At 73.5% G+C, this 55,665-nt stretch carries 52 protein-coding genes and 1 riboswitch (2 of these 53 only partly in view); of the genes, 28 read left to right on the forward strand and 24 right to left on the reverse strand.

Features of this window, described 5'->3' with window-relative positions; translation table 11 throughout:
* Positions 1–728, forward strand: the 3' portion of a protein-coding gene (locus tag ACGFMM_RS15755; protein WP_393646861.1) for an RNB domain-containing ribonuclease. Its footprint begins 727 nt before the window's first position; the window shows 728 of its 1,455 coding nt (coding positions 728–1,455); the start codon falls outside the window, past its left edge; it ends in the stop codon at positions 726–728.
* Positions 729–1,099: 371 nt separating this feature from the next.
* On the opposite strand, the gene ACGFMM_RS15760 is transcribed toward ACGFMM_RS15755, so the two are convergent.
* From ACGFMM_RS15760 to ACGFMM_RS15790, 7 genes are all read right to left on the reverse strand, one after another.
* Positions 1,100–2,500 (reverse strand): aminobutyraldehyde dehydrogenase, encoded by a 1,401-nt coding sequence (locus ACGFMM_RS15760; protein WP_393646862.1) that lies wholly within the window; start codon positions 2,498–2,500, stop codon positions 1,100–1,102.
* Entirely contained in the window at positions 2,493–3,809 is a 1,317-nt protein-coding gene (locus tag ACGFMM_RS15765; RefSeq protein WP_393646863.1) for a flavin monoamine oxidase family protein, read from the reverse strand. Before ACGFMM_RS15765 ends, ACGFMM_RS15760 begins: the two co-directional genes overlap by 8 nt.
* A gap of 25 nt (positions 3,810–3,834) precedes the next feature.
* A complete protein-coding gene (locus ACGFMM_RS15770; protein WP_393646864.1) occupies positions 3,835–4,995 on the reverse strand; it encodes an ABC transporter ATP-binding protein in 1,161 nt (386 codons plus the stop codon).
* 5 nt (positions 4,996–5,000) lie between these two features.
* Positions 5,001–5,837: an ABC transporter permease gene (locus ACGFMM_RS15775; protein WP_393646865.1), complete on the reverse strand. Its 837-nt coding sequence runs from the start codon at positions 5,835–5,837 to the stop codon at positions 5,001–5,003.
* On the reverse strand, positions 5,834–6,724 hold the full coding sequence (locus ACGFMM_RS15780; RefSeq protein WP_393646866.1) for an ABC transporter permease: 891 nt from the start codon (positions 6,722–6,724) through the stop codon (positions 5,834–5,836). Before ACGFMM_RS15780 ends, ACGFMM_RS15775 begins: the two co-directional genes overlap by 4 nt.
* Before the next feature lies 1 nt (position 6,725).
* The gene (locus tag ACGFMM_RS15785) at positions 6,726–7,856 is read right to left on the reverse strand and encodes a spermidine/putrescine ABC transporter substrate-binding protein (RefSeq protein WP_393646867.1); all 1,131 of its coding nucleotides are present in this window, start codon (positions 7,854–7,856) and stop codon (positions 6,726–6,728) included.
* A gap of 153 nt (positions 7,857–8,009) precedes the next feature.
* A complete protein-coding gene (locus ACGFMM_RS15790; protein ID WP_393646868.1) occupies positions 8,010–9,269 on the reverse strand; it encodes an aromatic ring-hydroxylating dioxygenase subunit alpha in 1,260 nt (419 codons plus the stop codon).
* A 481-nt stretch (positions 9,270–9,750) separates the two neighbouring features.
* On the opposite strand from ACGFMM_RS15790, the gene ACGFMM_RS15795 reads away from it, so the two are divergent.
* From ACGFMM_RS15795 to ACGFMM_RS15830, 8 genes are all read left to right on the forward strand, one after another.
* Positions 9,751–10,278 (forward strand): hypothetical protein, encoded by a 528-nt coding sequence (locus ACGFMM_RS15795; RefSeq protein WP_393646869.1) that lies wholly within the window; start codon positions 9,751–9,753, stop codon positions 10,276–10,278.
* Entirely contained in the window at positions 10,275–11,720 is a 1,446-nt protein-coding gene (locus ACGFMM_RS15800) for an NADH-ubiquinone oxidoreductase-F iron-sulfur binding region domain-containing protein (protein ID WP_393646870.1), read from the forward strand. Before ACGFMM_RS15795 ends, ACGFMM_RS15800 begins: the two co-directional genes overlap by 4 nt.
* Positions 11,717–11,908: a ferredoxin gene (locus tag ACGFMM_RS15805; protein ID WP_393646871.1), complete on the forward strand. Its 192-nt coding sequence runs from the start codon at positions 11,717–11,719 to the stop codon at positions 11,906–11,908. Before ACGFMM_RS15800 ends, ACGFMM_RS15805 begins: the two co-directional genes overlap by 4 nt.
* Position 11,909: 1 nt before the next feature.
* Positions 11,910–13,979 carry an acetate--CoA ligase family protein gene (locus ACGFMM_RS15810; protein WP_393646872.1) on the forward strand — a complete coding sequence of 690 codons (2,070 nt, stop codon included), beginning with the start codon at positions 11,910–11,912 and terminating at the stop codon, positions 13,977–13,979.
* A 107-nt stretch (positions 13,980–14,086) separates the two neighbouring features.
* Positions 14,087–15,256: an acyl-CoA dehydrogenase family protein gene (locus ACGFMM_RS15815; protein ID WP_393646873.1), complete on the forward strand. Its 1,170-nt coding sequence runs from the start codon at positions 14,087–14,089 to the stop codon at positions 15,254–15,256.
* A 59-nt stretch (positions 15,257–15,315) separates the two neighbouring features.
* Positions 15,316–16,488 carry an acyl-CoA dehydrogenase family protein gene (locus tag ACGFMM_RS15820; protein ID WP_393646874.1) on the forward strand — a complete coding sequence of 391 codons (1,173 nt, stop codon included), beginning with the start codon at positions 15,316–15,318 and terminating at the stop codon, positions 16,486–16,488.
* Positions 16,485–17,375: a 3-hydroxybutyryl-CoA dehydrogenase gene (locus ACGFMM_RS15825; RefSeq protein ID WP_393646875.1), complete on the forward strand. Its 891-nt coding sequence runs from the start codon at positions 16,485–16,487 to the stop codon at positions 17,373–17,375. The genes ACGFMM_RS15820 and ACGFMM_RS15825 overlap by 4 nt, the downstream gene beginning before the upstream one ends.
* A gap of 43 nt (positions 17,376–17,418) precedes the next feature.
* Complete coding sequence (locus ACGFMM_RS15830) at positions 17,419–18,051, forward strand: TetR/AcrR family transcriptional regulator (RefSeq protein ID WP_393646876.1); 633 nt, start codon at positions 17,419–17,421, stop codon at positions 18,049–18,051.
* 39 nt (positions 18,052–18,090) lie between these two features.
* Here ACGFMM_RS15830 and ACGFMM_RS15835 read toward each other — a convergent pair whose 3' ends face one another.
* Entirely contained in the window at positions 18,091–19,614 is a 1,524-nt protein-coding gene (locus ACGFMM_RS15835; protein ID WP_393646877.1) for an aldehyde dehydrogenase family protein, read from the reverse strand.
* A 45-nt stretch (positions 19,615–19,659) separates the two neighbouring features.
* Positions 19,660–20,880 (reverse strand): GAF domain-containing protein, encoded by a 1,221-nt coding sequence (locus tag ACGFMM_RS15840; RefSeq protein ID WP_393646878.1) that lies wholly within the window; start codon positions 20,878–20,880, stop codon positions 19,660–19,662.
* Positions 20,881–21,167: 287 nt separating this feature from the next.
* Positions 21,168–21,258: riboswitch (ZMP/ZTP riboswitch) on the forward strand.
* Positions 21,259–21,283: 25 nt separating this feature from the next.
* On the opposite strand from ACGFMM_RS15840, the gene ACGFMM_RS15845 reads away from it, so the two are divergent.
* Both ACGFMM_RS15845 and ACGFMM_RS15850 read left to right on the forward strand, forming a co-directional pair.
* Complete coding sequence (locus ACGFMM_RS15845) at positions 21,284–22,141, forward strand: bifunctional 5,10-methylenetetrahydrofolate dehydrogenase/5,10-methenyltetrahydrofolate cyclohydrolase (protein WP_393646879.1); 858 nt, start codon at positions 21,284–21,286, stop codon at positions 22,139–22,141.
* Positions 22,142–22,380: 239 nt separating this feature from the next.
* Positions 22,381–23,151: a hypothetical protein gene (locus ACGFMM_RS15850; protein WP_393646880.1), complete on the forward strand. Its 771-nt coding sequence runs from the start codon at positions 22,381–22,383 to the stop codon at positions 23,149–23,151.
* A 4-nt stretch (positions 23,152–23,155) separates the two neighbouring features.
* On the opposite strand, the gene ACGFMM_RS15855 is transcribed toward ACGFMM_RS15850, so the two are convergent.
* Both ACGFMM_RS15855 and ACGFMM_RS15860 read right to left on the reverse strand, forming a co-directional pair.
* Positions 23,156–24,574, reverse strand: a complete 1,419-nt coding sequence (locus ACGFMM_RS15855) for an SWF or SNF family helicase (protein WP_393646881.1) — start codon at positions 24,572–24,574, stop codon at positions 23,156–23,158.
* A complete protein-coding gene (locus ACGFMM_RS15860) occupies positions 24,571–27,516 on the reverse strand; it encodes a DEAD/DEAH box helicase (protein ID WP_393646882.1) in 2,946 nt (981 codons plus the stop codon). The genes ACGFMM_RS15855 and ACGFMM_RS15860 overlap by 4 nt, the downstream gene beginning before the upstream one ends.
* 295 nt (positions 27,517–27,811) lie before the next feature.
* Between ACGFMM_RS15860 and ACGFMM_RS15865 the strand changes: the two genes are divergently transcribed.
* A complete protein-coding gene (locus ACGFMM_RS15865; RefSeq protein WP_393646883.1) occupies positions 27,812–28,891 on the forward strand; it encodes a fatty acid desaturase family protein in 1,080 nt (359 codons plus the stop codon).
* A 129-nt stretch (positions 28,892–29,020) separates the two neighbouring features.
* Complete coding sequence (locus ACGFMM_RS15870; protein ID WP_393646884.1) at positions 29,021–29,203, forward strand: hypothetical protein; 183 nt, start codon at positions 29,021–29,023, stop codon at positions 29,201–29,203.
* Between the two features lie 3 nt (positions 29,204–29,206).
* On the opposite strand, the gene ACGFMM_RS15875 is transcribed toward ACGFMM_RS15870, so the two are convergent.
* The 4 genes from ACGFMM_RS15875 to ACGFMM_RS15890 all read right to left on the reverse strand — a co-directional run bounded on the left by ACGFMM_RS15875 (position 29,207) and on the right by ACGFMM_RS15890 (position 32,798).
* Positions 29,207–30,598 carry a tannase/feruloyl esterase family alpha/beta hydrolase gene (locus tag ACGFMM_RS15875; RefSeq protein ID WP_393646885.1) on the reverse strand — a complete coding sequence of 464 codons (1,392 nt, stop codon included), beginning with the start codon at positions 30,596–30,598 and terminating at the stop codon, positions 29,207–29,209.
* A gap of 124 nt (positions 30,599–30,722) precedes the next feature.
* Positions 30,723–31,658, reverse strand: coding sequence for a hypothetical protein (locus ACGFMM_RS15880; RefSeq protein ID WP_393646886.1), 936 nt, complete (start codon positions 31,656–31,658; stop codon positions 30,723–30,725).
* 108 nt (positions 31,659–31,766) lie between these two features.
* On the reverse strand, positions 31,767–32,045 hold the full coding sequence (locus ACGFMM_RS15885) for a hypothetical protein (protein ID WP_393646955.1): 279 nt from the start codon (positions 32,043–32,045) through the stop codon (positions 31,767–31,769).
* Between the two features lie 153 nt (positions 32,046–32,198).
* Positions 32,199–32,798 (reverse strand): class I SAM-dependent methyltransferase, encoded by a 600-nt coding sequence (locus ACGFMM_RS15890; protein WP_393646887.1) that lies wholly within the window; start codon positions 32,796–32,798, stop codon positions 32,199–32,201.
* Positions 32,799–32,991: 193 nt separating this feature from the next.
* On the opposite strand from ACGFMM_RS15890, the gene ACGFMM_RS15895 reads away from it, so the two are divergent.
* The 9 genes from ACGFMM_RS15895 to ACGFMM_RS15935 all read left to right on the forward strand — a co-directional run bounded on the left by ACGFMM_RS15895 (position 32,992) and on the right by ACGFMM_RS15935 (position 42,337).
* Positions 32,992–33,819: an MHYT domain-containing protein gene (locus ACGFMM_RS15895; RefSeq protein ID WP_393646888.1), complete on the forward strand. Its 828-nt coding sequence runs from the start codon at positions 32,992–32,994 to the stop codon at positions 33,817–33,819.
* 83 nt (positions 33,820–33,902) lie between these two features.
* Positions 33,903–36,557 (forward strand): nitrate- and nitrite sensing domain-containing protein, encoded by a 2,655-nt coding sequence (locus ACGFMM_RS15900; RefSeq protein ID WP_393646889.1) that lies wholly within the window; start codon positions 33,903–33,905, stop codon positions 36,555–36,557.
* Positions 36,554–36,988, forward strand: coding sequence for a roadblock/LC7 domain-containing protein (locus tag ACGFMM_RS15905; RefSeq protein WP_393646890.1), 435 nt, complete (start codon positions 36,554–36,556; stop codon positions 36,986–36,988). The genes ACGFMM_RS15900 and ACGFMM_RS15905 overlap by 4 nt, the downstream gene beginning before the upstream one ends.
* Before the next feature lie 21 nt (positions 36,989–37,009).
* Positions 37,010–37,438 carry a DUF742 domain-containing protein gene (locus ACGFMM_RS15910; RefSeq protein WP_393646891.1) on the forward strand — a complete coding sequence of 143 codons (429 nt, stop codon included), beginning with the start codon at positions 37,010–37,012 and terminating at the stop codon, positions 37,436–37,438.
* The gene (locus ACGFMM_RS15915; protein ID WP_393646892.1) at positions 37,419–38,042 is read left to right on the forward strand and encodes an ATP/GTP-binding protein; all 624 of its coding nucleotides are present in this window, start codon (positions 37,419–37,421) and stop codon (positions 38,040–38,042) included. Before ACGFMM_RS15910 ends, ACGFMM_RS15915 begins: the two co-directional genes overlap by 20 nt.
* Before the next feature lie 183 nt (positions 38,043–38,225).
* A complete protein-coding gene (locus tag ACGFMM_RS15920; RefSeq protein WP_393646893.1) occupies positions 38,226–38,966 on the forward strand; it encodes a class I SAM-dependent methyltransferase in 741 nt (246 codons plus the stop codon).
* 120 nt (positions 38,967–39,086) lie between these two features.
* The gene (locus tag ACGFMM_RS15925; RefSeq protein WP_393646894.1) at positions 39,087–39,500 is read left to right on the forward strand and encodes a roadblock/LC7 domain-containing protein; all 414 of its coding nucleotides are present in this window, start codon (positions 39,087–39,089) and stop codon (positions 39,498–39,500) included.
* Positions 39,501–39,613: 113 nt separating this feature from the next.
* The gene (locus tag ACGFMM_RS15930) at positions 39,614–40,630 is read left to right on the forward strand and encodes a DUF6397 family protein (protein ID WP_393646895.1); all 1,017 of its coding nucleotides are present in this window, start codon (positions 39,614–39,616) and stop codon (positions 40,628–40,630) included.
* A 138-nt stretch (positions 40,631–40,768) separates the two neighbouring features.
* Positions 40,769–42,337 (forward strand): ATP-dependent DNA ligase, encoded by a 1,569-nt coding sequence (locus tag ACGFMM_RS15935; protein ID WP_393646896.1) that lies wholly within the window; start codon positions 40,769–40,771, stop codon positions 42,335–42,337.
* A 12-nt stretch (positions 42,338–42,349) separates the two neighbouring features.
* Here ACGFMM_RS15935 and ACGFMM_RS15940 read toward each other — a convergent pair whose 3' ends face one another.
* Positions 42,350–42,832, reverse strand: a complete 483-nt coding sequence (locus tag ACGFMM_RS15940) for a DUF6328 family protein (RefSeq protein WP_393646956.1) — start codon at positions 42,830–42,832, stop codon at positions 42,350–42,352.
* A 234-nt stretch (positions 42,833–43,066) separates the two neighbouring features.
* Between ACGFMM_RS15940 and ACGFMM_RS15945 the strand changes: the two genes are divergently transcribed.
* Positions 43,067–43,438 (forward strand): hypothetical protein, encoded by a 372-nt coding sequence (locus tag ACGFMM_RS15945; RefSeq protein WP_393646957.1) that lies wholly within the window; start codon positions 43,067–43,069, stop codon positions 43,436–43,438.
* Positions 43,439–43,529: 91 nt separating this feature from the next.
* Here the strand turns inward: ACGFMM_RS15945 and secD are convergent, their stop codons facing one another.
* On the reverse strand, positions 43,530–45,785 hold the full coding sequence (secD, locus tag ACGFMM_RS15950; RefSeq protein WP_393646897.1) for a protein translocase subunit SecD: 2,256 nt from the start codon (positions 45,783–45,785) through the stop codon (positions 43,530–43,532).
* Between the two features lie 62 nt (positions 45,786–45,847).
* Positions 45,848–46,354, reverse strand: coding sequence for a hypothetical protein (locus tag ACGFMM_RS15955; RefSeq protein ID WP_393646898.1), 507 nt, complete (start codon positions 46,352–46,354; stop codon positions 45,848–45,850).
* Positions 46,355–46,583: 229 nt separating this feature from the next.
* Between ACGFMM_RS15955 and ACGFMM_RS15960 the strand changes: the two genes are divergently transcribed.
* Positions 46,584–47,450 carry a nuclease gene (locus tag ACGFMM_RS15960; protein WP_393646899.1) on the forward strand — a complete coding sequence of 289 codons (867 nt, stop codon included), beginning with the start codon at positions 46,584–46,586 and terminating at the stop codon, positions 47,448–47,450.
* A 300-nt stretch (positions 47,451–47,750) separates the two neighbouring features.
* Here the strand turns inward: ACGFMM_RS15960 and ACGFMM_RS15965 are convergent, their stop codons facing one another.
* The 5 genes from ACGFMM_RS15965 to ACGFMM_RS15985 all read right to left on the reverse strand — a co-directional run bounded on the left by ACGFMM_RS15965 (position 47,751) and on the right by ACGFMM_RS15985 (position 51,461).
* Positions 47,751–48,260 (reverse strand): DinB family protein, encoded by a 510-nt coding sequence (locus ACGFMM_RS15965; protein ID WP_393646958.1) that lies wholly within the window; start codon positions 48,258–48,260, stop codon positions 47,751–47,753.
* A 178-nt stretch (positions 48,261–48,438) separates the two neighbouring features.
* The gene (locus ACGFMM_RS15970) at positions 48,439–49,620 is read right to left on the reverse strand and encodes a globin domain-containing protein (protein ID WP_393646900.1); all 1,182 of its coding nucleotides are present in this window, start codon (positions 49,618–49,620) and stop codon (positions 48,439–48,441) included.
* A gap of 117 nt (positions 49,621–49,737) precedes the next feature.
* Complete coding sequence (locus ACGFMM_RS15975; protein WP_393646901.1) at positions 49,738–50,181, reverse strand: RrF2 family transcriptional regulator; 444 nt, start codon at positions 50,179–50,181, stop codon at positions 49,738–49,740.
* A gap of 113 nt (positions 50,182–50,294) precedes the next feature.
* Positions 50,295–50,750: a peroxiredoxin gene (locus tag ACGFMM_RS15980; protein WP_393646902.1), complete on the reverse strand. Its 456-nt coding sequence runs from the start codon at positions 50,748–50,750 to the stop codon at positions 50,295–50,297.
* Positions 50,751–50,906: 156 nt separating this feature from the next.
* Positions 50,907–51,461: a PadR family transcriptional regulator gene (locus ACGFMM_RS15985; protein WP_393646903.1), complete on the reverse strand. Its 555-nt coding sequence runs from the start codon at positions 51,459–51,461 to the stop codon at positions 50,907–50,909.
* A gap of 275 nt (positions 51,462–51,736) precedes the next feature.
* On the opposite strand from ACGFMM_RS15985, the gene ACGFMM_RS15990 reads away from it, so the two are divergent.
* Together ACGFMM_RS15990 and ACGFMM_RS15995 are read left to right on the forward strand one after the other, a co-directional pair.
* On the forward strand, positions 51,737–52,222 hold the full coding sequence (locus tag ACGFMM_RS15990) for an SRPBCC family protein (protein WP_393646904.1): 486 nt from the start codon (positions 51,737–51,739) through the stop codon (positions 52,220–52,222).
* 146 nt (positions 52,223–52,368) lie between these two features.
* A complete protein-coding gene (locus ACGFMM_RS15995; protein ID WP_393646959.1) occupies positions 52,369–53,832 on the forward strand; it encodes an Ig-like domain-containing protein in 1,464 nt (487 codons plus the stop codon).
* An 11-nt stretch (positions 53,833–53,843) separates the two neighbouring features.
* Here ACGFMM_RS15995 and ACGFMM_RS16000 read toward each other — a convergent pair whose 3' ends face one another.
* Positions 53,844–54,449, reverse strand: a complete 606-nt coding sequence (locus tag ACGFMM_RS16000; RefSeq protein ID WP_393646905.1) for a hypothetical protein — start codon at positions 54,447–54,449, stop codon at positions 53,844–53,846.
* 282 nt (positions 54,450–54,731) lie between these two features.
* Between ACGFMM_RS16000 and ACGFMM_RS16005 the strand changes: the two genes are divergently transcribed.
* Together ACGFMM_RS16005 and ACGFMM_RS16010 are read left to right on the forward strand one after the other, a co-directional pair.
* A complete protein-coding gene (locus ACGFMM_RS16005; protein ID WP_393646906.1) occupies positions 54,732–55,487 on the forward strand; it encodes a VOC family protein in 756 nt (251 codons plus the stop codon).
* A gap of 93 nt (positions 55,488–55,580) precedes the next feature.
* Positions 55,581–55,665, forward strand: the start of a protein-coding gene (locus ACGFMM_RS16010) for a DUF1876 domain-containing protein (protein WP_393646907.1). The gene runs 215 nt beyond the window's last position; the window shows 85 of its 300 coding nt (coding positions 1–85); its start codon is at positions 55,581–55,583; its stop codon lies beyond the right edge, outside the window.

Raw genomic sequence — 55,665 nt, forward strand, 5'->3', positions numbered from 1 at the left:
AGATCTCCCTCATGACCGGGATGGCCGCGGCCCGGATCATGCTGGACAGCGGTACCGGGATCCTGCGGACCCAGAAGGAGCAGGACGACCAGGACGAGATCCGGCGCGTGCACGACATCGCGAGATGCCTGGGCATCACGTGGGAGCCGGGCGTCACGTACGCCGCGCTGGTCAACTCCCTCGACCCGGCCGAACCGAAGCACATGGCCTTCCTCAGCGAGGCCACCGCCATGTTGCTCAAGGCGGAGTACACCACCTTCCGCGACCACCACCTCCCGCCATACACGCACCATGCGTCGATCGCGGCCCCGTACACCTACTGCACGGCCCCGCTGCGGCGCCTGATCGACCGCTACACAGGTGAGCTCTGCGTGGCCGCGTGCGCCGACCAGCCTCCGCCGAACTGGGTGCTCGACGCCCTAACCTGCCTGCCGTGCGACATGGCGCGGGGGAAGGGGAAGCAGGCGGACCGGCGCGCGGTGGACCTGGTGGAGGCCGCAGTGCTCAAGGACCGGCTGGGCCAGACCTTCGGCGGCACGGTCATCGACACCGAGGCGGAGGACGGCGAGCCGAAGAAGGGCACGGTGCACCTGACGGAGCCCGCCGTGATGGGCAGGATCACGTCCGGCACCGAGCTCGACCTGGGCGCGAGCGTCCAGGCCAAGCTCACGCGGGCCGACCCCCTCTTCTCCGGCAGGCACAAGATCCTCTTCAACACGGTGGTGTAGCGGCCCGTCGCGACGAAAAAGGCGCGAGTGGCGCCTGACGGGCGAAACACTTGGTCAGGCGCCCCCCCTTGTGGCTCTAGAAGAACCCGAGCTTCTTCGGCGAGTACGACACCAGCAGGTTCTTCGAGTGCTGGTGGTACACGCCTCGCGTGGTCGCTGACCAGCGGAAACGGCCACGATTCGGCAAAGCCGCAGGCGGCTGGTCCGCGCATGGCCCGGATCCTGGTCGCCACGCAGCGGCCCACCGCGACTTGTTCCACCAGCGCCTGCATGCCGAGACCTTGTTCATGGCCGGCAGCGCGAAGGTGCTCCGCGAGACGGCGCGGCGATTCCTCGACGTCGTCCGCAAGGGACCGGGAGGGGACCGCGGCTCAGATCATCACGTGCTTGGGCCGGGTGTAGTCGAGGAGGCCGGAGAGGGACAGGTCGCTGCCGTAGCCGGAGTGTTTGACTCCGCCGTGCGGCATTTCGGAGACCGTGGTGCCGTGGGTGTTCACCCACACGATCCCGGTGTGCAGGGCCCTCGTCGCCCGCATCGCCCGGTCGTGGTCCCTGGTCCATACGCTCGCGGCCAATCCGAAGCGTACGTCGTCGGCGAGCCGCAGCGCTTCGGACTCGTCGCTGAAGGACTGCACGGTCACGACGGGTCCGAAGATCTCCTCCTGGACGATCTCGTCGTCCTGGCGTACCCCGGCGACGACGGTGGGGGCGTGGAAGAAGCCGGGCCGCGCGGGCCGTGTGCCGCCGGCCACGATCCGGGCGTGGCCGGGCAGCCGGTCGAGCAGGGCGCAAACCGAGGCCAGCTGGGCGGCGTTGTTGAGCGGGCCCAGGTCGGTGCCGGGGCGCAGTGCGCGGGCGGCGTCGGCGAGGGCGTCCAGGAAGGCGTCGTGGATGCGGGCGTGGACCAGGAAGCGGGTGGGGGCGGTGCAGTCCTGGCCCGCGTTGTAGAAGGCGACCTGGGCCAGGGCGGCGGCGGTGGCGGGGACGTCGACGTCGTCGTGGACGATCACGGGCGCGTTGCCGCCCAGTTCGAGGTGGACCCGCTTCAGGCCGGCCGCAGCCGAGGCGGCGATCTCCTGGCCGGCGCGGACGCTGCCGGTGAGCGCGATCAGGGCGACGGCGGGGTGGGCGGTGAGGGCGCGGCCGGTGTCGCGGTCGCCGCAGACGACGTTCAGCACGCCCGGGGGCAGGTGAGGGGCCGCGATCCGGGCGAGGAGCACCGACGAGGAGGGGGTGGTGTCGGCGGGTTTGAGGACGGTGGTGTTGCCGGCGGCGAGGGCCGGTGCGACCTTCCACGCGGCCATCATGAGGGGGTAGTTCCACGGCGTGATCTGGGCGCAGACGCCGACCGGTTCGCGGCGCAGCAGGGAGGTGCGGCCCTCGGTGTACTCGGCCGCGGCGGCGCCTGGGAGGTTGCGGGCTGCCCCGGCGAAGTAGCGGAAGGCGTCGGCGATCCCGGGGAGTTCCTCCGTGCGGAACTGTTCGGCGGGCTTCCCAGTGTCGGCGGTCTCCGCGGCGGTCAGCTCGTCCGCGTGCGCCTCGACGGCGTCGGCGACGGCGAGCAGGGCCCGCTGCCGCTCGGCCGGGGTGGTGGCCGACCAGGGCCGGTACGCGGCCGCCGCGGCCGCGCAGGCGGCGTCGGTGTCGGCGCGGCCGGAGCGTGGGGCGCGGCCGTGCACGCGCCCGGTGGCGGGGTCGACCAGCTCGGTGGTCACGCCCGTGGCGGCGGCTCGGTCCTCGCCGCCGATGTGGTTCAGCAGACTGTCAGCCACGGCGCAGGGCCTCCTTCGCGGCGGCGCGGCCGGTGCGGACGGCGCCCTCCATGTAGCCGGCCACCCACTGGTCGGATCCGCAGACGTAGAAGGGCGGTTCATGGGTGCCGTGACGGGGGCCGACGGCCATGACGTCGCCCGGAGCCCATTGCGTCACGTACCCCTGGGTCCAGGGGTCGGTGCCCCACAGGCGCAGATGCGCGGCGCGTGGCCGGTGGGCCTGGTCGCCGTACAGCCGGGCGATCTCGGTGAGGAGTTCGTGGGTGCGCAGGTGGGCGGGGGTGCCGAGGAGGACGCCGTATCTCTCGGGCGGGATCAGGGCGGACAGGATGCCTTCGTTCTGCGGCCAGGTGCTGCCCAGCACCCCCTCGCACTCGGACAGACCGCTGAGCCCCCGGTCGCGCCAGAACGGGCGGTCGTAGGCCGCGACGAACTTCGCGGCGAGGGCGTGTCGCTGGTGGTACAACGAGGCCAGACGCTCCTCGCCGACGCCGGTGACGGCGAGCGAGCGCAGCGGGCCTGCGGGCAGGGCGCTGACGACGGCGGCCGCGGTGAGGGTCTCGCCGCCCGCGAGGCGCACCGAGCAGCCGCCGGAGCGATGGACCGTGAGCGCCTCGACGGGCGAGCCGGTACGGATTCTGCCGTCGAGCCCCGCCGCCATGCGCAGGGCCACGGTTGCTGAGCCCTCGGCGACCCGCAGGCCCTCCCAGGCCTCGTACTCGTAGTGGCCGAGGCCGGGGACGGCGGCGTGCTTGCGGAGCGCGGCGAGCAGCGAGGTGCGTTCGTACGAGCCGTCGGCGAGCGCGAGCTGGCCGATCTCCCAGAGCCGTACGACGGCCGGGCTCGCCCCCTCGTCGCGCAGCCAGCCGGCCACGGACAGCCGGTCCAGGGCGGTGGCCTGCGGGTGTGACCAGGGGTCGTCGGGGTCGACGGTCGCGGCGAGTGCGGCGAAGCCGGCGGTGACCTTCCGGTGGGAGGCGTCGTCGCCGGGGCCGAACCAGTGCGGCGGGTCGCCGGCGCTTACGCCTTCGGGCGTGGCGCGGGCGAGCGCGCCGGGTTCGGCGACGTAGCTGGGGACGAGGGAGAGGCCGAGTTCGGCGACGAGGGCCGTGTACGCGGTGTGCGCCGAGCCGACGACCTCCCCGCCGAGCTGGACGAGGCGGCCGTCGGGCAGCGCGGTCTGCTCGACGCGGCCGCCGACCCGGTCGCGGGCCTCGACGACGAGGACGTCGACTCCGCCCGCGGCCAGGTCACGGGCGGCGGCGAGTCCGGCGAGTCCGGCGCCGAGCACGATGACATCGTGGTTCATGGTGTCTCCTCCGGAGGGGCCGTCGTCAGTCCAGCACCAGGCAGTGCTCGGGCCGCCAGCCGAGCTCGACCTCCTCGCCGCCGCTCCAGCGGTCCTCCATGCGGGAGCGGGCGGTGTTCTGCTCCAGGACGTGCACGGTGACGCCGGGGGCCAGTTCGATGAGATACGTGGTGGTGGGGCCGGAGTAGACGGTCTCCCGGACGACACCGGTGACCCGCGCCATGCCGGGCTCGAAGTCGGACAGCCAGATCTTCTCGGGGCGCAGCGAGAGGCTGACCCGGCTGCCGTCGGTCATGCCGGGGCGGTCGCCGACGGGGAGCGCCGGGCCCTGGTCGAGCAGCACCCGTCCGGCGCGGTAGGTGCCGGGGACGAGGTTGGAGGTCCCGAGGAACGAGGCGGTGAAGCTGCTGGTGGGACGCTCGTACACGTCCTCCGGAGTCCCGCACTGTTCGAGGCGGCCCTCGTTCATGACGGCGAGGCGGTCCGACATGGTCAGGGCCTCGTCCTGGTCGTGGGTGACGAACAGGAAGGTGATGCCCACCTCGCGCTGGATCTGCTTGAGCTCGACCTGCATCCGACGCCGGAGCTTCAGGTCGAGAGCCGCCAGCGGCTCGTCGAGCAGCAGCACCTGCGGACGGTTGACCAGGGCGCGGGCGAGGGCGACGCGCTGGCGCTGTCCGCCGGAGAGGGTGGACGGTCTGCGGCCCGCGAGGTCGCCGAGCTGCACGAGGTCGAGCATCTCGGCGACCCGGCGGCGGATCTCGGGGCGGGCGACGCCCTTGCGCTTGAGGCCGAAGGCCACGTTGTCGGCGAGGGACAGGTGGTCGAAGAGGGCGTAGCTCTGGAAGACGGTGTTGACGTTGCGCCGGTGGGGCGGGAGGCCCGTCACGTCCTCCCCGTCGAGCAGGACGCTGCCCTCGGTGGGGTCGGCGAAGCCGCCGATCATGCGCAGCAGGGTGGTCTTGCCACAGCCGGAGGGACCGAGCAGGGAGAAGAACTCGCCGGGGGCGATGTCGAGGCTGATGTCGTGGACGGCGTACGAGGCGGAGCCGCCGGAGCTCCCGGAGCTCCCGGGGTAGCTCTTGCCGACCCGGTCGAGCCGGACAGCGGGGTGCGGGAGTACGGCTTGCGGTTGCGGGGGTCGGGCCGTGTCCGGCGCCTGCGGGGGCGTGGGTTGCGAGGTCATGGCGTTTACTTCCCGGAGAGCAGGTCGAGGCCGCCGCGCCGGCCGAACAGGCGCGGGATGGCGAGGGCGAGGGCGATGAGTGCGACGGAGCCGGCCAGCATCAGCGTGCCGACGGCGTTGATGGTGGGCTGGACCCCGAACCGGATCGCCGAGTAGATCCGGACCGACAGTGGTTGCGGATCGACGCCGGTGGTGAAGTAGGCGAGGACGAAGTCGTCGAAGACCAGGGCGAAGACGAGGACGGCGGAGGCGAGGATGCCGGGGAGCAGCGCGGGCAGCGTCACCAGCCGTACGGCCTGCCGGCGGGTGGCCCCCAGGTCCATGGCCGCCTCCTCGATCTCCGGGTTCAGGGCGGCGACACGGGAGCGCAGGATCACCGTCACATACGAGATGGAGAAGGTGATCTCGGCGAGCATCACCGTCGTCGTGGACAGGGTGATGCCGAGGCCCTTGAACAGGAGCATCGCGGCGACGCCGGTGACGATCTCCGGGGTGATGAGCGGGACGAGCATCACCAGTCCGGCGAAGGAGCCGAGCCGGTTGCGGCCCCTGACCAGGCCGAGCGCGAGGGCGACGCCCAGCACCACCGAGCCGACCATGGCGACGAGGGAGACCCGCAGGCTCATGTCGAGCGAGTCCAGCAGCATGTCGTCGCGGAGGAACGCTCCGTACCAGCGCAGGCTGACGTCGTCGAAGACGGTCAGGGACTTCTGCGAGTTGAAGGAGAACAGGACGACGACGCCGATGGGGACGTAGAGCAGCGCGAAGAAGACGGCGGTGACGGCGATGGCGAACCGGGGACGGCGTTCGGCGCCGCGGCGGCGCCCGCGGGCGGCCCTCATCGGACCGCCTCCGCCTCGTCCTTGCGGGTGCGCCGCAGGTAGCCGAGCATGCCGAGGAGGAGGACGGCCATCAGCAGCATGGTGAGGGCGGAGCCGAGCGGCCAGTTCTGCCCCTGGAAGAACTTGTCCTGGATCAGGTTGCCGATCATGATCTGGTCGGGGCCTCCCATGAACTGGGCACTGACGAAGTCGCCCATGGCGGGCAGCAGGACGAGGACACAGCCGGCGGCCGCGCCCTGCCGGGTGGCCGGGACGGTGACGAACAGGAACGTCCGCAGCGGACCGGCGTACAGGTCGCGGCCCGCCTCGATGAGCGAGGTGTCCATGCGCTCCATGGCCGCGTACAGCGGGATGATCATGAAGACGACGAAGCCGTAGACGAGACCGGCGACGACGCCCGTGCCGGTCTGCAGGATCCGGGTCCCCCCGTCGGCGAGCCCGATCGCCCGCAGTGCCCTCAGCAGCGGTCCGTCGTCGGACAGGACGACGGACCAGCCGTACATCCGCACCAGGTAGTTGGCGAAGAACGGGACGACGATCGCCGCGATCAGCAGGTTCTTGTATCGGCCGCCCCTGGTCGCGATGGCGTACGCGACGGGGTAGGCGATGACCAGGCAGACGGCGCAGGTGACCAGGGCGTAGCCCAGCGACCGCAGCAGGACCGTGCGGTACGCGGGGTCGGCCAGGGCCGTGAAGTTGTCGAGGACGAAGCCGAAGCGCGGGTTGCCGAGCGGGTCGGTGGTGCCGAACGCGAGGGTGGCCACCAGGATCAGGGAGGCGACCAGGAAGACGGTCATCCAGAGCGTGCCGGGCAGCATCAGCCAGGTCCACAGACGTTCCTGTACCGGCTTTCTGACGGTGCGTGGGGTACGGGCGGTATCGGCCATGTCAGCCCGCCTTCACGTCGGTCCAGGCGGCGTCGCGTGCCTTCTCGCCCGTCGCCGTGCCGTTGCGGAAGAACATGTCGTTCCTGAGGTCGGCCGCGGTCACCTGGCACTGGGGGAAGGGCTCCACGAGCGCGGCGTAGGTGTCCTCCGTACCGCGCACCGGCATCGGGTAGCCGATGTACTCGATGTTCCGCTTCACGTTCTCGGGCCGGAGCATGTAGTCGATGAAGAGCATGGCGGTGCCGGGGTGCGGTGCGTCGGCGGGGATGGCGTAGCAGTCGGAGTTGACCGGGGCCCCCTCGCGGGCGGTCTCGAAGCCGAACACGGACGGGTCCTTCGCCTGGGCGAGCATCGCGGCCATGTCCCCGCTCCACGCCTGGGTCATGTCGGCGTTGCCGTTGAGCAGGTTGTTGTAGCTGTCACTGGAGAAGCCGCGCAGCCGAGGGCGCAGGGTGCGCAGGGTGTCGGTGACGCGGTCGAGGTCGCCCGGCCGGTCGGTGGTGAGGGGCAGGCCGAGCTTGAGCGCGCCGACGGCCAGTACCTCGTCGCGGTCGTCGAGGACGAAGACCTTGCCCTTGGCTTGGTCGTTCCACAGATCGTTCCAGGAGCCGCTGAGGTCGCCGAGCCGGTCCCGGCGCCAGCCGATGCCGGTCTTGTACATGGTGAAGGGGACGGTGTGGGCGGAGCGGGGGTCGTACCAGGGGTCGGCGAAGTAGTCGTAGGCGCCGAACACGGCCTCGGCGTTCCTCAGACGCCCGTGGTCGATGCGGCGCAGCCGGCCCCCTCGGGAGAGGCGCTCTGCCCACTTCGCCGTGGGGAAGATGATGTCGTACCGGTTGCCGGCGTTGAGTTTGGCGGCCATGCCTTCCATGGAGTCGTAGTTCGACTGGACGACCTTGACCCCGTACTCCTTGGAGAAGCCCGCGAAGACGGCCGGGTCGACGAAGTCGGCCCAGTTGAAGTAGACGAGGTCGCCGTCGACCTTGACGTCGATGGGGGCGTCGGCGGCCGCCTGGCCGTCGGCGTCGGGGGCTGAGGAGAATCCGCAGCCGGCCGCCGTCAGACCGAGGGCGGCGGTGGCACCGGCGCGGAGCAGCGAGCGGCGGGACAGGGAAGGTGCCTCGGGGGACATGGGGTCCTCTCCGTAGGGGCCGCTGGGGGACGGCGGGCGAACGTTCGGTGCGTCGACGCGTGAGGCGTTCGGCTGGGCGCGTACGGGCGCGTACGGGCGTGTACGGGCGCGTTCGGGGGGTGCGGGCGGGGTTCGGCGATGTGGCGGTGCCGCTCACCGGCCGGGCGAGCCGGAGCCGGGGTCGGGGTCCGGTGCGGCGTCCGTGGGAGCGGCGGGGTCCGAAGGTTCTACGGGGTCGGCGAGGTCGGCGCGGATGCGGTCGGCGAACCAGCCGACCGCGAGCTCGCGCCGGGACAGCGGTCCGGGCTCGAACCCCGGGGTGGACAGACCGCGTTGGACACGGGCGACCAGTTCGGTGTCCTCGTCGTTGGTGATCCAGCCGATGTGCATGTTCAGGCGCCGGGCGAGTCGGGTGCGCAGCCCGGTGCCGCGGCGGGTGTAGAAGGCGCCGGGGACGGCCACCTTGTCGACCGCGGCCGGCACGGCGGTCCACGCGAGCACGTGGTCCGGGTAGAAGTCGATGAGGGTGTTGGGGTAGATCACGGCGTACCGCCAGACCCTGCGGTCGGCCTCGGTGAGGCCGGGCATGGGCGCGGCGACGCGCTGGTAGAGCCGCTCGGTCCAGTTGGAGGACGGCTTGTCGCGCAGGGGCGAGGTGAACAGGACGTAGGAGCCGTGGATCTCGCAGCCGTAGCCCTGGTAGTCGAGCAGGCGCATCAGGCCGGGGTGGGCGACGGGTACGTGGTACCCCTCCAGGTAGTTGTCGACCGCGACCTTCCAGTTGGCCTCCTGGACCTCGGCGCGGGCCAGGTCGTGGATCCGGTCCCGGCCGACCGGCACCAGGTCCGCCCCGGCGTAGTGGCCGACGGCCTCGGCGAGCCCTGCGCAGCTCTCGGCGAGCGGGACGGCGTTCGGGTCGAGGTTGACGAAGACGAAGCCGAGGAAGGATTCGACCCGGGCCGGGAACAGGCCGAGGCGGGGCTTGTCGAGGCAGGGGATCTGCCGGGCCTCGGGGGCGCCGACCAGGCTGCCGTCGAGGCGGTAGGTCCAGCCGTGGTACGGGCAGCGGATCGCCTTGCCGGCCGGTTCGGGGGCGGTGACCAGGCGGGTTCCGCGATGGCGGCAGACGTTGAGGTGGGCGGCGAGGCCGCCGTCCTCGGTGCGGACGACCAGGACCTCCCGGTCGGCGACGGTGGCGGCGAGCCGGGCCCCGGGGCCGGGCAGGTCGGACTCGTGGCACACGAGCTGCCAGGACCTGGCGAAGATCTGGCGGGTCTCGGCGGCGGCGACGGCGGGATCGGTGTAGTGGCGGGCCGCCAGCGCGGGAGCGGGGAGGGCCTTGGCGGCCGTGTCGGGTGCGGTGGGCGCCTCGTGCGCGGTGAGTGCGCCGGGTGCGGGGGCTCTGGGGTGCATCGGTGACTCCTCGTACCGCGGTGCGGCGATCGGTGTCGGGCGTCGATGTCGTGCGAACCGGATGCGGGCAGCGGGTCGGGGCGGGTGCCGGGACCGGGCTGACCGATTGGACAGCCAGCGTGGTGGCTGAATTCCGCTAGGTCAAGACTTGTACGCTGACCGATCGGTCAGCTACCTTGGTTATTGCCTGACCGATCGGTCAGCAAACGTGATTCTGTCGCTGCTCTGCCGCCGCACTGTCTCTGACCTGCGCATTTACTCGTCATCTGGTGGGTGCGGCCCACGGCCCTCGCGCCGGAAGCAGCCCGGCGTGCCCTGGCACCTGCCCCGACACGCACCTCCCTCGCTTTCCTCCTCCGATTCCTCCTCGGCCGAGACCGCGGACGAGCCTGTGGCTCGAACGCCCCACCCGCCCACTCGGCTGCCGGGCCGGCGGCCGACGGTCACGGCACCCGCACCCCCTTCCCTTCCGGAGGCACGTATGAGTGGTCGTCGGCATCTGGACTGGCTCGGGCTCACCCCCGAGCCGGAGCGGGAGCTGCCCGCAGCCGTCGCCACGCTGCGTGCCTCCCTCGGCACGGCGCACCACCCGCCGCCGGGCCGGGCCGAACTCGCGGCCGCCGAGCGACACCGGGTGGAACGCCTGGTCCTGCGGGGCAGTCGGCACAGCTGGTTGCGCTACCTCGCCGAAGCCACCGCGCTCGTGACCGCCGTGACCCTCCGGCTCGACGAGCAGGGCCGCGGGGACAGTCACGCGGACGCCGACGCGCGCATGAACGCGGACGCGGACACGAGAGCCGACGCGGACACGGACGCCTCGACCGCGGCCGCGCTGCTGGCCGCCGAGGTGATCCTCGACCACCACCGCATGCTCATCGGCCTGCCAGGAGCGGGATACGGCCGCACCGCAGGGGACCGCGCCGCGCTCGAAAGCGCGCTGCGTCTCCTGCGCACCCGGTCCCGTACCCCCGGACCCGCCCCCACCGCCCGTACAGGAGACGGCAGATGACCCGCAGCCTCCCCTCGCCCCCGAGCCTTGCCTCGCCCCCGAGTCACCCCCCGGCCATCAGCCGCCCCTCGACCGTCATCCGTCACCCGACCGCCCCCGAGCCGGGTTCCGTGCTGGGCGCGACGCCGTACGCGACGGAGAACGCCGAGGCGTACGAGGCCACCGGTGGCTACGCCGCTGCCGTCACCCCCGACGAGCTGCTGCACCACCTCGACGCCTGCGACCTGCGCGGCCGCGGCGGCGCCGGATTCCCGGCCGCCGTCAAGCTCCGCACCGTCCGCGAGCACGGGCGACGTGGCCGGGGAAGCGGGACGCGCGGCGAGCGCGCCGCAGGTGCCGGCGCCCCGGTCGTGGTGGCCAACGGGGAAGAGGGCGAGCCCGGTTCGGTCAAGGACCGCTGGCTGCTGCGGGCCCGCCCGCACCTGGTCCTCGACGGCCTCGTCCACGCCGCCGCGGTCACCGGCGCCGAACACGGCTATGTCTACCTCTCCGACCCGGAGGCGGCCCGCCACATCCGCCGGGCCCTCGCCGAACGCGTACCGTCGCTGCCCGTCGAGGTCGTCGAGACCGCCGCCGCCTATGTCGCCGGCGAGGAGACCGCGGTCGTCCGCCGGATCGACGGCGGGCCGGCCCTGCCGACCGCCAAACCGCCCCGCCCCTTCGAGCGGGGAGTCCGGGGCGCGCCGACGCTGGTCGCCAATGTCGAGACACTCGCCCGGATCGCGCTCGTCGCCGCCCGCCCCGACCTGCGCGAGTCGATCGCGCGCTCCACCCTGGTCACCCTCTCGGGCGGCAGCGTCGCACCTGTGCTCACCGAGGTGCCGTACGGGGTCCCCCTTCGCACCCTTGCCGCCGCCCACGGCACCCCGGCCTCGGCCGGTGCCCTGATGGGCGGTCTCTTCGGCGGGCTCGTCGACGCCCGCGCCCTGGACCTGCCCCTCGAACCCGGCGCACTCGCCGCCGCAGGTACGGCGCTCGGCTGCGGAGCGATCCGCTTCCTCACCGCCGAGGTCTGCCCGGTGGGCGCCGCCGCCGAGGCCGTCGGGCACCTCGCGGCCGAGAGCGCACGGCAGTGCGGCGTCTGCGTGTCGGGCTCGGCCGCGATCAGTGACGCTCTGGACCTCCTCGCCTCCGGATCCGCCGAACCCGACACTGCCGAGCGGCTGCACCGATGGGCGCGAGGACTGCCCGGGCGGGGTGCGTGCGGGCTCCTTGACGCCGCCGCCGGCCTCGCCGGAAGCCTGCTGCGCGTCTTCCCAGCACAGGTCCGGGCCCATCTCGACGGGCCCTGCCCGGTATGCCGTGCCGACGCCCCCGGGCGGGGCCCGCACCGCCTGACCCGCCTGAGCGTGCCGGTACCGGCCGTGGGACCACCCGCGCCGACCGGATCCGGCCCCACATCCGCCGAGCCCATGGCCGCCGTACTGGAAGGAACGTCATGAAACTGCTGCTGGACGCCACGCTGTGCAACGGCTACGGCCTCTGCCAGGAGAACACCCCCGAACTCGTCGAGCTCGACGAGTGGGGCTACGCGAACGTCGTCGCCGTCGACGTGCCGCCCGCTGCCGAGGACCGGGCCCGCGCCTGCGTGGAGAGCTGCCCCAACTCCGCCCTGCGCGTGGAGGGATGAGATGAGGCGTGATCTGACCTCCCTCTTCGACCCCGGATCCGTCGCCGTGGTCGGCGCCAGCGACGACCCGGCGAAGTACGGCCACGCGGTGGCCGCCCAGGCCCTCCGAGCGCCCGACCGGCGGCCCGTCCACCTGGTGAACCGGCGCGGCGGCACCGTACTCGGCCGGACGGCGGCCACCTCCCTCGGCGAGGTCGGCGAGCCGGTCGACCTGGTGGTGATCTCGGTACCCGGCACCGGATTCGAGGCGGCCGTCGACGACGCTCTCGCCTGCGGCGCGAAGGCGATCGTCGCCATCACCGCCGGTTTCGCCGAGGCCGGCCCCGCCGGGCTCGCCCGCCAGCGGGCCGTCGCCGAGCGTGTCCGGGCCGCCGGAGCCGTGCTCGTCGGCCCCAACTGCCTGGGCATCGCGGACAACACCACCGAGCTGTACCTGGCCTCGGACCGGTTCGCGCCCGGTCGTGTCGCCCTGCTCAGCCAGAGCGGCAACCTGGCCCTCGAACTCCAGCTGCGCGGCGCCCCGCACGGCCTCGGCTTCTCCCGGTTCGTCTCGCTCGGCAACCAGGCCGACGTCACCCTCGTCGACCTCGTCGAGGACTGCGCCCGCCACGAGCCCACCTCCGTGATCGCCGTGTACGCCGAGGACTTCGGCGACGGCCGGGCCTTCGCCCGTGCCGCCGCCGAGGCCGGCAAGCCGGTGGTCCTCCTCACCGCCGGCCGCGGCACCGCCTCGGCCCGCAGCGCCCGGTCGCACACGGGGGCACTGACCACCTCGGCCGACGTGGTGGCCGCGGCCTGCCGCGACGCGGGTGTCGAACTCGTCCGCACCCCACGGGAGATGACCGTGGTGCTCGCCGCCCTGGCCGGCGGGCGGCGCACGACCGGCCGACGGACCGCGGTCCTCACGGACGGCGGCGGCCACGGCGCGGTCGCCGCGGACGCCGCCGAGGACGCCGGGCTCGACGTGCCCGAGCTCGGCGTCCCGGCCCAGGACCGGCTGCGGAGCGTGCTGTGGGAGCAGTCCGCCGTCCGCAACCCGGTCGACCTCGCCGGCATGGGGGAGCAGCGCCCCCTCTCGTACGCCGACACCGTCCGCGAACTGCTGGCCGCCGACGAGGTCGACGCCGTCCTGATGACGGGCTACTTCGGCGGATACGCCGCCTCCGAAGGCGGCCTGGGCGGCGGGCCGGCCGGCGGCTCGGTCCTCGCCGAGGGCGAGCAACGGGCCGCGAAGGAGATCGCCGGACACCTCGCCGCCACACCGAAGCCGCTGGTCGTGCAGTCCATGTACCCGGAGTCGCCCAGCTGCCGGGCGCTCGCGGAGGCCGGGGTCCCGGTGTTCGCCGCCACCGAGGACGCGGCCCGCGCCCTGGCCGCGTCGACCGGCCGCGCGGCGGGCGCTCCGACCGGGGTGGCCGTTCTTCCGCCGGCCGCGGCACCCCTGGGGGACCCCTCGTACCACGGTGTGCGGGCGCTGCTTGCCGCGGCCGGAGTGCCGTTCCCACCGGCCCGGGAGATCACCGACGAGTCCGGGCTGCTCGCCGCTGCCGCCTCGTTCGAGGGACCGTACGTCCTGAAGGCCCTCCACGTCCTGCACAAGTCCGACGCCGGCGGGGTGGCGCTGCGGCTCGCGGACCGGGACGCGCTGCTGGCCGCGTACCGGCGGATGCACGCCCGCCTCGGCGCCCCGTCGTACTCGGTCGAGGCCATGGCGGACCTCTCGGACGGTGTCGAACTGATCGTCGGCGTTCAACGCGACCCCCGGTTCGGCCCGGTGGCGATGGTCGGCCTCGGCGGAGTGCTCACCGAGACCCTGCGCGACGTGGCCTTCGCCCTCGCGCCCGTGACTGCCGGCTCCGCCGAGAAGCTGCTGCGGGGGCTGCGGACCGCCGCCCTGCTCGACGGCGTGCGCGGCCGTCCCGCCGTGGACGTGACGGCCGCCGCCGCTGTCGTCGCCCGCATCACCGAGGTCGCCGCGGCCCACCCGGAGATCGCCGAACTGGAGGTCAACCCGCTGCTGGTACGCCCGGACGGCGCCCTCGCGCTGGACGCGCGAGCCGTCCTCGGCTGACCCCACCCCATCCCCACGAGGCCCCGGCGAGGCCTGCCCGTACACCCCCGCGTACCTCTCTGCACACCGTCCCGCACACCCCTCTCGCCCTGGAGGAGACCCGCACCATGGACTTCCGCTACACCCCCGAGCAGACCGAGCTCAAGGCGCGCGCCGCGGCCTACACCCGGCTCCTGATGCGGTACGAGGAGCAGTCCGAGGAAGCCGGCGGCCCGCTGCCCGCCGACACCGTGCGGGAGCTGACCCGGGCCGCGATCGAAGCCGGCGTCTACGCCATCAACATGCCCGCCGAGTGGGGCGGCGCCGGACTCTCCCTGCTGGACCAGGTGATCGTCGAGGAGGAGTTCGGCAAGGTCACCAACTGCCTGTGGGACATTCCCTGGCGGCCCGCCAACGTCCTCGCGTACGGCACCGAGGCACAACGCGAGAAGTACCTGCTGCCGGTGATTCGCGGCGAGCGCTTCGACGCCTTCGCCGTCACCGAGCCCGGGGCCGGATCCGACCCCGGATCGGGCACGAGCACCGCGACCCGCACGGCGGGCGGCTGGCTGCTGAACGGCGAGAAGTGGTTCGTCACCTGCGGCGACATCGCCGACTTCCTGCTGGTGCAGGCCGATGCCGGGCCGGACCGAGCGGCGACGCTGTTCTTCGTCGACAAGCAGGCCCCCGGTGTCGAGATGACGCGGGTCCCCCGTTTCATGCACTCAGCGGTGAACGGGCACCCCGAGTTCCGGTTCACCGACGTCTTCGTATCCGACGAGGACGTGCTCGGCGGCGTCGGCAACGGCTACGAGCTGACGAAGGAGTGGTTCACCGACGAGCGGCTGATGATCGCCGCCCGGACCGTCGGCGCCGCCGAGAGGGCCTTGGAACTGGCCCGTGACTGGGCCGTCGGACGCCGTCAGTTCGGCTCCCGTGTCGCCGACTTCCAGCTGATCCAGGGGATGCTCGCCGACTGCGCCGTCGACATCGCCGTCAACCGCGCCTACACCCACCAGATCGCCTGGGAGGCCGACCAGCCTCAGACCGACCGCAAGACCCTGCACGCCAAGGCCTCCACGGCGAAGCTCGCGGCGAGCGAGGCCGCCGGTCGGGTGGTCGACCGGTGCCTGCAGATCTTCGGCGGGCGCGGCTACGACCGCTCGTACCCGGTCGAGCGGATGTACCGCGAGCTGCGCGTCGACCGGATCTGGGAGGGCACCTCGGAGATCCAGCGGCTGATCATCGCCAACGAGCTGATCAAGCGCGGCACCGGGGCGCTGGCCCTGCCGCGCTGAGCCCACCGCCCTGCCCCGGCACCCACACCCACACCCACCACCGAGAGGACAAGCACCCCATGGACTTCCGTCTCACCGCACGCCAGCAGGAGCTCAAGGAATCGGCGCGTGACCTCACCGACTTCATCATGAAGTACGAGCTCGACTGCGAGGAGAACAACGGTCTGCCGCCACAGGCCCACGCCGAGATCCGCGACGCCGTCCTCGACAGCGGCCTCCAGGCCGTCAACATGCCGGCCGAGTGGGGCGGTGCCGGACTCACCGTCCCCGAGCAGGTCGTCGTCCAGGAGGAACTGGGCCGGCTCACCGGCGCACTGTGGGACATGGTGTGGCGGCCCGCCAACGCCCTCTCGCACTGCACGCCCGAACAGCGCGAGCGGTACCTCGTGCCCGTGATCCGCGGGCGCCGGCGCGACTGCTACGCGGTCAGCGAGCCCGAGGCCGGCTCCGACCCGCAGAACCTGCGCACCACCGCGACCCGGACCGCCGACGGCTGGGTGCTGAACGGTGAGAAGTGGTTCGTCACCGTGGGCGACCACGCCGACTTCATGATCGTGCTCGCTGCTGCGGGGGAGGAGCGGGCGCCGACGCTGTTCCTCGTGGACAAGGACACCCCGGGTATCGAGATGACCCGGGTGCCCCGTTGGATGCACACCTTCGTCTACGAACACCCCGAGTTCACCTTCACCGACGTACGCCTGCCCGAGGACGCGGTGCTCGGCGGCGTCGGCAACGGCTACGACCTCACCCGCTCCTGGTTCTCCGAGGAGCGGCTGATGATCGCCGCCCGCACGATCGGGGCGGCCGAGCGGGCCCTGGAGCTCGCCCGTGACTGGGCCGTCGGACGCCGTCAGTTCGGCTCCCGTATCGCCGACTTCCAGCTGATCCAGGGGATGCTCGCCGACTCGGCCGTCGACATCGCCGTGAACCGCGCGTACACCCACCAGGTCGCCTGGGAGGTCGGCGAGGGCCGAACCGACCGCAAGACCCTGCACGCGAAGGCCGCGATCGCCAAGCTCGCGGCGAGCGAGGCGTCCGGTCGGGTGGTCGACCGGTGCCTGCAGATCTTCGGCGGGCGCGGCTACGACCGCTCGTACCCCGTCGAGCGTCTCTACCGAGAGCTGCGCGTCGACCGGATCTGGGAGGGCACCTCCGAGATCCAGCGACTCATCGTCGCGGGCGAACTCGTCAAGCGCGGGACGGGTGTCCTGCAGCTGCCGGTGACCGCGTGAGCGACCTCGCCCGGGTGGGGATCGTGGGCTGCGGGCTCATGGGCTCCGGCATCGCCGAGGTCTGCGCCCGCGCCGGACGCGACGTCGTGGTGGTGGAGACCGGACCGGCGGCCGCGGAGGCCGGACTGCGGCGGATCACCCGCTCGCTGGAACGGGCTGAGGCGGCCGGCCGGCTGGCCGTGGCCGAGCGTCGGGCCGCGGCCGGTCGGATCGCGGTGACCACCGACATGGCGCGGCTCGCCGACCGCGATCTGGTCGTCGAGGCGGTGGCGGAGGACGAGCGGGCGAAGACCGAGGTCTTCGCCCGGCTCGACGCCGTCGTGGAGCGCCGGGACGCCGTCCTGGCGACCAACACCTCGTCCCTGCCCGTCATCAGACTGGCGGCCGCCACCTCGCGGCCGTCCCAGGTCATCGGTCTGCACTTCTTCAACCCGGTGCCGCGGCTGCCGCTGGTGGAACTGGTGCCCTCGCTGCTCACCGGCGAGGACACCGTCCGGCGCGCGGGCGCCTTCGCCGCCGAGGTCCTCGGCAAGGAGGTCGTGCACGCCCGGGACCGGGCGGGGTTCGTCGTCAACGCCCTGCTCGTGCCGTACCTGCTGGCAGCGGTGCGGATGGCCGAGTCCGGTGCGGCGTCGGCCGAGGACATCGACCGGGCCATGACCTTGGGCTGCGCCCATCCACTCGGCCCGCTCGCCCTGGCCGACCTGATCGGTCTGGACACGGTGCAGGCCATCGCCCGGTCGATGTACGCGGAGTACCGCGAGCCGCTGTACGCCCCGCCGCCGCTGCTGGCTCGGATGGTGGAAGCGGGGCGGCTCGGTCGGAAGACGGGTCGTGGCTTCCACCCGTACCCGGGGCGCCTGGCGGGGCAGGATGGGCAGGGATGATGGTCGGGGACGTGGACCGAGACCGAAAGCGGGAGTTGCCAACGTGACCAAGGCCGAGCGCGCACTCGAGACACGGGAGCGGATCCTCAAGGCCGCGTGCGAGGTGATCGCGGACATCGGGTTCGAGAACGTCAGCATGCGCAAGGTCGCCGAGCACGCGGGGGTGTCGAAGGCGCTGCTCCACTACCACTTCGACACCCGCGAGAAGCTCTTCGCCGAGGCGATGACGCATTCGTTCGCCCAGACCGGCACGGACCTCGACGGCGGCGACGCCGACGTGCCGGCCGGCGTCCTGCTCGCGCGCATCGTGCGAACCATGCTGCCCACCGACGAGGAGCTGCGCCAGGACTGGAAACTGTGGCAGGAACTGTGGGTGCGCGCACAGCGCGACGACGCAGCCCGGCACCTCGCCGTCGACCTGTACGACCAGCTCCATGCCTGGGTCGGCGGCGCGGTGGAACGCGGCGTCGCGTCGGGCGAGTTCGCCCCCTGCGATGTCGCCGCGATCAGCACGCTGATCCTGGCGCTCTGTGACGGCCTGGGCATTCGCGTGATGCTCACCGACCCACATGTCGACCTACCCACGGCCCAGTCGACGATCTGGTCGGCCATCGCCCCTTCGCTGGGCATCTCTCCCGTCTTCCCCGAGGTCCGGGCGCTCCAAGAAGGCGCCTGACCCGGGAAAACCCCGGGTCAGGCGCCTTCTTCCGTTCCGCTAGAAGAAGCCCAGCTTCTTCGGCGAGTAGCTCACCAGCAGGTTCTTCGTCTGCTGGTAGTGGTCCAGCATCATCCTGTGGGTCTCGCGGCCGATGCCCGACTGCTTGTAGCCGCCGAAGGCGGCGTGGGCCGGGTAGGCGTGGTAGCAGTTCGTCCAGACACGGCCCGCCTGGATGGCGCGGCCGGCGCGGTAGGCGGTGTTGATGTCGCGGGTCCAGACGCCCGCGCCGAGGCCGTACAGCGTGTCGTTGGCCGTGCCGATCGCGTCGTCGAAGTCGGTGAAGGAGGTCACCGCGACGACCGGGCCGAAGATCTCCTCCTGGAAGATCCGCATCCGGTTGTCGCCCTCGAAGATCGTCGGCTGGACGTAGTAGCCGCCGGCCAGTTCGCCGTCGTACTCGATGCGCTGACCGCCCGTCAGGATCTTCGCGCCCTCCTGCTGGCCGATGTCCAGGTAGGAGAGGATCTTCTGGAGCTGGTCGTTGGACGCCTGGGCGCCGATCATCGTGTCGGTGTCCAGCGGGTGGCCCGGGAGGATCTTCTCCGTACGGGCGACCGCCGCCTCCAGGAACTCGCTGTAGTGGCCGCGCTGGATCAGCGCGCGCGACGGACAGGTGCAGACCTCGCCCTGGTTGAGGGCGAACATCGTGAAGCCCTCCAGCGCCTTGTCGCGGAAGTCGTCGTCCGCGGCCCACACGTCGTCGAAGAAGATGTTCGGCGACTTGCCGCCGAGTTCCAGGGTGACCGGTTTGATGTTCTCGGAGGCGTACTGCATGATCAGCCGCCCCGTCGTGGTCTCGCCCGTGAACGCGATCTTCGCGACGCGCGCCGAGGACGCCAGCGGCTTGCCCGCCTCCGCGCCGAAGCCGTTGACGATGTTGACCACGCCCGGCGGCAGCAGGTCCGCGATCAGACTCATCAGGTAGTGGACCGAGGCCGGGGTCTGCTCGGCCGGCTTCAGGACCACCGCGTTGCCGGCCGCCAGCGCCGGGGCCAGCTTCCAGACCGCCATCAGGATCGGGAAGTTCCACGGGATGATCTGCGCGACCACGCCCAGCGGCTCGTGGAAGTGGTACGCCACCGTGTCGTCGTCGACCTCGCTGAGCGTCCCCTCCTGGGCGCGCAGCGCGCCCGCGAAGTAGCGGAAGTGGTCGATGGCCAGCGGGATGTCGGCCGCCAGCGTCTCGCGCACCGGCTTGCCGTTCTCCCAGCTCTCCGCCACCGCCAGTTCCGCCAGGTTCGCCTCCATGCGGTCGGCGATGCGGAGCAGGATGTTCGCCCGCTCCGTCGGAGCCGTGCGGCCCCACCCCGGCGCGGCCGCGTGCGCCGCGTCCAGGGCGCGTTCGACGTCCTCGGCCGTGCCGCGGGCGATCTCGGTGAACGGCTTGCCGTCGACCGGGCTCGGGTTCTCGAAGTACCGGCCGCCGGCCGGGGCGACGTACTCGCCGCCGATCCAGTGGTCGTAGCGCGACCGGTACGACATGAGCGCGCCGTCGGTGCCGGGTGCGGCGAAACGGGTCATCTTCGGGGCCTCCCTCGGACCGCGCCGGCCGTCCCTGGCCGGCGCTCACCGCCGAGTGTGCGGACCCGGACGTTGCAACCCCGTTGCGCCCGCGGACAGTTCCGCGTCCAGGGCGCGCAGCCGCGCCAGTACCGGCGGCCGCTGCACCGCCGGGACCGCGTCCGCCAGCGCCCGCCACAGCTCCACGTCGTCCTCGCCCCACGCGCTGTACGCCCAGTCCGCGAGCAGCCCCGGATCCGCCCGGTCCACCAGCGCCGCCCGCAGCCGGTCCGTGAGCCGCTCCCGCAGCCGTACGACCCCGGGCGCGCGCGAACCCGGCAGCAGTGGGCCCGCGTACGCGCCGAGCGCCGCCGACACCGCGCCCGAGGCGAGCCGCCGGTCCACGGCCGCGAAGTCGGCGTCCACCGGCGAGGCCAGCCGGTACGGGCGTGAGCGCAGCACCTCCGGGCCGAGCAGACCGCGCAGCCGCGACAGCTCCGCGCGCAGCGTCACCGGGGTCACCGACTCGTCCTCGTACAGCTCCACCAGCAGTTCGTCGCCGCTCACACCGTCCGGGCGGTGGGCGAGGACCACCAGGATCTCGCTGTGCCGGCGGCTCAGCCGTACGCTGCGGCCGTCGATCCGCAGCACCGCCTCGTCCCGGCCGAGCGCCGTCAGCCGCGGCCGGCCGGCGGGCACGGCGGGCGCCCGAAGCGCCAGATGCGCCTCCGCCGCCCGCGCCACCGCCTGTACGAACGCCAGGCTGTGCGGATGCGCGAGTCCGTCGCCGCCGGTGATGTCGACCGCGCCGAGCATCCGGCCGGTGTGCGGATCGTGGACCGGTGCCGCCGCGCACGTCCACGCCTGCACCCGACGCCTGAAGTGCTCGGCGGCGCAGACCTGCACCGGTCGGTCCACGGCGATCGCCGTGCCGGGCGCGTTCGTGCCGGCCGCGGACTCCGACCAGCGTGCGCCCGCCACGAAGTTCATCCCGCGCGCTTTTCGGAGCGTCCCGGGATGGCCCTCCACCCACATCATCCGGCCCGCCGCGTCGCAGACCGCGAGCAGATGCTCGCCGTCCCGCGCGTACGCGCCCATCAGCTCCCGGACCACCGGCATCGCCGGTGCCAGCGGATGTTCCTCCCGGTACGCGACGAGGTCGTCGTCGGCCAGCTCCACGCAGGCCGCGCCGTCCGGGCTGACGCGGGCCCGTGCCGAGCGCCGCCACGACGCGGCGACCAGTTCGCGCACCGGCGGCCTGCGCAGCTCGCCGCCGGAGGTGAACACCTCGTGGGCCCGGCGTACGGCTGATGCGTCCCCGGCGCCGGGAGTCGCCGCTCTGGCGTTCCGGGCTTCAGAAGTCGTTGCTCCGGACTCTGGAGTCGTCGCTCCGGCCCCCGGAGTCGTCGCTGAGGCGTCCGTCGTCCCGCCTGCGTTCAAGTCGGCCTCCCGCCGAGGTCGTCCCGCGCGTGCTCGAAGCCCCCGTGCGCGCCATCGTGGTGCCGGAGCGGTCCGCCGACAAGCGTCCGTGCACGGCCTGTCCGGTCCGCGCCCCTGGCCGTCACGTAGAGTGGGGCTCGGGCCGTGACTGGCGCTTGGGTGGATCACCACCGGGGAGCGGCCCGGCGGACCTCCGTCCGACTGCCGCGCGCCTGGGCGACTCCCATCAGCCCACGCCCAGGAGCAGCCCATGTCCACCAGCACCGCGACCCTCATGGACGGCACCGCCCTCGCTCGGCGCACGGTCGAGGAGACCGCCGCCCGCGCCGCCGAAATCACCCGCCGCACCAGCGTGACGCCCTGTCTGGCCACCGTGCTCGTCGGCGCGGACCCGGCCTCCGTCACGTACGTGAAGATGAAGCAGAACCGCTGCGCCAAGGCCGGAATCCGCTCCCGCCACGTCGAGCTGCCCGCGGCGACCACGACCGAGGAGCTCGTCGCCGCGATCTCCGCGTTGTCCGCCGACCCCGAGGTGCACGGCATCCTTCTCCAGCACCCGGTCGGCCCGCACATCGACGAGCGCGCCGCCTTCGAGGCCATCGCCCCGGAGAAGGACGTCGACGGCGTCACCATGGCCTCCTTCGCAGCCATGGGCTTCGGCCTGCCCGGCTTCGTCTCCTGCACCCCGGGCGGCATCATGCGGCTCCTCGACGCGTACGAGGTCGGGCTCACCGGCAAGCGCGCGGTCGTCGTCGGCCGTAGCGCCATCCTCGGCAAGCCGGCCGGACTGCTGCTCCTCGGCCGCGACGCCACCGTCACCTACTGCCACTCCCGCACCACCGACCTCTCTTCGGTCGTCCGCGAGGCCGACGTCCTCGTCGCCGCCGTCGGCAAGCCGAACTTCATCAAGGGCGAGGACATCAAGCCGGGCGCCGTCGTCATCGACGCCGGCTACAACCCGGGCAACGTCGGTGACGTCGACTTCGGGTCGGCCGCCGAGCGCGCCTCCCTCATCACGCCGGTCCCGGGCGGCGTCGGCCCGATGACCATCGCGGTGCTGCTCGCCCAGACCGTCGAGGCGGCGGAGCGCCAGCTCGGTTTGAAGTAACGCGCCGCACATAGGCCCGGTTGAAGTAACGCGCCACACAGGGCTTCGGCGGTGCGGTCATGGCCGGATCGTGACGTGCGCGACACGCCGACGGGACAGGCACACACAGCGTCACACGCCTGTCCCCGAGGGTGTTTCGGGTGCATTCGCACCCTCGAATGTCACGATTCCGTACGGCCCTGCCCGTAACCGCCGACCCGGTCTCGCGGGACGGCGGGCCACCGGTCACCCTGGTGCACATGGCTGAGCGACCCATTGCCCCCGGCACCCCCGGTCCGCACCGCCGCCTCATGCCCGGGCCGCTGGTGCTGATCGTGCTGGCCGCCGTCCTTGCCGCCGCCGTCGTGACGGCCCGGGACACGCTCCGCACCGAGGACGTGCGCGACGACGCCCGGCGCAACGCCCCGGCGACGCCCGACGGGCCGACCGGCGGGGGCGACGGCGACGGCCGCCCCGGCACTCCCACCTCCGGACCCTCCGCGGCCGGCGGCGACCCGGCACGCCTGCCGTCCCGCCGCGCCACGCCCGACCCCGGCGAGCTGCGGGAACGCCGCAAGAAGTCCACGAAGCCCACCCCCTCGGCGACCCCGGCGATCGTCCGCGGCCACACCACCCCGGCCCCGACTCCGACCCGCCGGCCCGACCGCTCCAGCGGCGGCGAGCCGGTCGAGTACGAACGCCTGCGCGTCGGCGACTGCTTCGACATGGACCGCGACAACCCCGGCACCCCGACGCGCCGCCGCTGCGACCGCCCGCACGACGCCGAGGTGGTGGCCCGGCTCCGGCTCGCCGGGGCGCTCCGCACGGATGACGAGGTCCGGCGCCGGGCGGCGGAGCTGTGCCGCGCGCCGCTGCGCGCCAAGGCGGCCGCGCAGCCCTCGGGCACGTACTGGACGACGTACGTCCAGTACCCGTACCGCTCCGGTTACCTGCTCGGCTACGACACGATCGTGTGCAGCCTCGCCGTGCTCTCCGACTCGGGACGCAAGCTCGAAGCCCCGTTGCAGTGACCCCTCACTCCGCGGGCTGAGCCACCCCCGCCAGCGCCGATGCGGGGTCGGCCGTCGGCGGGCCCGCCGGGACCCACTGGGAGCCGGCGCGGCGGAACGGCCACCAGCGGCCGTCCTCGGCCAGCCGGAGCTGTACGTCCGCGCCGACGACCGTCCAGCGGGCGTGGGACGACGCACGGAGCGTGGGCCGGTCCGCTGCCTCCCACGCCTCGGCGAGCACCGCCTTCGCCCGCGCCAGCACCTCCGGGGACGGCGGCCGGTACCCGTCCAGGACGGCGAGTGCCGCCGCCCCGCCGAGCCGCCACGCCTCGGCCGCCGCCGTCAGCCCCGCACGACCGCGTCCGGCGCCGGACGCGAGCCGGGCCGCGATCCACGGAGTCGGACCGGCCGCGGCCAGTCGCACCGCGTCCTGATCGACCGTCAAGGACGGCTCCCACGGGGCCGCTACGTGCTCCGGGGCCAGCGCCTCGGCCAGCAGCCGCCGCGCCCGGGCCGCCGCGTCCTCGGCCAGGAACTCCAGCGCGGCCGGGTCGAGACCCGGCGCCGGGTCCGTCTCCGTGTCCAGCGACTGCGCACCCCCAGGCGCCTCCGGCAGTGGCGGGGGAGCAGGCAGCGGCGGCAGGATGTCCCCCGCCGTGTATGCCTCCGCCGCCGGTACGCCGGCCCGCCGCGCCCCCTCCCGTGCCGGCTCGGCGCGCGCGACGCTCCGCTCCTGCAGGTCGTCCAGGAGCCGCCGCTCGCCCCGGCCGCGCATCAGGAGCAGCACGAACGGGTCCTGGTCGAGCAGCCGGGCCACCTGGTGGCACAGGGCCGCCGTGTGCGGACAGTGGTCCCACGCACCGCAGGTGCACTCCGGCTCCAGGTCGCCTATGCCCGGCAGCAGTTCGAGTCCGAGCCCGGCCGCGTCCTCGACCAGATGCGGCGGCATGTCGCGGTCGAGCAGCGCCGCGATGTGCCCGGCGCTGTCCGCCGCCATGTCGAGGAAGCGGTCCCACTCGTCGTCGTCCAGCTCCCGCAGCAGCACATCGCTGCGGTGGGCCATGCCGTCCCGGTCCCGGACGACCGCCGTGATGCGGCCCGGCCGGACCGACACCGCGCCCACCGCGCCCTCGCGCGCGGCCCGCCGGCCCCGCTTCACCTGCTCGCCGTCGAGCGCCGTGTCCTCCAGCGCCTGGAGCCAGGCACGGCCCCACCAGGTCTGCGCGAAGCCCCGGCCATGGGCGGGCGGCAGCGCGGCGAAGGTCCGTTCCTCGGAGTCGGCCGCGTCGGGGCCTTCGTCGTGCGTGTCGTCCTGGTCGAGCTCGTCGTCCGTCTCGTAGGCGTCCAGCGTGTCGTCCCCGTCCTCGTCGTCGCGGCCGTACTTGCCCTTGTGGCCGTACTCGTCCTCGTAGTCGTCCTGGTACTCGCGCTCGCGCCCGCTCATCGGCCGCCTCCTCGCAGCTCCACCAGCTCGGCCAGCTCCGCGTCGGTCAGCTCGGTGAGCGCCGCCTCGCCGGAGCCCAGTACGGCGTCCGCCAACTCCCGCTTGCGCAGCAGCATCTCGGCGATACGGTCCTCGACCGTGCCCTCCGCGATGAGCCGGTGCACCTGCACCGGCTGGGTCTGGCCGATGCGGTACGCCCGGTCGGTCGCCTGCGCCTCCACGGCCGGGTTCCACCACCGGTCGTAGTGCACGACGTGGCCGGCGCGGGTGAGGTTCAGACCCGTGCCCGCCGCCTTCAGCGACAGCAGGAAGACCGGCACCTCGCCGTCCTGGAAGCGCTGCACCATCGCCTCGCGTTCGGGGACCGGCGTGCCGCCGTGCAGGAACTGCGACGGCACGCCGCGGTCCGCGAGATGCCGCTCCAGCAGCCGCGCCATCTGCACGTACTGCGTGAAGACCAGCACGCTCGCGCCCTCGGCGACGATCGTGTCGAGGAGCTCGTCGAGCAGCTCCAGCTTCCCCGAACGGCCGTCGATCCGCGGCCGTTCCTCCTTCAGGTACTGGGCCGGGTGGTTGCAGATCTGCTTGAGCGCGGTCAGCAGCTTGACCACGAGGCCGCGCCGTTCCATCCCGTCCGCCTCGGAGATCGCGGCGAGCGTCTCGCGGACCACCGCCTCGTACAGACCGGCCTGTTCGGCGGTGAGCGACACGGCGCGGTCGGTCTCGGTCTTCGGCGGCAGCTCGGGCGCGATGCCCGGGTCCGACTTGCGGCGGCGCAGCAGGAAGGGCCGCACGAGCGCGGACAGCCGTGCGGCCGCGGCCGGGTCCTGGCCGCCCTCGACGGCCTGCGCGTATCGGCTGCGGAAGGTCCCGAGCCGGCCGAGCAGTCCCGGGGTCGTCCAGTCGAGGATCGCCCACAGCTCGGACAGGTTGTTCTCGACGGGCGTGCCGGACAGCGCCACGCGGGCCTTCGCCCCGATGGTCCGCAGCTCCTTGGCGGTCGCCGAGTACGGGTTCTTGACGTGCTGCGCCTCGTCGGCGACGACCATGCCCCAGTGCACGGCGCCCAGCCGGGGCGCGTCCAGGCGCATGGTGCCGTACGTGGTCAGGACGAACTCGCCGTCCGCCAGGCCCTCCAGGGAGCGGGCGGAGCCGTGGAAGCGGCGGACCGGGGTGCCCGGCGCGAACTTCTCGACCTCCCGCTGCCAGTTGCCCATCAGCGACGTCGGACAGACGACGAGTGTCGGCCCGGCGGAGGTTTGATCGGTCTGCCGGTGCAGATGGAGCGCGATGAGCGTGATGGTCTTGCCGAGACCCATGTCGTCGGCGAGGCAGCCGCCGAGGCCGAGCGAGGTCATCCGGTGCAGCCAGTTGAGGCCGCGCAGCTGGTAGTCGCGCAGCGTGGCGGCGAGCGCCGCGGGCTGGGCGAGCTCCTGCACGCCGCCCTCCGGATCGGCGATCCGGTCGCGGAGTGCGGCGAGCCCGCCGGACGCGGCGACGTCGACCCGGCGGCCGTCCACCTCGACGCTGCCGGTGAGGACGGCCCCGAGCGCGTCGACCGGGGTGACCTTGCGGTCACGGGACTCCCGGGCGCGGCGGACCTCCTCGGGGTCGATCAGGACCCACTGGTCGCGCAGCCGCACGAGCGGCCGGCCGGTCTCGGCGATCCGGTCGAGCTCGGTGCGGCTGAGCTCGAGCCCGCCCACGGCGAACCGCCAGTCGAAGGAGAGCAGGGCGTCGGCGGAGAGGAACGAGGGGAGCCCGTCGCCCCACGTGCCGTCCTCCGCGCCCGTCTGCCCCTCTGGAGGGCCGATGACGGCGCGGGCGGTGAGGCGGTGGGCGAGGTCCCGCGGCCAGTGCACCTGGACGCCGGTGGCGGCGAGGTGGCGCGCGGCGGGGCCGAGCAGCTCGGCGATCTCCTCGTCGGCCAGGTCGACGGCGTCCGGAACGGCCGCCGACAGCAGCGGAGTCAGCGGCGCCCAGGCGCGGGCGGCGCGCCGCAGGGCCAGCAGGGCGTCCATGCGGGCGCGGGGGCCGAAGGCCGCGGCGCCGGGTCCGGCCGCGCCGGACCAGACGTCGGCGGCGTCGGCCAGCAGCGTCGGGTCGGCGGCGCTGTGCATCTGGAGCACGGCGCGGAAACGGGGCGCAGCGCCATCCGTCTCGGCGTCGCCCTCTGTAAGGCCGGGGACCTCGATGCGCAGCGAGAGCCGTACGCCGGCGTCGTGACCGGCGGCCACGTCCGTCGCCCAGGCGCGCTGTTCGGGCACGGTCTGCGGCGCGGTCGCGGCGAACGCCGGGCCGCCCGCGGCGAGTTCGGCCGCGGGGGTACGGGGCAGGACATCGGCGACCGCGTCGAGGAAGGCACGCAGCAGCTGCTCCGGCTCGGGGAGCAGCGGCCCGTCGTCATCGCTGTCGCTGTCGCTGTCGGCGTTCAGCGGTACGGCGTGCGCCGTCGGCGGCATCGAGGCGGCGAGCGTGCGTACAAGGTCGAGCTCTTCCGGGCCGAGCGGGCCGATGCGCCAGGCGTCCCGGTCGGTCTCGGTCAGGCCGGGCAGCAGCAGACCGCGGGCCGCCAGGTGCAGCGCGAGCAGTGCGGCCGAGCCCCAGAAGGCGGTGGCGGGCGAGGCGCCGGGGACGAGCCTCGCGCGGGTCAGGACCGGCAGGGCGTCCCGTACCGGAAGGAACAGTGCGGGGACGGTGTTGCGGCGGAGGTCGTTGCGTACGAGGACGAGCTCCTCGACGACTGCCTCCGGGGTGCCGACGCCGTCATCCGCAGGGTCATCCGCGGGGTCGTTCCCGGAGTCGTCGGAGGGCCAGAAGGCGATCCGTCCCGTGCGGGCGGGGTCGCCCGGCAGGAAGACGGCGGAGCAGCGGGCGAGCCGGGTGAGGCGGGCGAGGTCGGGGCGGTCGGAGAGATCGGCGAGCGGTGCGGGGCGCTGCACGGTGAAGACGCACTCCTCAAATTTGACTAATGCGCGAGCGGCCGAGAGTACTCGACGCGTCCGCCGCGCGCACGCATTCGCATCGTGATGTGCATCACCTTATGCGTCGCCGGATGGAGGAGGGGTGGGGACAGCCCCACCCCCGGCACCGGGCAGGCCCCCGACGGCCCCGGGGGATGCCGCCCCGGAGATCCGGGGGAAGCCGTCATGGCCGCAGACGATCACCGTCCGTAGGTTTCAAGGACCGGCAGCGACCAAGACCCAGCCACCCTTCCCACGGACACCGGAGACCGCCATGCCCCAGGCCACCGCAACGCTCACGGCGCCCGCCCGGCCGCCCGCGCCTCGCCGCGAGTCCGGCGGCGGCAGCGAGTTCGCGCCGCTGCTGCGCACCATCAAGCAGCAGGGCCTGCTGGAGGGGCGGCCCGGCTGGTACGCCCGCGGCATCGCCGTCAACCTGCTCGGCCTCGCCGCCGTCGTCGCCGGCCTGTTCCTCATCGGCCCGTCCTGGTGGGCGTTGCCGCTCGCGGTGCCGTTCGCCCTGCTGTCCACCCGCGCCGCCTTCGTCGCCCACGACGCCGGTCACGCCCAGATCAGCACCGACCGCCGCCGCAACCGGCTCATCCAGCGGCTGCACGCCAACGTGCTGCTCGGCATGAGCCGGGAGTGGTGGAACGACAAGCACAACCGGCACCACGCCAACCCCAACCACGTCGACAAGGATCCCGACGTCGCCCCCGACATCCTGGTCTTCGCCCAGGACCAGGCCGAGGGCCGCACGGGCTGGCGCGGCTGGCTCACCCGTCACCAGGCCTGGCTGTTCTTCCCGCTGACCACCCTGGAGGGCATCGCGCTGAAGGTGTACGGCTTCCAGGCGCTGTTCGCCGCGGACGGGCCGTACCGGAACCGGCGGGACCGGCTCGTCGAGGGCGGTCTGCTGTTCGCCCACGTCATCGGCTACGTCGCCCTGCTGCTGGCCGCGCTCACCCCGGTCCAGGCGCTGGTGTTCGCCCTGGTCCACCAGATGCTGCTCGGCCTGCACCTCGGTCTCGCCTTCGCGCCCAACCACAAGGGCATGGAGATGCCCGACGCGGACGGCGGCGAGTCCTGGGGCCACCTGCGCCGCCAGGTCCTCACCTCGCGCAACATCCGGGGCGGCGTCGTCACCGACTGGTTCCTCGGCGGACTGAACTACCAGATCGAGCACCACCTCTTCCCGAGCATGCCGCGCCCGCACCTGCGGCTCGCCCGGCCCGCCGTGCGCGCACACTGCCGCGATCTGGGTATCACCTACACGGAGACCGGTTTCGTCGACTCGTACCGGCAGGCCCTCGGGCATCTGCACGACGTCGGCGAACCGCTGCGGAGCGAGTGACGACGCGGAGCGTGTGAGGACGCGGTGCGCCCGAGGACCGGGCGCAGGCGGACGGCGGGGGAACCGCGCCGTTCGCCCGCGCGTTTCCCCTGCAAGAGCGGCCCCCGGGCCGCGAAGGAGGCGTCGGAGATGTCGACAAGGACCAAAATCGTCATCGGGGGAGTGGCCGTCGGCCTTCTCCTGTGGCCCCTCATCGGATTCTGGATGTCACTGCTCATCGTCGTCGGCGTCCCCGCCGTGGCGTACTTCGCCCTCGACCCGGAGCAGCGGCGGCGGCTGCGCCGGACATCGCGCAAGGAGATAGACCGCTGAGCCTCAGCCCGCCGGCGTCAGCTCGCAGGAATTGACCACGTCGCCCGTCGCCGGCCGCGCCACCCGATGGTCGGCCGGCGGGCGGGCGCCGTGCTCCACCCAGGCCGTCAGGGTCGTGAAGGCGGACCGGTAGCAGGGCAGGATCGGGCGCAGCCTGTCCGGGAAGGCGTCGTACAGCCCGTCGGCGTGCGTGCCGTCCGCGACGGTGTAGTAGCGGTGCAGCGCGCCCCGGCCGCGTGCGTCGATCATCCGCGCGTACACGTCGGAGTCGGTGGAGATCGGCAGCAGTGTGTCGAGGTCGCCGTGCAGGGTGATCAGCGGGCGGCCGATCCTGCCGGTCAGCGCGATCCGGGCGACGGCCCGGTGCACCGATGCGGGGCGCGCGGCGTAGTCGTACACGGCGTCGGACGGGCAGGGCGCGAAGATCTGCTCCGTGGTGGAACCGGCCGTGGCGCCCGGGCAGGCCGGGTCGTACGCCGGGTCGAACTCGGCTCGGAACACCTTCTGTGTGAGTCCCCAGTACACCTTCTCGTGGTACGGCCACAGGAACTGCGAACCGGGCGCGAAGCCGGCCCGCAGGAGCGCCTCGTCGTCCGCCCGGCCGAGCGTGCGGGCGACCGTCACCGGCAGCCCCGTCAGCAGGTTGGGACCCTCGGCGGTCCAGAGCACGCCCTCCCAGTCGACGCCGCCGTCGTAGAGGTCCGGCCGGTTCTCCAGCTGCCAGCGGGTGAGGTAGCCGCCGTTGGAGATGCCCGTCATGTACGTGCGCCGGGGCCCCTGCCCGTAGCGGAGTCGTACGGCCTGCTTGGCCGCCAGGGTCAGCTCGGTGACGCTGCGGTTCCACTCGGCGACCGCGTCGCCGGGGCGGCGGCCGTCGGTGAAGAAGTCGGGGCCGGTGTTGCCCTTGTCGGTGGCGGCGTACGCGAAGCCCTGGGCCAGCACCTGGTCCGAGATGAGCGTGTCGGTGGCGTACTGCCGCCGGGTGCCGGGCGCCCCGGTGACGACGAGGCCGCCGTTCCAGTTGTCGGGGAGCCGGATCACGAACTGGGCGTCGTGGGACCAGCCGTGGGTGGCGTTGAGGGTGGAGTCGTCGGGGAAGTACCCGTCGATCTGGAGCCCGGGGACGCCGGAGGGGTTCTTCGTCCCCTTGGCCGAGAGGCCTGCTTGGTCGGCCATGTCGGTGTGCGGGGTGCCGGCCAGTCCTGCGGTCGTGAGGTCCGGGAGGCAGGCGAGACGGTGGTGCTCGGCACCGGGTACGCGGACCCGGTCCTGCCGGGTGCATCGGCCGGGTGCCTCAGGCCCGGTCTCCGCGGCCCCGACGGGGCTCGCGGGGCCGACGACGGTCAGCGCCGCCAGGAATACGGTGAGCAGGGGTACGCCTCGGAACAGGCGCATGGGCGGCCTCCGGTAGGGGATGCGGACAGGTGCGCCGCCACATCCTGCGGCCGCCCCGACCGCCCGGCCATGGGGCCGCACCACACCGCGGACCGGCCGCCCATGTGGGGCACCGGTCGGGGCCTCAGGCGGGCCGGACCGCGATGCCGTCCAGCGCCTCCAGGAGCGTGGGCAGCTTCGGCCCGCGGGCCACGGGCAGCACCTCGCGCGGCTCGTCGTCCAGCAGCACGAACGCCATGTCGTCGGTCCGGGCGACCAGCGACCAGCCCGGCCCGTCCGCCCGCAGCATCCGCGCGCCGTCGGGCGCGAAGCTGGACCGGACCCGCCCGACCGGCGGCGCGGCCTCCAGATAGCCGCGCAACTCGGCAAGGGCCCGCCGGACGCCGGCGTAGGGGTCGTGCTCGGCGGGAGCGGACGACGTGGCGGTGGCGGAAGCCTCGTCGCCCTGCGTCTCCTCTGCGGAGCCGGTCGCCTCGTCCGTGGAGCCGGTCGCCTCCTCCGTCCCCGTCCCTGTCCCCTGGCCGTCGTCGAACTGCGCTCGCCAGGCGGCCCACTGCAGCGCCACCTCGTCCGCGCCGAGACGTCGCTGCGCCGGGCCCCACGCGTCGCCGTCCGGCGGGACGAGCAGCGCGGGCTCGCCCTCCTCGGGGGCCGGGTCGTGCGGCGCGGGCAGGCCGGGCGCGGCGGTGGCCACGGCCAGCGGCCACCCCGGCATCGCGGCGACGACGCTGCGTTCGTCGGGCGAGAGGTCGTACTCCATCCCGCAGTCCCAGGAGGCGATCGCCACCGCGACGAGCGAGACGTCGTCGACGACCACCGTCCAGCGCGCTCCGTCGCCGTCCTGGCCGAGCACGAGCCCGTACCCGTCCGCGTACGCCTCCAGGCCGAGCGTCGCGCAGGCTGCCGGATAGTCGTCGCCGAGCACGCTCGGGAACTGCGCGGGCGTGAGGAGCACGGCCGTGAGCACGTAGAGCGGGTCGTCGTCGACGGCGGTGTCGACGACGACCTCGCCGGCGTCGTCGGTGGCGGTCTCGGTGGCGGTCTCGTCCGTCCCGGCCACAGCGGCCTCCCCATCAGCTTCAGGTGTGCCCATCGGTCGTCGGCGCACCATAACCAGTGGGTAACCCGCACGTCGAGAGCCTTCCGCTTACCGATTCCGCCGCGGACCTCACGCGGGCGGCAGCCCGAGCAGGTCCCGCGCGACGGTCTCCGGGGACTGATCGCGCTCCCGGGCGAGCGCGATCACGGCCCGGCAGGCCAGCTCGTTGATGCCGAACGTCAGGGCCTCCGGCTGCACCGACGTCACGGCGTCCTCGATACGGTCCTCGTCGTCCTCCACACAGCCGACCACGTAGTCCGCCGCGGCCTCGAACAGGTTCCGCTGCCGCCGAGCCTCCCGCGGTGCGACCCGTGGCTTGCCGTCGGGGTTCGCCCTGCGCTCCCGCAGCCTGCGCAGTCTCTCCAGTACACCTCCGGGCACGGTCCACCGCCTTCCCCCGGGCGGGGCCACCCGGCATCACCACGGTAGACAGCGGACGGCCGCGGCAGAAGACCGCCGACGAGGACCCGCCACGGCCGGCGCCGACCCCGAATCCGTTCCTCAGTCCTTGCGGACGGCCAGCACCAGGTAGCGGTCGTCCTCGTCCACGTAGGTCTCCATCCGCCAGCCCGAACCGGCCAGCAGGGGGCGGAGGTTGGGCTCGGCCCGCAGGTCGTCCGGGGTGAGCTGCCGGCCGTGCCGGGCGGCGAGCGCGGCGCGGCCGACCGGGTGGAAGAGGGCGAGCCGCCCGCCGGGCCGGACCGTCCGCGCCAACTCCCGCAGATCGGCCGCCGGATCGGGCAGATGGGATATGAGCCCCGCCCCGAACACCGCGTCCAGGGCGCCCGAGCGCACGGGCAGCCGGGTCACGTCGGTGCGTACCAGCAGGACGCCCTCGTCACGGCCGGCGTCGACGGCTGCCGTCAGCATCTGCGCCGTCAGGTCCGCGCCGATCACCGTGCCCTGCGGGCCGACCGCCTCGCGCAGCGGAGGGAGGGCGCGGCCGGTGCCGCAGCCGGCGTCGAGGACGGAGTCGCCGGGGCGCAGGCCCAGTTCCGCCACCGCGGCGGCGTAGGCCGGGCCGTCGTCGGGGAAGCGGGTGTCCCAGCCGGCGGCGCGTACGCCGAAGAACTCCTGGACGTCTTTCGGGTCGTCGCTCATATGTCCATGATCCCGCACCCGGGGGCCGCCGTCCCGTCCCTCGATCCGGTGGTTTCGTCCGTCCTTACGGTGAAAGTTCGGTGCACTCGTTCGAGTCCGGTGCGATCGTTCCAGACCATCTCTCTGTCATATTCCATCAGCTTTCGAAATGCGCCCCCAGCGTGCGCCCCTGCCCCCCTAGCGTCCCCGAGTCATGGGACACCTGGACCACGCCACCTTCGGCTGGCTGACCCCCGTGCTGTCGTACGCGATGGCCTGCATCGGCGCCGCCCTCGGCCTGCGCTGCACCGTACGAGCCCTGGAGGCGAGCGGCCGATCACGCCGCAACTGGCTGCTCACCGCCGCCTCCGCCATAGGCACCGGCATCTGGACGATGCACTTCGTGGCGATGCTCGGATTCGGCGTCACCGGCACCGACATCCGCTACGACGTACCGCTCACCATCCTCAGCCTGATCGTCGCCATGGTCGTCGTCGGAGCCGGCGTCTTCGCCGTCGGCTACGGCCGCGAACGCCTCCGCTCCCTGCTGATCGGCGGACTCACCACCGGCGTCGGCGTCGCGAGCATGCATTACATGGGCATGGCCGCGCTGCGCCTCCACGGCAGCGTCCACTACGACCCTGTGCTCGTCGCGCTTTCCGTCGCCATCGCCGTCGTCGCCGCGACCGCGGCCCTGTGGGCGGCCCTCAACATCCACGCGCCGATCGCCGTCGCCGTCGCCTCGCTCGTCATGGGCGCCGCTGTCAGCAGCATGCACTACACCGGCATGTTCGCAGTCGAGGTCGAGGTCGTGCCGTCCTCCGGCGCCCTGGCCGGGACCGCGGCGATGCAGTTCATCTTCCCCCTCGCCGTCGGCCTCGGCTCCTACCTGTTCATCACCTCCGCCTTCGTCGCCCTCTCGCCCACCGCCAGGGAACGCGCCGCGTACGCCACAGCCGAGCGCCTGGCCGAACCGGACGAGCGGGCCGTGGACGTCGCGCCGCCCGGCTTCCGGGAGACGGTCGGCAACGGCCCCGCCTGAGGCAACGGCCCTGCCTGGCGCGCCGGCCCCGCTTGACGCGGCGCACCCGCACCACATCCGCACGCACCCGGAACGAGGAGGCCATGCGAACTCCCCGCAACACCCCCGACGCCACGGCGCAGCCGCCGGCGCCCGCGCCCGGACCCAAGGAGCGCGGACGACGGGCTCACGCAGGACCGCCGGCCGACGAGACGCCCCCGCCCGCGGCGTCACGCGAAGTCCCGGCAGGCGACGCGGCGCAGGGCGCCGGGACGGCGACCGAGCGACGACGGCACGGAATGCGCCCCAGGACCGTCCGCGCGAAGATCGTGTCGCTGCTCATGGTCCCCGTGGTGTCGCTGCTCGCCCTGTGGGGATTCGCCACCGTCACCACCGCGCAGGACGTCTCCCGCCTGCGCCAGCTCCAGCGCGTCGACGCCGACATCCGCGGACCCGTCGCCCAGGCCGTCACCGCCCTCCAGGCCGAACGCCGTGCCGCCGTACGCCAGATCGCCTCCCCTGGAGCCGGCCGCGCCGCCGAGCTGAAGGCACAGGCAGGCCGTACCGACGCCGCGATTTCCCGGCTCCGGCTCGGCGACGGCCACACCGTCGGCGACACCGGCGACCTGCCGTCCGAACTCGGCGAACGCGTCGGCCGCTTCGTCCGGCAGACCGAGGCCCTGCGCCCCCTGCGCACCGGCGCGACGGACGGCACCGCCGACGGCGACCGGGTCTACACGGCCTACACCGACGCCATCGCCACCGCCTTCGAGGTCGGCGGCGCGCTCGCCGCGCTGCAGGACTCCCGGCCCGGCGCGGACGCGCGCGTCCTGCTCGAGTTCGCCCGCGCCGGCGAGATGCTGTCCCGCGAGGACGCCCTGCTCGGCTCCGCGCAGCTGACCGGAAGCCTCGGCGCGCCGCGGCTCCGCCTGTTCAGCGGGGCCGTCGCCAACCGCCGTACCCTGCTCGCCGCGGCCACCGCGGACCTGCGCGGCGACGCCCGCGACGACTGGCGCGCCCTCGCCGGCCGGGACGGACACCGGCAGCTGAGCGCCGCAGAGGACCGCATCGTCGCCGCCCCCGCCGGCCGTCGCGCCGCCCAGGCGGTCCCCGCCGCCACCTGGGACGCCGCCCACGCCGCCGTACGCGACGGGCTCGCCGCCGTCGAGCGGGACGCCCGGCGGGCTGCGGCGGAGGCGGCCGACCCGTTCGCCGGCGGTCTGTTCACCGCCGGCGGCGCGGCGGTGCTGCTCGGCCTGGCCGCCGTCGCCGCCTCCCTCGTCATCTCCGTACGCATCGGCCGCGGACTCGTCGTCGAGCTGATCGGCCTGCGCAACACCGCCCTCGCGATCGCCCGCCGCAAACTCCCGGACGCCATGCGGCGGCTGCGCGCCGGCGAGGAGATCGACGTGGCCGCCGAAGCCCCGCCCGGACGCCCGGCGCAGGACGAGATCGGCCAGGTCGGCGAGGCGCTCGCCACCGTCCACCGGGCCGCGCTCGGTGCCGCCGTCGAACGCGCCGAACTCGCCAGCGGGATCTCCGGCGTCTTCGTCAACCTCGCCCGGCGCAGCCAGGTACTCGTCCACCGCCAGCTCAACCTGCTCGACAGCATGGAGCGCCGGGTCGACGACCCCAACGAACTGGGCGACCTGTTCCGGCTCGACCACCTGACCACCCGCATGCGGCGGCACGCCGAGAGCCTGATCATCCTGTCCGGCGCGGCCCCCGGGCGGGCCTGGCGGCTGCCCGTGCAGCTCACCAATGTGGTGCGGGCCGCGGTCTCGGAGATCGAGGACTACGCCCGGGTCGAGGTCCGGCGGCTCCCGGAGACGGCCGTCGTCGGCGCCGCCGTGGCCGACCTGACCCACCTCCTGGCCGAACTGATCGAGAACGCGGCCCAGTTCTCGCCGCCGCACACCAAGGTCCGGATCAGCGGCGAGCCCGTCGGCAACGGCTACGCGCTGGAGATCGAGGACCGCGGGCTCGGCATGGGGCCGGACACCCTCGCCGAGGCCAACAGCCGCATCCGCCAGTCCGAGGCCCTGGACCTGTTCGACAGCGACCGGCTCGGGCTCTTCGTGGTCAGCCGGCTCGCCTCCCGCCACGACGTCAAGGTCCACCTGCGCACCTCCCCGTACGGCGGTACGACCGCGGTCGTACTGATTCCCACGGCGCTGCTCCAGGGCGCGCTGCCGCCGGGGAGCCGCGATGCCGGGGAGGCGAGCGAGGCGGGGGAGCCGGAGGAGCGCGTGGAGCGCGTGGAGCGGGCAGGGGTGCCGGCCCAGCGGCCGATGCCCCCGATCGCCCAGTCCCCGCGCCGCGCCCTGTGGGGAGCCGACGGTGGTGCGGACACAGGACGCGGCGCGGACGAGCAGCCCCCGGCACCGGTCACGACGCTGCGCCTGCGCAGCGCGCCGACTGCGGAGACGCGGCCGGTGCCGGAGCCGATGCAGGAGCCGATGCAGGAGCCGGCGGTGGAGCCGGCCATGGAGCCGCAAGGCGGCGCGGATGGGGCCCTGCCCCGGCGCGTACGGCAGGCCAGCCTCGTCCCACAACTGCGCGAGGCGCCCCGGTCCGACCAGCCCTCGACCCGGGGTCCGGCGGCCGACGGGCGAGGCGAGCGCACCCCGGAACAGGTCAGGGACCGGATGACCGCGTACCGCGAGGGCTGGGCCCGCGGCGGCGGAGCCGTGCCCGGGGCCCGCAGACCGCTCGGCACAGGTTTCGGCACTGACGGCAGCGAAGGAGACGACGCATGATCGACCACGACAGGGTGGCCCAGCACCGCTCCGGTGAACTCGATTGGCTGCTCGACGACCTCGTCGCCCGGGTCCGCGAGGTCCGGCACACCGTGGTGCTGTCGAACGACGGGCTGGCGATCGGCGCGTCCAGGGGCCTGAGCCGCGAGGACGCGGAGCATCTGGCAGCCATCGCCTCCGGCTTCCAGAGCCTCGCGAAGGGCGCCGGACGCCAGTTCGGCACCGGCGGGGTGCGGCAGACGATGGTCGAGATGGACGACGGCTTCCTGTTCGTCGCGGCCGCCGGCGACGGCTCCTGCCTCGCCGTGCTCAGCTCCGTCGCCGCCGACATCGGCCTGATCGCGTACGAGATGGCACGCCTGGTCAAGCGCGTGGGCGAGCACCTGTACACGCCGCCCCGCGTGACGGCGACCCCGCCGGCCGCCGGCTGACCCGGACCCCCGGAGACACCCATGAACCACCACAGCACCACCGCCGGCGGAGGCGGGCACGGAGCGCTGCCGGGCGGCCAGTGGTACGACGCCGAGGCCGGCCCGCTGGTCCGCCCGTACGCGATGACCGGCGGCCGGACCAAGCCCGGACCGAGCAACGTGCGGTTCGACCTCATCGCGCTCGTCGTCGTGGACGACGACCCGCCGGGCGCGGCCGAGGAGTCGCTCCTCGGCCCCGAGCACCGGACACTGCTCGCCCTCTGCCGGGCCGAGACGCAGTCCGTGGCCGAACTCGCCGCGGACGCCGACCTGCCCGTGGGCGTGGTCCGGGTGCTCCTCGGCGACCTGCTCGAATCCGGCTTCGTGAAGGTCAGCCGGCCCGTACCACCCGCACAGCTCCCCGACGAGCGGATCCTGAAAGAAGTGATCGATGGCCTCCGAGCGCTCTGACAGCAGCTTCGCCGGCAACGGCGCGGGCGCGGACACCGCTCCCCTCGCCCTGAAGATCCTCGTCGCCGGCGGGTTCGGCGTCGGCAAGACCACCCTGGTCGGCGCGGTCAGCGAGATCCGCCCGCTGCGCACCGAGGAACAGCTCAGCCAGGTCGGGGAGTCGGTCGACGACACCGACGGGGTCGCGCAGAAGACCACCACGACGGTGGCGATGGACTTCGGCCGCATCACGATCCGTGCGGGGCTGTCCCTGTATCTGTTCGGCACGCCGGGGCAGGACCGGTTCTGGTTCCTGTGGGACGAGCTGGCACAGGGCGCGCTCGGCGCGGTCGTACTCGCCGACACGCGGCGCCTGGAGGACTGCTTCCCCGCGGTGGACTACTTCGAGCACCGGCGGATTCCGTTCGTGGTGGCCGTGAACTGCTTCGCCGGCGCCCGGAACTACGGGGCGCACGAGGTGTCGCAGGCGCTCGACCTGGACCGGGGGACGCCGGTGGTGCTGTGCGACGCGAGGGACCGCGACTCGGGCAAGGAGGTCCTGATCCGGCTGGTGGAGTACGCGGGCCGGATGCACACGGCGCGGCTGCTGGACTCGGTCGGGTAGCTTCCGGGACCCGGGAGTCCTTGTCGGGCGCTACTGGGAGCCACGGGCGCTACGGGGGCTACCGGGCCAGGACTCGTCCGGTGGATCATGGGCCGAGCCAGAGCGAGAGCCGGACCGAGGCGAGGGCCGGCCAGTGCCCTCATCGTGTTGACCGCTCCTGGCAGGCAGTGCTGGAGTCGGCACGTGGACAGCATCCCCGCCAACCGGCGGCTCTGGAACCGGATCAGCAGCGCCTATCAGCACGAGCACGACCCGCAAATCGGCGCCGCACCACGGCTGTGGGGCATGTACTCCATCCCCGACGCGCACCTGCACGCCCTGGGTGATGTCACCCGCAAGCGCGTCCTCGAACTCGGCTGCGGCGCCGGCCAGTGGTCCAGGGCGCTCGCCGCCGAGGGCGCCACCGTGGTCGGGCTCGACCTGTCCGAAGCCCAACTTGCCGCAGCGGTCGCCGCGATGGGAGCGGACCGCTATCCGCTGGTGCAAGGCGCCGCCGAACAACTCCCCTTCGCCGCCGACAGCTTCGACCTGGTGTTCTGCGACTTCGGTGGACTCAGCTGGGCACCCCCGCACCTGGCCGTCCCGCAGGCCGCACGCGTCTTGGGCCGAGGCGGGCGCCTGGTGTTCAACGTCGCCAGTCCATGGTTCGAAGCCTGCTACGACGAAGCCGCCGGCCGCGTGACCACGACGCTGCAGCAGGACTACTTCGGGCTGAACACCATCGCCGAAGACGACGGCGCGACCAGCTATCAGCTCACCTACGGCGGCTGGGTCAAGGTCCTGCGCGGCGCGGGTCTCGTCATCGACGACCTCATCGAGCCGCGGCCCGAACTCGGAACACCCAACGGCTACAACGAAACCGACCCACCCGACTGGGCACACCGCTGGCCGGCGGAACTGCTCTGGGTAGCCCGCAAACCGTAAGCTCCGCCGCGCCGAGACGGAACTAACCGTGATGCTTGCCCAGTTCACGACTGTGCGTAAGGCTTACGCGGGACACGCGGAGCCTGTGAAACGGGGCCGCAGCAACGGGGAGGACCGAAGATGGCGCTGGACAAGGGGCTTGACTGGCTCCTCGATGACCTGACGCGACGGGTGGAGTACATCCGGCACGCGCTGGTGCTGTCGAACGACGGGCTGGTCACGGGGGCGAGCGCGGGACTGGAGCGGGAGGACGCCGAGCATCTCGCGGCGGTGTCGTCCGGGCTGCACAGTCTGGCGCGGGGCTCGGGCCGGCATTTCCGGGCGGGCAAGGCGCGCCAGACGATGGTGGAGTTCGACGACGCGATGCTGTTCGTGACGGCGGCCGGCGAGGGCAGCTGTCTGTGTGTGCTGAGTGCGGCGGAGGCGGACGTCGGTCAGGTCGCGTACGAGATGACGCTGCTGGTCAACCGGGTCGGCGAGCACCTCGGCGTGGCGGCGCGGCAGCCGGGGGTGGCGGGGGTCGCCGAACGCTGATCCGGGGAGTGCGTGGCGAGTTGTCCACAGGGCAGGGCGCACCTCGACGCGTTCGGTCACTCTGAGCTACGATCGTCACCGAGGGTAAGTATCACTCGCGGGGGAGGATCGTGATGACCACGACCGAAGGCACACAGCTGCACGCGCAGCACGACACGCAGCACGACGCGCAGAACGCGGAGACGGGCGCTTCGGCGCTGTCGCCGGGGCCGGCGGCGCACCGACTGGCCCTGAAGTGGGACGAGTTCGAGCTCGCCGTGCAGATGGGGCTGGTGCGCACCCTGCCGGGGACCGGGCCGCGGATCCGGGTGGAGACCGACGAGATCGAGCGGTTGTGCGCGGCCCCGGACTTCCCGGAGGGGCTGCGCGAGCGTGTGCGCGCGGTGGGCACGGCGGAGGCGGCGCAGTTACTGTCCGTCTCGGCGGAGCGCTTCACCTGGCTTGCGCGCACCGGGCACATCAGGCCGGTGCGGTTCTACCTGAACCGCTACAACACCGTCGTCTGGCTCTATCTCGCGGGGGAACTCCGGGAATTCGCCGAGGAGCATCCCGGGCTGCTGACGGCCAGGATGGGCCGCGAGGCCCGCGACCGGAGGGCCGCGGGCGAGGACCGGCGGCCGAGGAACTGGCGGGCCAGGAGGCTCGGACTGCTGCTGCGGGCCACGGACGACCCCTGGGAGAGGGCGGCGGCCATCGCCTCCCTGCTGGATCCGGTGCAGCTCGCCCAGGTCGTCGGGGATCCGTACGAGCGGTCGTTCCTGCTGCGGCTCAGGCCACCGCTGCCGCCCGGGCTGCCCGAGGGGGCATCGGCCCGGGAGGTCGCCGACCGGCTGATGGTGGCCGACGACCCCGACGAGATCTTGTGGCACCGGACGAGCCTGGCCATGGCCCTGGAGGAGGCGCGCCTCCTCCAGGCCGCGCCGCGGCCGACGGCCCGGACGTCTCGACCACCCGCACCGGCGCCCACGGCCGGCGTGCGGCCGCGAAGCGGCAGGCGGACGCGGGAGTCGGTGCGGCCGCCGACGAACTCGCGCGGCCTGCTGACCCGGCTGAGGCTACGCCGCGGCCCTCGGTCCGAGGAGTGCCCGGCCGAGGCCGGGCGATGGGCGGAGTCGGGGAGACGGGGATGACTGCCTGAGGGAGCGGGGCTGACGGGTACAGGCGGATGTGGGCCGGGCCGGCGGACGCGGCTGCAGTCGGCTGCCGTCTCCGTCGACGCCGCTGGCCCAGCGCGTGCGGGGGCGGGCTGAGGCGGGGACCATGGGCGCATGCTGCTGGTGCGTCTCGCGGACGTTTCCCGTCAGGTCGCCGCTACCTCCAAGCGGTCCGAGAAGATCGAAGCGTTGGCAGGGCTGTTCGCCGAGGCGGAGCCGGAGGAGAGTCCGCTGGTCATCGCCTATCTCGCCGGAAGCCTGCCGCAGGGACGGATCGGCGTGGGGTGGAGCGTGCTGAAGCAGGCGGTTCCGCCGCAGATCGAACCTGCCGAACAGCCGGCGCTGACGCTGACCGAGACGGACGCCGCGATGACGGAGCTGGCGACCGTGTCGGGCGCGGGGGCGCAGGCCGAGCGGCTCCGGCGGGTCCGGGAGCTGATGGCGTCGGCGACGCAGGGGGAGCAGGAGTTCCTGCTCCGGTTGCTCGGTGGGGAGGTGCGGCAGGGCGCGCTCGACGCGATCGCTCTGGAGGGCGTCGCGCGGGCGGCCGGCGTGCCGGCGGACCGGTTGCGGCGTGCGGTGATGCTGGAGGGTTCGCTGCCGCGGGTGGCCCGGGCGGTGCTCGCCGAAGGTGCGGCGGTGCTGGAGACGTTCTCGCTCCGGGTCGGCAGTCCCGTGCAGCCGATGCTGGCCCACACGGCAGGATCGGTCGGCGAGGCGGTCGACGCGCTGGGACGCTGCGTCGTGGAGGAGAAGCTCGACGGCATCCGCATCCAGGTGCACCGGCTCGGCGACGTGGTCACGGTCTACACCCGGTCGCTCGACGACATCACGGGCCGGCTGCCGGAGGTGGTGGCGGTGGCCCGGGGACTCGTGGCGGACTCGTTCGTTCTCGACGGGGAGGTGCTCGCGCTGGACGAGGAGGGCCGGCCGCTGGCCTTCCAGGACACCGCCTCCCGGGTCGGCTCCCGCGTCGATGTCGACACCGCCCGCACCACCCGACCGCTGTCACCGGTCTTCTTCGACGTCCTGGCCGTCGGAGGCGAGACCCTGATCGACGAGTCGGGGGAGCGCAGGCACTCCGCGCTCGCCCGACTCCTGCCGGAGCACCTGAGGGTGCGCCGGACCGTTGTCGACGACGCCACGTCCGCCGAACAGAAGGAGGCAGCCGAGGAGTTCTTCGCCGAGACCCTGCGCCGGGGCCACGAGGGCGTGCTGGTGAAGGCGCTGGACGCGCCGTACGTCGCGGGGCGCCGGGGCCGCACCTGGTTGAAGGTCAAACCCGTCCACACGCTCGACCTCGTCGTCCTCGCCGCCGAGTGGGGGCACGGCCGCCGCACCGGCCTGCTGTCCAACCTGCACCTCGGTGCGCGGACCGCCGACGGAGGCTTCGTGATGCTGGGCAAGACGTTCAAAGGGCTCACCGACCAGGTGCTGCGGTGGCAGACCGAGCAGCTGAGGGAACGCGCCGTCGAGGACGACGGGTTCACCGTCCGGGTGCGGCCGGAGCTCGTTGTGGAGATCGCGTACGACGGAGTCCAGCGGTCCTCGCGCTACCCGGCCGGGGTCACGCTCCGGTTCGCCCGGGTCGTGCGGTACCGGCCGGACAAGCGGGCCGACGAGGCCGACGCCGTCGACCGGCTCACGGGCGGCGGCCCAGCCGGCGCCGAGGGCGTCGGCTGAACCTCGGTCGGCTCAGTCGTCGCTGGTGTAGCAGCGGCGGGCCCAGAGCGGAAGCACGTACCAGCAGAGGAGGTACCAGACGACCAGACCTGACACCAACCACGGCACGTACGGGGCGCGCGTCGCGAAACGGAGGACCAGCAGCAGGGCCGAGCCGAGGGTGGCGAGCAGCAGCGCGAGCCCGACGGCGATGAGCCGGGAGGTCCACTTCACCGCCTGCGGCTTGAGGCGCCGGCCCGCGACGATTCGGTGGAGCGAGACCGGCCCGATCAGCGCGCCGGTGGCGGCGGAGCCGAAGGCCACCGTCGCGACGTAGAGCGTGCGGTCGCTCGACGTCAGGTCCACGAAGCGCGGGGCGAAGACGACGGTGAACAGGAAGCCGAGCAGGACCTGAACACCGGTCTGGGCGACGCGGATCTCCTGCATCAACTCGCTCCAGCGGCGGTCCGCCCGCTCGTTCGGCGTCTCCCGCCGGCCGTGGTACAGGCCGTCCATGCCCTGGCCGCCCCGGTCGGGCCGACGGTCCGGGTCGCCGCTGTCGGCACGGTCTCGTTCCTGCCCGGACATGCGGCCTCCTCGGTCTCGGCGGCCCCCGCCGGGCGGCCCCTGCGGAAGCCGTACCCGGAGCGGGCGCGGGGACCGCCGGCGCTGGGCCGGCCGGGTGAGGGCTCGCGGAGCGGCGGGGGCGGGGTGATGCTGGAGGGTGACGCCGGAGGGGGCCGGGAGGAGATGAAGGACGTGGACGACCGACACATCGACACCGATGTCACCGTGCAGCTGAGCTGCTCCGGCGAGGACGCCAGGGCGGTGTTCGAGGCCCTCGACCGGGTCTACGCGATCGATGATCCGCCGACGGCCGAGCGGGTGCCGCAGGTCCCCGCGCCGACCGTGTGGATGGCCACCTTCGACACGGCGGCGTCACGGGGCGCGGCGGCCCGCCCGATGCATCTGTCCAGCGAAGTTCCCGTGCTCCTCACCGGCGGGTACCACGCGGTCGACGAGATCGAGAAGGTGCTGGCGCAGTCCTTCGACGTGCGGTCGCTGGAATCGGTCTCCGGAGACCAGGAGACCGAGGCCCGCCTCCTGCTCGCCTCCCGATGACCCTTCCGGGGCCCCGGGGCGGTGTGGAACTCCGCCCCGGGGGCCTCGGGTCTCAGGGACCCCATCGGCTCAATAGCCGCGCCTCTGTCGCTCAGACCACCGCGCCCGTGCCCGTGCGGGCGGGGCGGCGGGCCGGGCGCGGTGGGGCCGGGCGGTGGGTCTCCAGGATCACCGCGAGCGGCATCGCGGTGAACACCGTGGAGCCGACGCCGGCGACCACGCCGGCGAGCAGCGCCACCGAGAAGTCGGCCAGCGAGTCGCCGCCGAGCACGGCCAGGGCGACCAGGACGAAGATCGCGCCCATGCCGGTGTTCACTGTGCGCGGCACGGTCTGCAGCACCGCCCGGTCGGCGAGGTCCGGCCAGGCCCCCTGCGGGTGGGCGCGGCGCAGTTCGCGGAGCCGGTCGAGGACGACGACGGTGTCGTTCACCGAGTACCCCACCACTGTCAGCAGCGCCGCGAGGAAGACGCTGTCGACCGGCCGGCCCAGCCAGGCGAAGAGCCCCACGACGAGCAGGACGTCCTGCACCATGGAGGCGACCGCCGCCGTCGCCATCGTCCAGCGGAACCGGACGCTCAGATAGACGAGTTGGGCCGCGACGGCCACGCCCAGCGCGATCAGCGCCTTGCCGCGCAGTTCGTCGCCCAGGCTCGGGCCGACCGCCTCGTCCCGCTCGACGGTGACCGTGCCGCCGGGGGCCGACAGCGCCGTGCGGATGCGCTCCTGCTCGTCGTTGGCGAGTTCCCCGGTCCGTACGGTGATTCCGTCGTCGCCCGAGGACTGCACCACGGCTTCCGGGAAGCCCGCGTCCGCCACCGCCGTGCGGGCCGTGTCCGCGTCGACCGGCCGGCTCGTCGCGTACTCCACCAGGCGCCCGCCCGTGAACTCCACGCCGAACTCGAGGCCCCGCAGCCCGATCCCGGCCAGCGCGACCAGCAGCAGAGCGGCGCAGGAGCCCAGCCACAGCCGTCGCCGGCGCATCAGCCGGGGCCGACGGCGGTCCAGCCAGTCCCGCACCCGCCCGGTCGAGGCGATGCCGGTGATCCCCGGCCGCAGCCGCACGAACCGGGTCCGCACCGCCCAGTCGGCGAGGACCCTCGTGATGACCAGCGTCGACACCATCGCGGCCAGTACACCGATCGCCAGCGTCACGCCGAAGCCCTTCACCGGACCGGTCGCGAAGACGAACAGGAGCCCGGCGGCCAGGAGCGTCGTCACGTTCGAGTCCACGACAGCGGTCCACGCCTTCGCGAAACCGGTCCGCAGCGCGCGGTCCGCGTCCGGTACGCGCCGCAGCGCGTACTCCTCCCTGGCCCGTTCGAAGACGAGCACATTCGCGTCCACCGCCATGCCCACGGCCAGGACGAAACCGGCGAGGCCGGGCAGGGTGAGCGTCGCGCCGAGGGTGACGACGGCCGCGTACGAGATCAGCCCGTAGAGCGCGAGCGCGCAGGTCGCGAGGGCGCCGAGCAGCCGGTACACGAACACCACGAACAGGCCCGTGCACGCCAGTCCGATCAGCGCGGCCCAGGCGCTCGCCCGTACGGCCTCGGCGCCCAGCGTCGGGCCGACCGTGCTCTGCTCGACGGCCGTCACCGGCACCGGCAGCGCTCCGCCCTCGATCAGGGCGGCCAGCTCCCGGGCCTCGGCGGCGTCGAAGCCGCCGGTGATCGTCGCGGACCCGCCAGGGATCCCCGCCCCGCAGGCCACCGACTGCTGCATGCCGGGCGCGGACACGATCCGCCCGTCCAGGACCACCGCGACCCGCCGGGCCGGATCGCCGGGCGCGGCGCAGGCCGCCCGGCCGGTCAGCCGCGACCACTCCTTCCCCGCCTCGCCGTGGAACGCGAGGTCGACGTTCCACCGCCCGCCGCTCTGCGGGTCGACGACGGCTCGCGCGCTCTTCACCCCGTCACCGGTCAGCGCGGCCGGTCCCAACTGGAGGAAGCGGCCCGGGGCGTCGGGGTCCGCGAGCGCCGTCGCGGACCCGGTGGCGCTCTCGCCGGTCACCGGACGGAAGGCCAGCTGGGCGGGACGGCCGATGGCCTCGGCGGCCTCGCGCGGATCGCGGACGCCGGGCAGTTCGATCACGATCCGCCGCTCTCCGGACCGCGCGAGCGACGGCTCGGCGACCCCGAGCGCGTCCACCCGCTGCCGCAGTACTTCGAGGGTCCGCTGGGTGGCGGCCGCGTCGGCGACGACGGTGGGCGAGTCCTGGGTCTCCAGGACGATGCGGGTGCCGCCGCGCAGATCGAGGCCGAGCCGGGGCGCGGTGGTCAGGGCGAAGAAGAGGGACAGGGCGACGACTGCGAGCGCGACGAGCGCGCGCCAATGACGTGAGGACAAGGATGCTCCACGGAAGAGTCTGGGCGGAGCGGGCTACGGGCAGGCCGTAGCGCCGCGGGACCTCAACTGCTCCGCGGAGAGGGCGGGCCACGGCTGAGCCGCGGCTGGTACGGGGCGGCGGGCGGTGCCCGCTCGCGCCGGACCTCGGCGAGCGGTCCGGGCAGGACCGGCGCGCGATACGAGGTGGCGACGACCCCGGCCGCCGGAGGCGGCGGCAGCGGCGGCTGCGCTCCGTGCGCGGGAGCCGACACGTCCTGCTCCGCCGCGTGACGCCCGCTCTGCTCGGCCCGCACCACGCGGGTCGCCTGCGTCGCGGGGGCGGTGGCGGCCTGCCCGGGCGTCGCCGTGCGAGGCACGACGGACGAGGTCATGGGGCCGACGACGGACGAGGGCGCGGGGCCTGACACGGACGAGGTCGCGGGGCCCGCGGGGGACATCGACACGCGCAGGGAGGCGGACGGGGACGTCGGCAGCGTGACCGGCGCGGCGGCGGAGGCCTCACCTCCGCCCGCGAGGACGAGGAACAGCGACCAGAGCGCCGACGCCACGAACGTCAGGGCAGCCGTCACCGCGTGACGCGACCGTCCGCGCATACGACCCACCCCCCTCGTCCGAACGCCTCAGCCTAGACCACGCGCGCGCCCCCTGCGCCGGAGGGCAGGGCTCCGTAAATCGCCGTTGCCGCAGGGCTGTTCACCGCCCGGCGCCCGCCCGATGCTGAACGCGCGGTGCACGGCGGCCGGGCGCGGTGTTCCCGCGGTGGGGACCGCCCGAGCCCCGGCACCGGGGGAGGCGACCATGCCCATGCTCGTGATCGAGGGAACGTACCGGATCGCCGGGGCCCGCCCCGACGGCGATTCGGTACGCTTCCACCCCCACGACCCGGCCCACTGGGACCTCGTGGGCGGCCGGAACCGCGTCCGCCGCAACAGCGCCGGAGGCGCGCAGCTCCGGCTCGACGGGATCGACGCCCTCGAGACGCACTACCGTCCGCCCGGCGGCGCCGAGCTGCACCAGCCCGCGCCGTTCGCCGGGGCCGCCGCCGACGCGCTGATCGCCTGGCTCGGCTTCACCGGAGTCCTGCGCGACGAGCACGGCACGGTCGACGCCGCGGAACCCGCCGCCGCTCCGGGGTACCTCTTCACCCGCGGCGCGGATCTGCACGGCCGCTGCGTCGCCATAGCCGGGCGGGGGACCGCCCCCGCGCCCAGCGGCACCCTGCTGCACCTCGGCCCCGAGTTGCTGCGGGCCAGCGCCAACCACCACCAGCTCGCCGAGGGCCTGGCCTATCCGACGTACTACACCAAGCTCTTCCACGACCTGCGAGACGAACTCACCGCCGCGGTGCTCGCCGCGCGCGAGGCGGGACGGGGGCTCTGGCCGGCCGACCAGACCGTGTCCGGGGCGAAGATCGACGGCATCGTGGCGCTGACGGACGGCGCGGTCCTGCTGCCGAAGCTGTTCCGGCGGCTCGCGGACTACCTCGCGATCGGCGCCGGCGACCCCTCGCTCGCCGGTTTCCGCGCCTTTCTCGCCCAGCGCCGCGACCGGGTGCTGGTGCTCTCGCGCGGACAGTTCACCGGTCTGGACACCGTCGTCGAGGTCGCCGACGCGACGGTGCGTCTGACGCGGCCGCCGGAGGATCTGGTCTTCGAGGAGCGCTGAGCGGGGACGGGTGCCGGGGGGAAATGCCCGGTGGGTGGCGTCGTGAGGTGACTCACACCGAAGAGGGGGAGAAGTCCGGAACACCGGAGCATGGTTTATCGTTCATTCAGATGTGGCCGTGAATACATGGCGTGCCTGCCCCTTCCCCCCCGGGTAAGGCAACGCTCCGGCCACGACAACGGCCCCGGCTGGAATCCCCCGTCCAGCCGGGGCTCTGTCGTACCCCGTGGCGAAGCGGCAGAGACATGGGGCGAAGCGGCAGCGACGCCGAAGAGGCACGGTGACCGCGTCGGGCCGTGTTCACTGGCCCACGCGGCCGTCGATCCTCTCGCGCAGCAGGTCGGCGTGGCCGCAGTGCCGCGCGTACTCCGAGATCTGCATCATGAGGATCTCGCGCAGCTGCCCCTCACCGCCGGGCCGGGCGCCCAGGTCGGCGAAGCCGGCGACGAAGCGGTCGGTCAGTTCGATCTCAGACCGCCACCGGCGCCACGCCTCCTCCACCACCGCCGGATCGGCGACCGCGCCATTCCAGTCGGCGTCGCGGTCCTCGGCAGTGCGGTAGATCCGGGGCGAGTCCTCGCCCGCGAGCCGGCGGAAGTGTCGCTCGTCCTCGGCCATGTGTCGCACCAGCCCGAGCAGGGACATCGTCGACGGCGGAACCGAGCGCCGGGCCATCTGCTCGGGGTCCAGGCCCGCGCACTTCATCTCCAGGGTGAGACGGAAGTGCCGCAGCCCGTCCAGCAGCGCGCCGCGTTCGTCGGTCGTGACGGCATCGCTCTCGCGCGGATCGTCGTCGGGATCCACCCACATGTCGGTGTGAACGGTCGCGGGCGTCCACCGCGTCGGCTCTGCCGCCGCGCGCTCGTGCGCGCGCTCCCGTTCACCATGCCGGGCGTGCTCGTCGTGCCTGTCGGAGTCCATCCCGGCATCGTGGTGCGCCCCGACGGCGTCCGCCAGCGAATAAGCGAATAGGCGATTATCGGGGTCGTCAGGCCCCGAGCCAGAGGTCCGGGCCGAACACCTCGTAGTGGACGTCGGCCGCCGGGAGTCCCCGGCCCAGCAGATCGCCGCGCACGGCCCGCATGAACGGGAGCGGGCCACAGAGGTACGCGGTGGTGCCGGCCGGCAGGTCCAGCAGGCCGACCTCGGCGCGGCCCTCGCGTGCGCCGGAGTCGCCCGGCTCCTCGTACCAGAGGTGCAGCCGCGCGTTCGGCAGCGCGTCGGTCAGGCTGAGCAGCTCGCTCCGGTGCGCGTGCGCGGCGGGGGAACGGTCGGCGTGCACGACGGTCACCGGGCGGGTGGAGCCGGTGCGGACCAGGTGGTCGAGTATGGCCAGCATGGGCGTGCTGCCGATGCCCGCCGAGGCGAGCAGGACCGGGCCGTCGCCCTCGGGCAGAACCAGGTCGCCGAACGGGACCGACACGGACAGGACGTCACCGGGAGCGCCGTGCGCGTGCAGCCAGGACGACACCTCTCCGGCCGGGTCGCCGTCGATCCGCTTGACCGTGATCCGCCACAGCGGGCGGCCGGGGGCCGACGACAGGCTGTACTGGCGTATCTGCCGGGCTCCGTCAGGAAGTTCGACCTGGACGCTGACGTACTGTCCCGGGCGGAACGCCTCGACCGGCCGTCCGTCGGCGCGGCGCAGCAGGAACGAGACCGTGTCGGGGGTCTCCTCGTGGCGCTCCACGATCTCCATCGGCAGCCCCACTTCGCCCTCCGGGACGCCGGCCTGCGCGTAGAGGCCCGTCTCCAGGGCGATGAGCGCGTTGGCCATCAGCCAGTACACCTCGTCCCATGCCGCCGCGACGTCGGGCGTGACGGCCTCGCCGAGCACGTCCACGATCGCGGCGAACAGGTGCTGGTGCACGATCTTGTACTGCTCGGAGGTCACGCCCAGCGAGGCGTGCTTGTGCGCGATCCGGCCGAGCATGACGTCGGGGCGGGTGCCGGGGTGCTCCAGGAGCGCCCCGGCGAACGCGGCGATCGAGCCGGCGAGGGCGCGCCGCTGGTCGCCGGTGGTCTGATTGCCCCGGTTGAACACGTCGCGCAGGAGCTCGGGGTGGGCGCGGAACATCCCGGCGTAGAACCGCTCGGTGATCTCGTCGAGGGCGGCTCCGACCACGGGCAGCGTGGCGCGGACGACCGGGGTGGCCTGCTCGGAGAGCATCGTGACTCCAATTCTGGTAGATGATCTACGTATTTTCGAGCGTGCGGAAGCACGGCCCGAGCGGGGGGCAGGAGCTGTGGGGAGGGGTGGGTTGGGAGGGGTGGGTTGGGAGGGGTGTCAGCCGGGACGGGTGCCGGACAGGGCGACCAGTACGGGTCCGGTGGGGGACTCGACCAGATCCGCGACGGTGAGCGGATCGAGCGTGCTGTAGAACGCCTCCTGGGCCGACCGGAGCGCCCCCCGCAGCCGGCATGCGGCACGCAGCGGGCACGGCGGATCACCCTCGCAGGCGACGACCTCCTCCTCGCCCTCCAGCATCCGCACCAGCCAGCCGACCGAGGCGCGCCGGCCGGTCTCGGTCAGGCTCAGCCCGCCGTTCCGCCCGCGCCGTGCCTCCACGACTCCGAGGTGCTGGAGCCGGGTGACGACCTTGGCCATGTGCGCGTACGGCACGTCCATCGTCTCGGCCACCTCGCGAGTGGTGGCCGAGTCGTCCTGCCCGGAGACCGCCAGGCGCATGACGGCACGCAGCGCCAGGTCGGTGAACTTCGTCAACCGCACGACGCGACCGTATCAAACACGCATCTGAGATACGGATTAAGGGGGGTGTGTTCGACGTAAGGCGGTGCGGTCGTCGTATGGCGGCGTGCCAGACCTGAGGGGGTGTGCTCGGCTCAGCTCGTGCGGGTGCGCAGCGCCGCCAGTGCCCGGTCGGCGTGGGCGCTCATCCGGAACTCGCTGCGGACGATCTCCAGGACCGTCCGGTCCTGGTCGATGACGAAGGTGGCCCGCTTCGTCGGGGCGATGGAGAAGCCGCGCTGCACACCGAACCGGCCGCGGACCGCGCCCTCGGGGTCGGACAGGAGCGGGTAGCCGAGGGTGTGCCGGTCCGCGAACTCCTGCTGGCGGTCCACCGGGTCGCCGCTGACGCCGACCGGCTGCGCGCCGGCGGCCTTGAACTCGGCCGCCAGGTCGCGGAAGTGGCAGGCCTCGGCGGTGCAGCCCGGGGTCATCGCCGCCGGGTAGAAGAACAGCACGACGGGGCCGCCCTGCAGCAGCTCGCTGAGGGTCCGCACCGTGCCGGTCTCGTCCGGCAGGCTGAAGTCCTCGACGATGTCACCGATCTTCATCAGGCTTCCGCCCCTTCCCGGAACGTCCCGCTCCCTGCGGAACGCCGCGACCCTACCGGACGGTATGTGCTGGGGGCGACGCCGGGCCCTGCGCCTGCACACTCCTCACACGCCGGATGCCCCGCACCCCCCGTGAGCATGCGCGACGCGGGCGTGTCAAGCCTTTCGAGCGGTCAGGATCGCCAGTACCTGCTCGCCCCAGCGCAGGTTCTCCTGCTCGAACGACCGGCCCCGCATGAGGGTCAGATACGGGCCGACCCGCTCCGCCTCCCGCAGGTACGCGGCCTCGTCCCGGCCGGCCAGCAGATTCGCCCGGAGCCGGTCGAAGAGGGCCAGCCGCCCGCGCGTCCGGTCCAGATGCCTCTCGATGCTGCCGCGCACCGCCTCCGCGTCGCCCACGTCCACCGCCTGCACCTGCACCAGCAGCTCGTCTCGGATCGCCGTCGGACGCGGCTCGGCGGACGTGAAGGCGTGCAGCTCCTCGCGCCCTGCGTCCGTCAGCCGGAACAGCCGCTTGTTCGGCCTCCGCTCCTGCTGCACCACGCGCGCCGCCACGAGACCGTCCTCGGCCAGCCGGTCCAGCTCCCGGTACAGCTGCTGCGGCGTCGCCGCCCAGAAGTTGGCCACGGACACATCGAAGGACTTGGCCAGGTCGTAGCCGGAGGACTCGCCCTCCAGGAGGGCCGCCAGCACCGCGTGCTTGAGGGACATCCAGTCAAGGTAGCACTTTCGCGATTAATCGATTTCGCACCTAATCCACGCTGGTCGACGAACGCGATCGAGGTCCCGCCGTCGCCGCCCTTCGGCGACGGCCGGTCCGGGACCACTGGGCGAGGCGGGTGACCCCGGCGGCGTGTCGGACCGCGCCCGCTCGCCCCGCAGTCGTACGAACGAGTGGCTGAAGGATCACGCCCGGGGCGCGGCGGCCCGGCGCACCGCGCAGGACCCGCCCGCCGCCCCGGAACACGGCATGGGAGCAGACTCCGATGGACAGCAACGCGTTCGTCTACACGACGTACATCCTCACCACGCCCGACGACCTCTGGAAGGCGCTGACCGACCCGGAGCTCACCCGGCAGTACTGGGGCGTGGCCTTCGAGACGGAGTGGGTCCCCGGGGCAGCGATGGTGTGGGACGAGGACGGCCGGAAGACCGAGGACCCGGAACAGGTGGTGCTCGAAGCGGTGCCGGGCCGCAGGCTCTCGTACACCTGGCACACGTTCACCGCGGACTGGGCGAGGATGGCCGGCATCGGCGACGACGTGCTGGCAGGGCTCGCCGCCGAACGGCGGTCGAAGGTGACGTACGAGATCGAGCCCTCCGGCGACATCGTCAAACTGACGGTCGTGCACGACGACCTGGAGCCCGGGGGCACCATCCGCGGGCTCATCGGCGAGGGCTGGCCGGTGCTGCTCTCCAGCCTCAAGACCCTGCTGGAGACCGGCGAGGCGCTGCCGGAGCCCGCACGCTGACCCGCCGCCCGGCGCTGGTCCGTTCGAGTCGTATCCGGGGCCGGACACGCGCCGCGCCCGGCCCGTTGATCATCTTTTCCGATCGCGTCCGTTTTGATGCTTGGACACCACACACGGACGACGCGGGGAGGGCCGCCTTGGCATCGGTGCACGGGGGCGCGAGGAGCTGGGGAGCGGCGGCGGCCGTGGCGGGCGTGGTCCTGCTGGCCACCGCGGGACAGTCGCCGGGCCGCGGTCCCGGGGCCGAACCCGCGGCCCGGGCCGCCGCGGGCGACGCGAAGGCCGTGGTCTCCGTGGCCCGTACGCTCGCCGACGCGGCTGCCGTACTGGACGACTGCGCGAACGCCGACGGGGTCTGCGCGGCGACCGCCGCCGTGCACCGCACGGCGGTGCTCACCGCCCGGCCCGAACACGCCCGGGCGGGTACGGCGGAGAGCGGACCCGTCCTGGTCGCCCGGCCCGCCGGCCCGGTCGAGATCACGCTCAAGTCGCCCGGCGCGCTGGCCGAAGTCATCGTCGCCGACGCGCGCGGCCGCCGCGTCGCCGGCGCCGTGAGCCCCGACGGGACCCGCTGGACCAGCGCCGGCTCGATCCCCGCAGGCAGCCGCTTCACCGCCCGGCTCGTCGTCGAAGGCGGGGAAAGCGGCATGCGCGGCACTGTCGGCACAGGCGTCACGCGCGGTGCCGGCGGCCCAGGCGGCACGAGCGGCGAACGCCGCTTCGCGCGCCTCAAGTTCAGCACCGCCCCGGCCCGCGCCGACGACGGCCGGCTCACCGTCGCCCTCGGCCCCGGCCCCGGCCGATACGGCGTCGGCCAGCCGCTCACCGCCGAGCTGAGCCACCCCGTGCCCGTCGGCGACGAGCACGCCCGCCGCACGGTCGAACGCGCCCTGGAGGTCGCCTCGGAGCCCCGGGTCGACGGGGCCTGGCACTGGGTCGGCCCCACCACGCTGCACTACCGGCCGCGCACGTACTGGCCCGCCCACGCCACCGTCCGGGTCCGCTCCGCGCTCGACGGGGTCCCGGTCACCGACCGTCTCGTCGGAGGCCCCTCGCAGCCGCTCACCCTCACCACCGGCGACCGCGTCGAGGCCGTCGTCGACGTCGCCACCCACCACATGACCGTCCGCCGCAACGGTTACCTCGTCCGCACCGTCCCCGTCACCACCGGCAAGGCCGGCTACCGCACCCGCGGCGGCATCAAGGTCGTCCTCGGCAAGGAACGCCTGGTCCGCATGCGCGGCGACTCCATCGGCATCCCCAAGAAGAGCAAGGACTTCTACGACCTGAAGGTCCGCTGGGCCACCCGGGTCACCTGGAGCGGCGAGTACCTGCACGCCGCCCCCTGGTCCGTGGACGCCCAGGGCAGCGAGGACGTCAGCCACGGCTGCATCGGCATGAGTACCGAGGACGCGTCCTGGCTGTACGCCAACGTCCGCGAGGGCGACCTCGTCCAGGTCGTCAACGGCCAGGGCGAGGAGATGACCCCCTTCGACAACGGCTACGGGGACTGGAACGTCCCCTGGACCGCCTGGCAGCGCGGCAGCAGCCTCGGCCCCGCCGTCGGCGACGATCAGGGCGCCGGCGTCCCCCTGCGGCCGAAGGTCTGACGGCGCATCGGTCAGGGTCGGTGCGCACCGGCGCGCGCGACCGGGACGTCCAGCGGGGCCATGTCGGGTTCGCCCGGCACGACGTACTGGAACCTGAACCCCCGCCGGGGCTGAGGCGCACCGGCCGGGAAGGTGTGCGGGGCGCGCTCCCAGGCGCGCAGCGTCGCCGTACGGGCCGCGCCGCCCTCGACGCCCACCCGCAGCGACAGGTCCGACACCCGCCCGTACCGCCGCACCGGACCGACGGCCACCGTCGAGTCCGTCACCCGTACCCGCGTCAGCGCCACGCCGACCGGCCGCAGGCCCGGCGGCCACAGCGTCCACGCCCAGTTGACGTACACGTACGTGGCCCCGGCGGCCGCCCCGGAACGGACCAGCCCCAGCGAGCGCGGCGTCCGGCCCGCCCGCAGCTCGCGCAGCAGCACCTCCGGGTCCTCCGGTGTGACGCCCGCGGTGGTGAACCAGGACTCGTCCGCCCCGTGTTCCGGCCTGCCGCCCGACCCGGGCCCCCGGCGTCCCTCGCTTCCCGCCCCGCCCGCACCGCACGCCGCCGACAGCGCCATCAGCGCCGACACGAACGTCACCAGGACCGCGCGAACGACGTGGCTACGGGGCATGGGCGGTCCTCCGTCCGGGCGAGGCGCAACACGTCCGGCGCACCGGGCGGGCCGGAGTGCGTCGAGCCCCATGACAGCCCCGGCCCGTCGTGGCCGCATCCCGGGGCCGCCGAATGGGCACGGCCAGGGGCCCTTCACACCGGCGCCGGCGGCGGGCCTGGCTGCGCCGCGTCCGCCGCCGGGTTAGCGTGCCAGGGTCCGGTCATACGCGAGGGATGAGGTTTGGCAGCGGTGTCGACACCACATCACGAAGCGTTCGGCGCACCCTGCTGGGTCAGCCTGATGGCACGCGACCTCGAGGCGGCGCAGCGTTTCTACGGCGAGGTCCTGGGCTGGCGGTTCCGGCCCTCCGAGCTCGGGCCCGAGTTCTCCGTGGCCTTCCTCGGCGGGCGGCCCCTCGCCGGCATCGGAGGCATGGCCGGCAGCCTCTCCATCCCCGTGGCGTGGACCCCGTACTTCGCCGTCGACGACGCCGACGTCGCCGCCGCCCGCATCCGCGAGCGGATCGGCACCGTCGCCGTCGGCCCGCTGTCCTTCGGCACCGGCCGCGCCGCCCTCGCCGCCGACCCGCAGGGCGCGGTCTTCGGCATCTGGGAGGGCAAGGCGATCCCGGACTGGCGTTCCGACGCCGAGGACGGCGGACCCGCCTGGCTGGAGCTGCGCACCCGCGACGCGTTCGCCGCGGCGATCTTCTACGGCGAAGTGCTCGACTGGGCGAGCGGCCGGCCCGGCTGCGTCCAGGTCTCGTACGAGGGCGAACAGGTGGTCCTGAGACACGGCGGGATGGCCGTCGCCCGGCTCAGCGGCGGCGCGGTCGAGGAGGCCCCCGACCCGCAGGTGCGGCCGCGCTGGCACGTGCACTTCCGGGTGCCCGACGTGGCCGCGGCGACCGAGACCGCGGTCCGGCTCGGCGGCAGCGTGGTCCAGGGCGCGCCCGGCGAGGCGGCAGGGCGCTGGACGACGCTGCGCGACCCGGACGGCGGGGTGTTCACCATCGGCGCCGCAGGTGCCGCGGCGCCCGCCCGGCCCCGCGGCTGAGGTCCGGGCGGCGATCCGCGCCGGCGGAGTGCGTACGCCGTCCGCCGGAGGGATCCTGGGAACAGGAACGGCCCGCGGACAAGGAGGCAGGCCATGACACGCACGCTGCATTGGACGGTCGGCGTGGACCTGACCGAGGACGAGGGCACCACGAAGGCCCGTGCGGAACTCGACATGG

Source organism: Streptomyces sp. NPDC048604 (genome assembly GCF_043199435.1).
In the GTDB taxonomy this organism is placed as follows: domain Bacteria; phylum Actinomycetota; class Actinomycetes; order Streptomycetales; family Streptomycetaceae; genus Streptomyces.

Excerpts from the sequence above, each read along its gene's own strand:
- ACGFMM_RS15940 (WP_393646956.1), bottom strand. The coding sequence starts at position 42,832 with ATGGACGGCCTGTACCACGGCCGGCGGGAGACGCCGAACGAGCGGGCG.
- ACGFMM_RS15810 (WP_393646872.1), top strand. The coding sequence starts at position 11,910 with ATGAGGCGTGATCTGACCTCCCTCTTCGACCCCGGATCCGTCGCCGTG.
- ACGFMM_RS15820 (WP_393646874.1), top strand. The coding sequence starts at position 15,316 with ATGGACTTCCGTCTCACCGCACGCCAGCAGGAGCTCAAGGAATCGGCG.
- ACGFMM_RS15960 (WP_393646899.1), top strand. The coding sequence starts at position 46,584 with ATGCCCATGCTCGTGATCGAGGGAACGTACCGGATCGCCGGGGCCCGC.
- ACGFMM_RS15925 (WP_393646894.1), top strand. The coding sequence starts at position 39,087 with ATGGCGCTGGACAAGGGGCTTGACTGGCTCCTCGATGACCTGACGCGA.
- ACGFMM_RS15835 (WP_393646877.1), bottom strand. The coding sequence starts at position 19,614 with ATGACCCGTTTCGCCGCACCCGGCACCGACGGCGCGCTCATGTCGTAC.
- ACGFMM_RS15930 (WP_393646895.1), top strand. The coding sequence starts at position 39,614 with ATGACCACGACCGAAGGCACACAGCTGCACGCGCAGCACGACACGCAG.
- ACGFMM_RS15780 (WP_393646866.1), bottom strand. The coding sequence starts at position 6,724 with ATGGCCGATACCGCCCGTACCCCACGCACCGTCAGAAAGCCGGTACAG.
- ACGFMM_RS15800 (WP_393646870.1), top strand. The coding sequence starts at position 10,275 with ATGACCCGCAGCCTCCCCTCGCCCCCGAGCCTTGCCTCGCCCCCGAGT.
- ACGFMM_RS15980 (WP_393646902.1), bottom strand. The coding sequence starts at position 50,750 with ATGAAGATCGGTGACATCGTCGAGGACTTCAGCCTGCCGGACGAGACC.
- ACGFMM_RS15790 (WP_393646868.1), bottom strand. The coding sequence starts at position 9,269 with ATGCACCCCAGAGCCCCCGCACCCGGCGCACTCACCGCGCACGAGGCG.
- ACGFMM_RS15870 (WP_393646884.1), top strand. The coding sequence starts at position 29,021 with ATGTCGACAAGGACCAAAATCGTCATCGGGGGAGTGGCCGTCGGCCTT.
- ACGFMM_RS15915 (WP_393646892.1), top strand. The coding sequence starts at position 37,419 with ATGGCCTCCGAGCGCTCTGACAGCAGCTTCGCCGGCAACGGCGCGGGC.
- ACGFMM_RS15985 (WP_393646903.1), bottom strand. The coding sequence starts at position 51,461 with ATGTCCCTCAAGCACGCGGTGCTGGCGGCCCTCCTGGAGGGCGAGTCC.
- ACGFMM_RS15895 (WP_393646888.1), top strand. The coding sequence starts at position 32,992 with ATGGGACACCTGGACCACGCCACCTTCGGCTGGCTGACCCCCGTGCTG.
- ACGFMM_RS15770 (WP_393646864.1), bottom strand. The coding sequence starts at position 4,995 with ATGACCTCGCAACCCACGCCCCCGCAGGCGCCGGACACGGCCCGACCC.
- ACGFMM_RS15965 (WP_393646958.1), bottom strand. The coding sequence starts at position 48,260 with ATGTGGGTGGATCCCGACGACGATCCGCGCGAGAGCGATGCCGTCACG.
- ACGFMM_RS15865 (WP_393646883.1), top strand. The coding sequence starts at position 27,812 with ATGCCCCAGGCCACCGCAACGCTCACGGCGCCCGCCCGGCCGCCCGCG.
- ACGFMM_RS15850 (WP_393646880.1), top strand. The coding sequence starts at position 22,381 with ATGGCTGAGCGACCCATTGCCCCCGGCACCCCCGGTCCGCACCGCCGC.
- ACGFMM_RS16005 (WP_393646906.1), top strand. The coding sequence starts at position 54,732 with ATGGCACGCGACCTCGAGGCGGCGCAGCGTTTCTACGGCGAGGTCCTG.
- ACGFMM_RS15900 (WP_393646889.1), top strand. The coding sequence starts at position 33,903 with ATGCGAACTCCCCGCAACACCCCCGACGCCACGGCGCAGCCGCCGGCG.
- ACGFMM_RS15765 (WP_393646863.1), bottom strand. The coding sequence starts at position 3,809 with ATGAACCACGATGTCATCGTGCTCGGCGCCGGACTCGCCGGACTCGCC.
- ACGFMM_RS15815 (WP_393646873.1), top strand. The coding sequence starts at position 14,087 with ATGGACTTCCGCTACACCCCCGAGCAGACCGAGCTCAAGGCGCGCGCC.
- ACGFMM_RS15910 (WP_393646891.1), top strand. The coding sequence starts at position 37,010 with ATGAACCACCACAGCACCACCGCCGGCGGAGGCGGGCACGGAGCGCTG.
- ACGFMM_RS15945 (WP_393646957.1), top strand. The coding sequence starts at position 43,067 with ATGAAGGACGTGGACGACCGACACATCGACACCGATGTCACCGTGCAG.
- ACGFMM_RS15805 (WP_393646871.1), top strand. The coding sequence starts at position 11,717 with ATGAAACTGCTGCTGGACGCCACGCTGTGCAACGGCTACGGCCTCTGC.
- ACGFMM_RS15795 (WP_393646869.1), top strand. The coding sequence starts at position 9,751 with ATGAGTGGTCGTCGGCATCTGGACTGGCTCGGGCTCACCCCCGAGCCG.
- ACGFMM_RS15935 (WP_393646896.1), top strand. The coding sequence starts at position 40,769 with ATGCTGCTGGTGCGTCTCGCGGACGTTTCCCGTCAGGTCGCCGCTACC.
- ACGFMM_RS15990 (WP_393646904.1), top strand. The coding sequence starts at position 51,737 with ATGGACAGCAACGCGTTCGTCTACACGACGTACATCCTCACCACGCCC.
- ACGFMM_RS15905 (WP_393646890.1), top strand. The coding sequence starts at position 36,554 with ATGATCGACCACGACAGGGTGGCCCAGCACCGCTCCGGTGAACTCGAT.
- ACGFMM_RS15855 (WP_393646881.1), bottom strand. The coding sequence starts at position 24,574 with ATGAGCGGGCGCGAGCGCGAGTACCAGGACGACTACGAGGACGAGTAC.
- ACGFMM_RS16000 (WP_393646905.1), bottom strand. The coding sequence starts at position 54,449 with ATGCCCCGTAGCCACGTCGTTCGCGCGGTCCTGGTGACGTTCGTGTCG.
- ACGFMM_RS15845 (WP_393646879.1), top strand. The coding sequence starts at position 21,284 with ATGTCCACCAGCACCGCGACCCTCATGGACGGCACCGCCCTCGCTCGG.
- ACGFMM_RS15785 (WP_393646867.1), bottom strand. The coding sequence starts at position 7,856 with ATGTCCCCCGAGGCACCTTCCCTGTCCCGCCGCTCGCTGCTCCGCGCC.
- ACGFMM_RS15875 (WP_393646885.1), bottom strand. The coding sequence starts at position 30,598 with ATGCGCCTGTTCCGAGGCGTACCCCTGCTCACCGTATTCCTGGCGGCG.
- ACGFMM_RS15775 (WP_393646865.1), bottom strand. The coding sequence starts at position 5,837 with ATGAGGGCCGCCCGCGGGCGCCGCCGCGGCGCCGAACGCCGTCCCCGG.
- ACGFMM_RS15890 (WP_393646887.1), bottom strand. The coding sequence starts at position 32,798 with ATGAGCGACGACCCGAAAGACGTCCAGGAGTTCTTCGGCGTACGCGCC.
- ACGFMM_RS15970 (WP_393646900.1), bottom strand. The coding sequence starts at position 49,620 with ATGCTCTCCGAGCAGGCCACCCCGGTCGTCCGCGCCACGCTGCCCGTG.